This window comes from Peribacillus faecalis, assembly GCF_014712675.1.
GTDB lineage: Bacteria > Bacillota > Bacilli > Bacillales > DSM-1321 > Bacillus_AD > Bacillus_AD faecalis.
Genome location: NZ_JACXSI010000007.1, coordinates 1 through 56,585 on the forward strand (window position 1 = coordinate 1; position 56,585 = coordinate 56,585).

General features: G+C 39.6%; 68 protein-coding genes and 1 pseudogene (1 of these 69 running past the window's edge). 49 read left to right on the forward strand and 20 right to left on the reverse strand.

All coding sequences use genetic code 11. From position 1 onward, the window contains the following. The first annotated feature begins 49 nt into the window (after window positions 1-49). Window positions 50-1,323: pseudogene (gene ltrA / locus IEO70_RS03695) on the forward strand (group II intron reverse transcriptase/maturase). An 832-nt stretch (window positions 1,324-2,155) separates the two neighbouring features. Here the strand turns inward: ltrA and IEO70_RS03700 are convergent. Together IEO70_RS03700 and IEO70_RS03705 are read right to left on the reverse strand one after the other, a co-directional pair. Then, the gene (locus tag IEO70_RS03700; RefSeq protein ID WP_190997008.1) at window positions 2,156-2,920 is read right to left on the reverse strand and encodes a carboxymuconolactone decarboxylase family protein; all 765 of its coding nucleotides are present in this window, start codon (window positions 2,918-2,920) and stop codon (window positions 2,156-2,158) included. A 111-nt stretch (window positions 2,921-3,031) separates the two neighbouring features. Continuing rightward, complete coding sequence (locus IEO70_RS03705; protein WP_190997009.1) at window positions 3,032-3,631, reverse strand: TetR/AcrR family transcriptional regulator; 600 nt, start codon at window positions 3,629-3,631, stop codon at window positions 3,032-3,034. 227 nt (window positions 3,632-3,858) lie between these two features. Between IEO70_RS03705 and IEO70_RS03710 the strand changes: the two genes are divergently transcribed. After that, window positions 3,859-4,593, forward strand: a complete 735-nt coding sequence (locus IEO70_RS03710) for a glucose 1-dehydrogenase (RefSeq protein WP_190997010.1) — start codon at window positions 3,859-3,861, stop codon at window positions 4,591-4,593. A 180-nt stretch (window positions 4,594-4,773) separates the two neighbouring features. Then, complete coding sequence (locus tag IEO70_RS03715) at window positions 4,774-4,974, forward strand: DUF378 domain-containing protein (RefSeq protein WP_190997011.1); 201 nt, start codon at window positions 4,774-4,776, stop codon at window positions 4,972-4,974. Between the two features lie 58 nt (window positions 4,975-5,032). Here IEO70_RS03715 and IEO70_RS03720 read toward each other — a convergent pair whose 3' ends face one another. After that, window positions 5,033-5,410, reverse strand: coding sequence for a DUF4181 domain-containing protein (locus IEO70_RS03720; protein WP_190997012.1), 378 nt, complete (start codon window positions 5,408-5,410; stop codon window positions 5,033-5,035). Between the two features lie 146 nt (window positions 5,411-5,556). On the opposite strand from IEO70_RS03720, the gene IEO70_RS03725 reads away from it, so the two are divergent. From IEO70_RS03725 to IEO70_RS03735, 3 genes are all read left to right on the forward strand, one after another. Beyond that, window positions 5,557-5,787 (forward strand): DUF1858 domain-containing protein, encoded by a 231-nt coding sequence (locus IEO70_RS03725; protein WP_190997013.1) that lies wholly within the window; start codon window positions 5,557-5,559, stop codon window positions 5,785-5,787. A 5-nt stretch (window positions 5,788-5,792) separates the two neighbouring features. Beyond that, window positions 5,793-7,028, forward strand: a complete 1,236-nt coding sequence (locus IEO70_RS03730) for a DUF438 domain-containing protein (RefSeq protein ID WP_190997014.1) — start codon at window positions 5,793-5,795, stop codon at window positions 7,026-7,028. Window positions 7,029-7,309: 281 nt separating this feature from the next. Continuing rightward, a complete protein-coding gene (locus tag IEO70_RS03735; RefSeq protein WP_190997015.1) occupies window positions 7,310-7,525 on the forward strand; it encodes a hypothetical protein in 216 nt (71 codons plus the stop codon). 100 nt (window positions 7,526-7,625) lie between these two features. Here IEO70_RS03735 and IEO70_RS03740 read toward each other — a convergent pair whose 3' ends face one another. Continuing rightward, window positions 7,626-8,462 (reverse strand): helix-turn-helix domain-containing protein, encoded by an 837-nt coding sequence (locus tag IEO70_RS03740; RefSeq protein ID WP_190997016.1) that lies wholly within the window; start codon window positions 8,460-8,462, stop codon window positions 7,626-7,628. A 99-nt stretch (window positions 8,463-8,561) separates the two neighbouring features. Between IEO70_RS03740 and IEO70_RS03745 the strand changes: the two genes are divergently transcribed. Continuing rightward, on the forward strand, window positions 8,562-9,278 hold the full coding sequence (locus IEO70_RS03745) for an alpha/beta hydrolase (RefSeq protein ID WP_328820860.1): 717 nt from the start codon (window positions 8,562-8,564) through the stop codon (window positions 9,276-9,278). Between the two features lie 81 nt (window positions 9,279-9,359). Next, window positions 9,360-10,559, forward strand: a complete 1,200-nt coding sequence (locus IEO70_RS03750; protein WP_190997018.1) for an iron-containing alcohol dehydrogenase — start codon at window positions 9,360-9,362, stop codon at window positions 10,557-10,559. 53 nt (window positions 10,560-10,612) lie between these two features. Here IEO70_RS03750 and IEO70_RS03755 read toward each other — a convergent pair whose 3' ends face one another. Then, entirely contained in the window at window positions 10,613-10,900 is a 288-nt protein-coding gene (locus IEO70_RS03755) for a hypothetical protein (RefSeq protein ID WP_190997019.1), read from the reverse strand. An 84-nt stretch (window positions 10,901-10,984) separates the two neighbouring features. Beyond that, window positions 10,985-11,482, reverse strand: coding sequence for a GNAT family N-acetyltransferase (locus IEO70_RS03760; RefSeq protein WP_190997020.1), 498 nt, complete (start codon window positions 11,480-11,482; stop codon window positions 10,985-10,987). Window positions 11,483-11,665: 183 nt separating this feature from the next. On the opposite strand from IEO70_RS03760, the gene IEO70_RS03765 reads away from it, so the two are divergent. Then, window positions 11,666-11,971 carry a hypothetical protein gene (locus tag IEO70_RS03765; RefSeq protein WP_190997021.1) on the forward strand — a complete coding sequence of 102 codons (306 nt, stop codon included), beginning with the start codon at window positions 11,666-11,668 and terminating at the stop codon, window positions 11,969-11,971. Between the two features lie 310 nt (window positions 11,972-12,281). Here IEO70_RS03765 and IEO70_RS03770 read toward each other — a convergent pair whose 3' ends face one another. The 3 genes from IEO70_RS03770 to IEO70_RS03780 form a co-directional block, all read right to left on the reverse strand. Continuing rightward, a complete protein-coding gene (locus tag IEO70_RS03770) occupies window positions 12,282-13,205 on the reverse strand; it encodes a flavodoxin family protein (RefSeq protein WP_190997022.1) in 924 nt (307 codons plus the stop codon). A gap of 60 nt (window positions 13,206-13,265) precedes the next feature. Beyond that, a complete protein-coding gene (locus tag IEO70_RS03775; RefSeq protein ID WP_190997023.1) occupies window positions 13,266-13,508 on the reverse strand; it encodes a hypothetical protein in 243 nt (80 codons plus the stop codon). Window positions 13,509-13,801: 293 nt separating this feature from the next. Then, window positions 13,802-14,167, reverse strand: coding sequence for a hypothetical protein (locus IEO70_RS03780; RefSeq protein WP_190997024.1), 366 nt, complete (start codon window positions 14,165-14,167; stop codon window positions 13,802-13,804). 416 nt (window positions 14,168-14,583) lie between these two features. On the opposite strand from IEO70_RS03780, the gene IEO70_RS20310 reads away from it, so the two are divergent. From IEO70_RS20310 to IEO70_RS03815, 7 genes are all read left to right on the forward strand, one after another. Further along, complete coding sequence (locus tag IEO70_RS20310; RefSeq protein WP_190997025.1) at window positions 14,584-16,482, forward strand: DUF2325 domain-containing protein; 1,899 nt, start codon at window positions 14,584-14,586, stop codon at window positions 16,480-16,482. Between the two features lie 21 nt (window positions 16,483-16,503). Beyond that, entirely contained in the window at window positions 16,504-16,782 is a 279-nt protein-coding gene (locus IEO70_RS03790; RefSeq protein WP_190997026.1) for a hypothetical protein, read from the forward strand. A gap of 124 nt (window positions 16,783-16,906) precedes the next feature. Beyond that, a complete protein-coding gene (gene arfA, locus IEO70_RS03795) occupies window positions 16,907-17,056 on the forward strand; it encodes an alternative ribosome rescue factor ArfA (RefSeq protein WP_190997027.1) in 150 nt (49 codons plus the stop codon). Between the two features lie 10 nt (window positions 17,057-17,066). Continuing rightward, window positions 17,067-17,624, forward strand: coding sequence for a 2-phosphoglycerate kinase (locus IEO70_RS03800; protein ID WP_190997113.1), 558 nt, complete (start codon window positions 17,067-17,069; stop codon window positions 17,622-17,624). Continuing rightward, complete coding sequence (locus tag IEO70_RS03805; RefSeq protein WP_190997028.1) at window positions 17,621-18,181, forward strand: DUF4256 domain-containing protein; 561 nt, start codon at window positions 17,621-17,623, stop codon at window positions 18,179-18,181. Before IEO70_RS03800 ends, IEO70_RS03805 begins: the two co-directional genes overlap by 4 nt. 147 nt (window positions 18,182-18,328) lie before the next feature. Beyond that, window positions 18,329-19,048, forward strand: a complete 720-nt coding sequence (locus IEO70_RS03810; protein ID WP_190997029.1) for a metallophosphoesterase family protein — start codon at window positions 18,329-18,331, stop codon at window positions 19,046-19,048. A gap of 525 nt (window positions 19,049-19,573) precedes the next feature. Further along, window positions 19,574-20,839 carry an MFS transporter gene (locus IEO70_RS03815; RefSeq protein WP_190997030.1) on the forward strand — a complete coding sequence of 422 codons (1,266 nt, stop codon included), beginning with the start codon at window positions 19,574-19,576 and terminating at the stop codon, window positions 20,837-20,839. Window positions 20,840-20,904: 65 nt separating this feature from the next. Here the strand turns inward: IEO70_RS03815 and IEO70_RS03820 are convergent, their stop codons facing one another. From IEO70_RS03820 to IEO70_RS03830, 3 genes are all read right to left on the reverse strand, one after another. Next, a complete protein-coding gene (locus tag IEO70_RS03820) occupies window positions 20,905-21,744 on the reverse strand; it encodes a metallophosphoesterase (RefSeq protein WP_190997031.1) in 840 nt (279 codons plus the stop codon). Between the two features lie 105 nt (window positions 21,745-21,849). Next, the gene (locus IEO70_RS03825) at window positions 21,850-22,134 is read right to left on the reverse strand and encodes a hypothetical protein (RefSeq protein ID WP_190997032.1); all 285 of its coding nucleotides are present in this window, start codon (window positions 22,132-22,134) and stop codon (window positions 21,850-21,852) included. Window positions 22,135-22,498: 364 nt separating this feature from the next. After that, window positions 22,499-23,194, reverse strand: a complete 696-nt coding sequence (locus IEO70_RS03830; RefSeq protein WP_190997033.1) for a YfjL-like protein — start codon at window positions 23,192-23,194, stop codon at window positions 22,499-22,501. 120 nt (window positions 23,195-23,314) lie between these two features. Between IEO70_RS03830 and IEO70_RS03835 the strand changes: the two genes are divergently transcribed. Both IEO70_RS03835 and IEO70_RS03840 read left to right on the forward strand, forming a co-directional pair. Then, the gene (locus IEO70_RS03835) at window positions 23,315-23,575 is read left to right on the forward strand and encodes a hypothetical protein (RefSeq protein WP_190997034.1); all 261 of its coding nucleotides are present in this window, start codon (window positions 23,315-23,317) and stop codon (window positions 23,573-23,575) included. An 80-nt stretch (window positions 23,576-23,655) separates the two neighbouring features. Next, the gene (locus IEO70_RS03840; protein ID WP_190997035.1) at window positions 23,656-24,699 is read left to right on the forward strand and encodes a M20/M25/M40 family metallo-hydrolase; all 1,044 of its coding nucleotides are present in this window, start codon (window positions 23,656-23,658) and stop codon (window positions 24,697-24,699) included. 49 nt (window positions 24,700-24,748) lie between these two features. On the opposite strand, the gene IEO70_RS03845 is transcribed toward IEO70_RS03840, so the two are convergent. Further along, on the reverse strand, window positions 24,749-25,135 hold the full coding sequence (locus IEO70_RS03845) for a hypothetical protein (RefSeq protein ID WP_190997036.1): 387 nt from the start codon (window positions 25,133-25,135) through the stop codon (window positions 24,749-24,751). A gap of 404 nt (window positions 25,136-25,539) precedes the next feature. Between IEO70_RS03845 and IEO70_RS03850 the strand changes: the two genes are divergently transcribed. Next, window positions 25,540-25,995, forward strand: coding sequence for a hypothetical protein (locus IEO70_RS03850; RefSeq protein ID WP_190997037.1), 456 nt, complete (start codon window positions 25,540-25,542; stop codon window positions 25,993-25,995). A gap of 13 nt (window positions 25,996-26,008) precedes the next feature. Next, window positions 26,009-26,347, forward strand: a complete 339-nt coding sequence (locus tag IEO70_RS03855) for a hypothetical protein (protein ID WP_190997038.1) — start codon at window positions 26,009-26,011, stop codon at window positions 26,345-26,347. 81 nt (window positions 26,348-26,428) lie between these two features. On the opposite strand, the gene IEO70_RS03860 is transcribed toward IEO70_RS03855, so the two are convergent. Beyond that, window positions 26,429-26,881: a flavodoxin domain-containing protein gene (locus IEO70_RS03860; RefSeq protein WP_190997039.1), complete on the reverse strand. Its 453-nt coding sequence runs from the start codon at window positions 26,879-26,881 to the stop codon at window positions 26,429-26,431. A 136-nt stretch (window positions 26,882-27,017) separates the two neighbouring features. Here IEO70_RS03860 and IEO70_RS03865 point away from each other — a divergent pair, with 136 nt between their 5' ends. The 8 genes from IEO70_RS03865 to IEO70_RS03900 all read left to right on the forward strand — a co-directional run bounded on the left by IEO70_RS03865 (window position 27,018) and on the right by IEO70_RS03900 (window position 36,741). Next, window positions 27,018-27,452, forward strand: a complete 435-nt coding sequence (locus IEO70_RS03865) for a hypothetical protein (protein ID WP_190997040.1) — start codon at window positions 27,018-27,020, stop codon at window positions 27,450-27,452. A 22-nt stretch (window positions 27,453-27,474) separates the two neighbouring features. Next, window positions 27,475-28,260, forward strand: a complete 786-nt coding sequence (locus tag IEO70_RS03870) for a nucleotidyltransferase domain-containing protein (protein ID WP_190997041.1) — start codon at window positions 27,475-27,477, stop codon at window positions 28,258-28,260. A gap of 115 nt (window positions 28,261-28,375) precedes the next feature. Next, window positions 28,376-28,813 carry a DUF4064 domain-containing protein gene (locus tag IEO70_RS03875; protein ID WP_190997042.1) on the forward strand — a complete coding sequence of 146 codons (438 nt, stop codon included), beginning with the start codon at window positions 28,376-28,378 and terminating at the stop codon, window positions 28,811-28,813. Window positions 28,814-29,011: 198 nt separating this feature from the next. Further along, complete coding sequence (locus IEO70_RS03880) at window positions 29,012-29,863, forward strand: DegV family protein (RefSeq protein ID WP_190997043.1); 852 nt, start codon at window positions 29,012-29,014, stop codon at window positions 29,861-29,863. 264 nt (window positions 29,864-30,127) lie between these two features. After that, a complete protein-coding gene (locus IEO70_RS03885) occupies window positions 30,128-32,437 on the forward strand; it encodes a HelD family protein (RefSeq protein ID WP_190997044.1) in 2,310 nt (769 codons plus the stop codon). Window positions 32,438-32,812: 375 nt separating this feature from the next. Continuing rightward, window positions 32,813-33,217: a DNA/RNA helicase domain-containing protein gene (locus tag IEO70_RS03890; RefSeq protein ID WP_190997045.1), complete on the forward strand. Its 405-nt coding sequence runs from the start codon at window positions 32,813-32,815 to the stop codon at window positions 33,215-33,217. 113 nt (window positions 33,218-33,330) lie between these two features. After that, a complete protein-coding gene (locus IEO70_RS03895; protein ID WP_190997046.1) occupies window positions 33,331-33,735 on the forward strand; it encodes a (deoxy)nucleoside triphosphate pyrophosphohydrolase in 405 nt (134 codons plus the stop codon). A gap of 105 nt (window positions 33,736-33,840) precedes the next feature. Next, the gene (locus tag IEO70_RS03900; protein ID WP_190997047.1) at window positions 33,841-36,741 is read left to right on the forward strand and encodes a DUF3427 domain-containing protein; all 2,901 of its coding nucleotides are present in this window, start codon (window positions 33,841-33,843) and stop codon (window positions 36,739-36,741) included. Window positions 36,742-36,808: 67 nt separating this feature from the next. On the opposite strand, the gene IEO70_RS03905 is transcribed toward IEO70_RS03900, so the two are convergent. After that, the gene (locus IEO70_RS03905; RefSeq protein WP_190997048.1) at window positions 36,809-37,888 is read right to left on the reverse strand and encodes a type I restriction endonuclease; all 1,080 of its coding nucleotides are present in this window, start codon (window positions 37,886-37,888) and stop codon (window positions 36,809-36,811) included. Between the two features lie 211 nt (window positions 37,889-38,099). On the opposite strand from IEO70_RS03905, the gene IEO70_RS03910 reads away from it, so the two are divergent. The 3 genes from IEO70_RS03910 (at window position 38,100) to licT (ending at window position 40,022) form a co-directional block, all read left to right on the forward strand. After that, window positions 38,100-38,477, forward strand: a complete 378-nt coding sequence (locus tag IEO70_RS03910; RefSeq protein WP_190997049.1) for a hypothetical protein — start codon at window positions 38,100-38,102, stop codon at window positions 38,475-38,477. A 20-nt stretch (window positions 38,478-38,497) separates the two neighbouring features. Then, the gene (locus IEO70_RS03915) at window positions 38,498-38,689 is read left to right on the forward strand and encodes a hypothetical protein (RefSeq protein WP_190997050.1); all 192 of its coding nucleotides are present in this window, start codon (window positions 38,498-38,500) and stop codon (window positions 38,687-38,689) included. Window positions 38,690-39,176: 487 nt separating this feature from the next. Continuing rightward, window positions 39,177-40,022: a BglG family transcription antiterminator LicT gene (licT, locus tag IEO70_RS03920; RefSeq protein ID WP_190997051.1), complete on the forward strand. Its 846-nt coding sequence runs from the start codon at window positions 39,177-39,179 to the stop codon at window positions 40,020-40,022. Between the two features lie 1,069 nt (window positions 40,023-41,091). Here the strand turns inward: licT and IEO70_RS03925 are convergent. After that, entirely contained in the window at window positions 41,092-41,898 is an 807-nt protein-coding gene (locus IEO70_RS03925) for a GNAT family N-acetyltransferase (RefSeq protein ID WP_190997052.1), read from the reverse strand. 178 nt (window positions 41,899-42,076) lie between these two features. On the opposite strand from IEO70_RS03925, the gene IEO70_RS03930 reads away from it, so the two are divergent. The 3 genes from IEO70_RS03930 (at window position 42,077) to IEO70_RS03940 (ending at window position 43,596) form a co-directional block, all read left to right on the forward strand. After that, the gene (locus IEO70_RS03930) at window positions 42,077-42,784 is read left to right on the forward strand and encodes a response regulator transcription factor (RefSeq protein ID WP_190997053.1); all 708 of its coding nucleotides are present in this window, start codon (window positions 42,077-42,079) and stop codon (window positions 42,782-42,784) included. 238 nt (window positions 42,785-43,022) lie between these two features. Further along, the gene (locus IEO70_RS03935) at window positions 43,023-43,388 is read left to right on the forward strand and encodes a hypothetical protein (protein ID WP_190997054.1); all 366 of its coding nucleotides are present in this window, start codon (window positions 43,023-43,025) and stop codon (window positions 43,386-43,388) included. Between the two features lie 34 nt (window positions 43,389-43,422). Beyond that, a complete protein-coding gene (locus tag IEO70_RS03940) occupies window positions 43,423-43,596 on the forward strand; it encodes a hypothetical protein (protein ID WP_190997055.1) in 174 nt (57 codons plus the stop codon). Window positions 43,597-43,675: 79 nt separating this feature from the next. On the opposite strand, the gene map is transcribed toward IEO70_RS03940, so the two are convergent. Beyond that, window positions 43,676-44,416 carry a type I methionyl aminopeptidase gene (gene map / locus IEO70_RS03945; protein ID WP_190997056.1) on the reverse strand — a complete coding sequence of 247 codons (741 nt, stop codon included), beginning with the start codon at window positions 44,414-44,416 and terminating at the stop codon, window positions 43,676-43,678. 398 nt (window positions 44,417-44,814) lie between these two features. Here map and IEO70_RS03950 point away from each other — a divergent pair, with 398 nt between their 5' ends. The 13 genes from IEO70_RS03950 (at window position 44,815) to IEO70_RS04010 (ending at window position 53,493) form a co-directional block, all read left to right on the forward strand. Beyond that, the gene (locus tag IEO70_RS03950) at window positions 44,815-45,675 is read left to right on the forward strand and encodes a conserved phage C-terminal domain-containing protein (RefSeq protein ID WP_190997057.1); all 861 of its coding nucleotides are present in this window, start codon (window positions 44,815-44,817) and stop codon (window positions 45,673-45,675) included. Continuing rightward, window positions 45,659-46,003 (forward strand): replicative helicase loader/inhibitor, encoded by a 345-nt coding sequence (locus IEO70_RS03955; protein WP_190997058.1) that lies wholly within the window; start codon window positions 45,659-45,661, stop codon window positions 46,001-46,003. The genes IEO70_RS03950 and IEO70_RS03955 overlap by 17 nt, the downstream gene beginning before the upstream one ends. Further along, complete coding sequence (dnaB, locus tag IEO70_RS03960) at window positions 46,000-47,316, forward strand: replicative DNA helicase (RefSeq protein ID WP_190997059.1); 1,317 nt, start codon at window positions 46,000-46,002, stop codon at window positions 47,314-47,316. The genes IEO70_RS03955 and dnaB overlap by 4 nt, the downstream gene beginning before the upstream one ends. Window positions 47,317-47,381: 65 nt before the next feature. Continuing rightward, window positions 47,382-47,531, forward strand: a complete 150-nt coding sequence (locus IEO70_RS03965; RefSeq protein ID WP_190997060.1) for a VOC family protein — start codon at window positions 47,382-47,384, stop codon at window positions 47,529-47,531. A 213-nt stretch (window positions 47,532-47,744) separates the two neighbouring features. Beyond that, window positions 47,745-48,059: a hypothetical protein gene (locus tag IEO70_RS03970; protein ID WP_190997061.1), complete on the forward strand. Its 315-nt coding sequence runs from the start codon at window positions 47,745-47,747 to the stop codon at window positions 48,057-48,059. A gap of 15 nt (window positions 48,060-48,074) precedes the next feature. Then, window positions 48,075-48,266 carry a hypothetical protein gene (locus IEO70_RS03975; RefSeq protein ID WP_190997062.1) on the forward strand — a complete coding sequence of 64 codons (192 nt, stop codon included), beginning with the start codon at window positions 48,075-48,077 and terminating at the stop codon, window positions 48,264-48,266. Between the two features lie 291 nt (window positions 48,267-48,557). Then, complete coding sequence (locus IEO70_RS03980; RefSeq protein ID WP_190997063.1) at window positions 48,558-48,854, forward strand: hypothetical protein; 297 nt, start codon at window positions 48,558-48,560, stop codon at window positions 48,852-48,854. Window positions 48,855-48,960: 106 nt separating this feature from the next. Further along, entirely contained in the window at window positions 48,961-49,824 is an 864-nt protein-coding gene (locus tag IEO70_RS03985; protein WP_190997064.1) for an alpha/beta hydrolase, read from the forward strand. Window positions 49,825-50,004: 180 nt separating this feature from the next. Beyond that, the gene (locus IEO70_RS03990) at window positions 50,005-50,277 is read left to right on the forward strand and encodes a hypothetical protein (RefSeq protein WP_190997065.1); all 273 of its coding nucleotides are present in this window, start codon (window positions 50,005-50,007) and stop codon (window positions 50,275-50,277) included. A 155-nt stretch (window positions 50,278-50,432) separates the two neighbouring features. Next, complete coding sequence (locus IEO70_RS03995; RefSeq protein WP_190997066.1) at window positions 50,433-51,296, forward strand: CPBP family intramembrane glutamic endopeptidase; 864 nt, start codon at window positions 50,433-50,435, stop codon at window positions 51,294-51,296. Window positions 51,297-51,299: 3 nt separating this feature from the next. After that, the gene (locus IEO70_RS04000; protein ID WP_328820861.1) at window positions 51,300-52,685 is read left to right on the forward strand and encodes a M24 family metallopeptidase; all 1,386 of its coding nucleotides are present in this window, start codon (window positions 51,300-51,302) and stop codon (window positions 52,683-52,685) included. Between the two features lie 118 nt (window positions 52,686-52,803). Then, entirely contained in the window at window positions 52,804-52,932 is a 129-nt protein-coding gene (locus IEO70_RS19940; protein WP_268938713.1) for a DUF3953 domain-containing protein, read from the forward strand. A gap of 15 nt (window positions 52,933-52,947) precedes the next feature. Next, a complete protein-coding gene (locus IEO70_RS04010; protein WP_190997068.1) occupies window positions 52,948-53,493 on the forward strand; it encodes a GNAT family N-acetyltransferase in 546 nt (181 codons plus the stop codon). A gap of 336 nt (window positions 53,494-53,829) precedes the next feature. Here the strand turns inward: IEO70_RS04010 and IEO70_RS04015 are convergent, their stop codons facing one another. From IEO70_RS04015 to IEO70_RS04025, 3 genes are all read right to left on the reverse strand, one after another. After that, window positions 53,830-54,117, reverse strand: coding sequence for a hypothetical protein (locus tag IEO70_RS04015; protein ID WP_190997069.1), 288 nt, complete (start codon window positions 54,115-54,117; stop codon window positions 53,830-53,832). A 319-nt stretch (window positions 54,118-54,436) separates the two neighbouring features. Continuing rightward, a complete protein-coding gene (locus IEO70_RS04020) occupies window positions 54,437-54,733 on the reverse strand; it encodes a hypothetical protein (protein ID WP_190997070.1) in 297 nt (98 codons plus the stop codon). Between the two features lie 201 nt (window positions 54,734-54,934). Next, the gene (locus IEO70_RS04025) at window positions 54,935-55,324 is read right to left on the reverse strand and encodes a hypothetical protein (RefSeq protein ID WP_190997071.1); all 390 of its coding nucleotides are present in this window, start codon (window positions 55,322-55,324) and stop codon (window positions 54,935-54,937) included. Between the two features lie 144 nt (window positions 55,325-55,468). On the opposite strand from IEO70_RS04025, the gene IEO70_RS04030 reads away from it, so the two are divergent. Together IEO70_RS04030 and IEO70_RS04035 are read left to right on the forward strand one after the other, a co-directional pair. After that, the gene (locus IEO70_RS04030) at window positions 55,469-56,176 is read left to right on the forward strand and encodes a B3/B4 domain-containing protein (protein WP_190997072.1); all 708 of its coding nucleotides are present in this window, start codon (window positions 55,469-55,471) and stop codon (window positions 56,174-56,176) included. Window positions 56,177-56,192: 16 nt separating this feature from the next. Beyond that, window positions 56,193-56,585, forward strand: partial view of an FMN-binding negative transcriptional regulator gene (locus tag IEO70_RS04035; RefSeq protein ID WP_190997073.1) — the 5' portion only. It continues 213 nt past the right edge of the window; 393 of the gene's 606 nt are visible here — the first part of the coding sequence; it begins with the start codon at window positions 56,193-56,195; its stop codon lies beyond the right edge, outside the window.

A 56,585-nucleotide genomic window follows, 5' to 3' on the forward strand; every position in this document is an offset into this window, starting at 1 on the left:
CCAAAAGGGAACTATCACTTACTACGTGAGAGGAAAAGGAGAAACGAGTATGGAACTTTTAGAACAGATTTTAAGCAATCAAAATATGAACGAAGCCTACTTGCGTGTTTACAGAAATAAAGGTGCAAGTGGAGTTGACGGAGTAACAGTCGACGAACTGAAACAATATTTGAGAGAGAACAAGGATGAACTGCGTCAGCGCATCAGAACGAGAAAATATCAACCGCAAGCTGCTTAAGAGTGGAAATCCCAAAAGAAAATGGCAAGATGCGCAAACTGGGAATACCAACAGTAGTGGATCGAGTCGTTCAACAAGCCATTCACCAAGTTCTCAGTCCGATATTTGAAGAGCAGTTCAGCGAATACAGTTACGGCTTCCGACCCAAAAGAAGTTGCGAGATGACTATCATGAAGAGCCTGGAATTTCTGAATGACGGTCATGATTGGGTAGTGGACATCGACCTTGAACGATTCTTTGATACCGTCCATCACGACAAACTCATGCGAATCATATCCAACACCATAAAAGATGGCGATGTGATTTCCTTAATAAGAAAATACTTAGTCAGTGGGGTTATGGTAAACGGGAAGTATGAAGAAACGCCAGTGGGAACTCCGCAAGGAGGTAATCTCAGTCCACTGTTGAGCAATATTATGCTGAACGAGTTGGATAAGGAACTAGAGAGCAGAGGACTTCTCTTCGTAAGATATGCAGATGATGCTCTTATATTTGTGAAGAGCGAAAAAGCAGCGAACAGAGTGATGAAAACAATCGTAAGATTTATAGAAGACAAACTAGGACTGAAGGTCAATGTAGAGAAGAGCAAGGTCGCTCGCCCTAAAGATTTAAAATTCCTAGGGTTCGGATACTACTACGACATTGAAAATAAGAAATATCAGGTGAAACCACACCTTACTTCAGTACAGAAATTCCAAAGAAAGCTCCGGAAATTGACAAAGAGAAATTGGAGTATTCGGTTAGACTTCCGAATTGTGAAACTAAAACAAGTCATATTCGGCTGGGTGAATTATTTCAAAATCGCTAATATGAAGAAAGCCATGAAACGCATAGATGAGAAGCTTCGCTCAAGAATCAGGGTAATCATCTGGAAGCAATGGAAGAAACCTAAAAAACAGATCAAATCGCTCATCCAACTAGGTATTCCGGAGGAAGAAGCGAAAGGACTAACATACTGCCGAAAAGGCTATCGATATATAGGATTATCGAAAGTTGTCCATAGAGCCCTTTCAAACAAAAGACTAAAGCAGAGGGGAATCCCCTCTGCTTTAGAACGTTATCTAAAAGTACATACTGCGATATAAATTGAAACGCTGTATACGTGACCCGTACGTACAGTGTTGTGAGAGGGGCGAAAATAAATTATTTATTTTCCCTCTACTCGATTGCTGCTTACGAGACAGGTTAGTGAAAGAAGGACTCACAATAACTCACAAAAAATGGTAAAATAGAGTTAGCAACAAAGAATTTGCGTGAATTTATTAATAAGAATTTCTAACATATAAAGGAATCGCCATATCCACTTTCTTTTAATTCTGGTGAAAAGGAGTGTTGGGTTAGATGTACTTAATTTTTTTCACACTCGTTTATTGTTTTATCACACAATTTTTAAGTATTTCGACTGGACCGGCTTTTGGAATGATTTTAATTTTCTTGTTCTTTATTAAAGGTTACTATAGTCACGAAATAACTAACATATCTAATTTAGAGAGCACTAAAAAGTTGTATAGAAAGAACGGGCTGAAAGACTCTTTAATAGAATTACTATCTTTACTATTAATATTTATTAATGCTTGTTTAATCGCTTATGAGCCTTTTACTCCTTTCGAGTACGCTTTTTTAATTTTTCTATTTGCAGTGGTCTATCGTTTCGGTTTTTGGGGTATCACACGAACAATTAAAGAAAGAGATAAAAATATGTTTCAAAGGTAGCGCAGGTTTAAGTACAATCCTTATACAATTAACAGGGGAGTTTGTAAAATAATACGATAGAGAAAAGGCTTAGTTGAACCTAAGCCTTTTTTCTGTGATTTGTGTTGTGAAATTATTGTTGCTTCCTATGCGAATAGGTCTGTGATTTAAGGTTTTGCACTCCACAAGTAAGCCTGTTATATGATTTCACGAGGGTGTTGTTTTTTATTCCGTTGCTTCCGGAATGACTTCGTTCAGGCAACGAATCGCATTTAATGTGCGAGGATAGCCTATGTAAGGCAATAGCTGTGTGACGGCGCTGAGCAGCGTTTCTTTATCGTTGCCGACGTTGATGTTGCCCTGAATGTGCCCTTTAAGCTGCGGCTCGCATCCGCCGAGCGAGAGAATAATCGAGAACGTCAGTAATTCGCGTGTCTTGATGTCAAGGCCTTTTCGAGTGTAATAATCGCCGAAGCAATTGGCCGATAAGTACTCCTGAATATGGAGCTGATTTTTCGGTGATTGTGCGTACATTTGATCAATGGCGCTTCCGAAAATTTGTTTTTGTACCTCTAATCCTTTGATGTAACGTGTGTCCGGTGTGGTCGTAGCTTGACCCGGAAGCGGCAGCTCGACACCTTTGTCCTGCAGAATTTCATTGGTAGCGTGAAGAAAATCATACACTTTGGCAATGCCGACATATGGTACGCACTGATAAACGATTTCCTTGACTTCAATCGGAGTCAGGTCGGCATTTAGGGCTCGGTTCAGCATAATTTCATATTCATCCAAAGTTTGCATGGCAATTAAGGAGGCCAATATGATCATCATTCTTGTTTTCTTGCTGAGATTGCCATAGGGGACAACTTCTTTATCTGTGAAATTAGTTAAAATCCGCAGCAGCTCAGGGTCGTTAATCTGCAATGATAATTGTTCATCGAGCAATAATTCCTCAAAGTTTTTATGTACTGTTTCATGATGAATGCTCATTGTACAAGACCTCTTTTCTATGCATTTGTAAAAAATCTAGTTTTTTTTACCCTAATACAAAAAAATAAAAACACGCTGATCTTGGTCTTACACTGCATAATGAAAAACCTTCTAATTACTAGAAGGCTTTTCATCAAGTACACTTGCTTCCTTAAACATCTTGCCCTGCAAATAGGCTAATTTTTCCGCCATAATTTCCGGCGATTCTTTGAAGTCGTTATTGATCCAGTATAGGAAAAAGCCGAGGCTGCCGTATGTGGAGAAGTAGTTTAGAGCAGGTATCTCGATTTCCATTTCCTCCTCGAGTTTTAGCTCGTTGAGTGTTACTTGAACTAGGCTTTCGCAAAAAAGGTTTTGTGAGCCCGGGAGCACTTCTCCTTTTAAAATAAGCGCAAAAATGAACTGATTTTGATAGATGAATTCAAAAATCGGCAAATGCAGACGGATTTCATTTGAAGAGAAGTGCTGTAATTTTTGATAGCTTTCACGGAAGTAGTCGATTAATTGCTGCAAGTAATCGTCGACGATGGCATCAAGCAAGTCATTCAAGTCTTTGTAATGGGCATAAAACGTCACACGGTTGCATTCGGCGAGTTGAGAGACTTCGGTAATCGTCAGCTCGTTTAAATCCTTTTCCTTCAGCAATGTCAGCAGGGAATGCTTTAAGTTTTTCCTTGTGCGTACAATGCGACGGTCTTCTTTGGCAGTCATTATGTTGTCACCTCGCTAAGCAAACTTACTCTCACACTAATTATGCCACTGATTTTTCCATTGGACAAAGGATTGGTCGAGCAATGGATGATCATTACAGTAATGACATTGATTTGAATGGCGAATCTGGATTACCCGTTCAATCTTTTTATTGGACAATAGTGTAATTATCTGTTAATTTACAAGTGTAAAGTATTTTAAGGGGAAACATCAAGGGGGAAATCAAAATGGCTCGTTTAGAAGGGAAAGTAGCAATTATTACAGGGGCAGCGCAAGGAATGGGAGCATCACATGCGCGTAAATTTATAGAAGAAGGCGCAAAAGTTGTGCTGACAGATTTAAATGAAGAAAAAGGACAAGCGTTTGCGGCGGAGCTTGGTGAAAGCGCTATCTTCGTGAAACAAAATGTAGCAAGTGCTGAAGATTGGCAGAAAGTTGTCGAAGCAGCGGAAGAGGCATTTGGAAAAGTCGATGTATTAGTGAACAATGCCGGTATTACAATGGCGAAATCAATTTTGCAAGTGTCAGTGGAAGAATATCGCCGCATTGTGGAAATTAACCAAGTGTCGGTATTTTTAGGTATGAAAACGGTGATTCCTGCGATGCAAAAAGCGGGTGGCGGTTCGATCGTCAACATTTCATCAATGAACGGGATCGTTGCTGGCGCAATCGGCTATACCGATACAAAATTCGCGGTTCGCGGTATGACAAAAGCGGCAGCTGTTGAATGTGCAAATTACGGCATTCGCGTAAACTCTGTTCATCCGGGCGTTATTGCGACACCAATGGTTGTTCAGGAAGATACGAAAGCAGCTGTTGAAGCATTCTCGAAACATATTCCATTAAAACGTGTTGCGGAACCGGAAGAAGTTTCAAACTTAGTTCTATATTTAGCATCTGATGAGTCATGCTATTCAACAGGTTCTGAATTCATCATCGACGGCGGTTTAACTGCGATGTAATCAATGAACGGCACCAGTCCAATTTTGGCTGGTGCTGTTTTTATTTTGCATCATAAAATAAAACTCCTCATATAATGTAGTGAGACAGCAAGATTGCCAGCCTTTAAGTGCTAGTGGCGACAGCATTTTTCTTTCTCTTACCTTGGTGTCCATCATCAATGTTTGAAAGGAGAATAACGGATGAATGCTTTGTTGAAAGTTGCACTTCTTTTAGTGATTATCGGTGCGTTAAATTGGGGACTCATTGGTTTCTTCGAGTATGATTTAGTCGCGGACTTGTTCGGTGGTCAAGATTCAACCGGTGCAAGAATTGTTTATTCACTTGTCGGTGTTGCTGGTTTAGCGAGTATTGCACTGTTGTTTAGAGATCTTTCTGATTAAGGGCTGAATAGGAGAGGGGCTTTCTGAGATTGTTCAGAGGCCCCTTTTGTTATTTACGTTACAGTATAAACGCGAATAAGAGAGCGAGACTGGTTGTGAAAATTAGGTCAGTCAATCTGTGATAATAGCCTTTTGCTTCTTTGCTCGTTACATATTCCTCGATTAATCCGATTAGTGCTAATATGGCAAGGTAGCTGAATAAGTGGACGATAAAATAGGCACTAAAAAATGCATAATTAAGTAAAAAGTAAAAAGTCACCCCATAAATAATGAGTAACAGAAGATCGGCAACAATAAATACTTTTTTGCGGTTTTTAGAAAATAACATCTTCTTTGGAAGCGGAATATTTTTGCGGAATATAAGAAAAAGAATGACTCCGATATAAATGAGCAAAAGAATAAATACTCCACTGATCCTAAGTTGTTCGTAATTCAAACACATCCCCCCTATAGAAATATTTTAACATAAACTGACAATATTTCCTAAGAAATAACAAAATTTGCAGAGAGTAAAATGTGATGTATGTCACATTATTGCGCGGCATCCTGTGATAAAGTTGCTTTTACATATGAGGTGAGGTTATGTCAAAAGTAATTGATATACAAGCAACAATTTATGAATTGTATTCAAAACATCCGGAAGTGCTGCCAATCATGGTTGAGCTTGGTTTTGATCAAATTGCCAAGCCAGGCATGTTGCAAACAGCGGGGCGTGTGATGACACTTCCGAAGGGATGCCGCATGAGAGGGATTCCAATTGAAACAGTGAAAGAAGCATTCCGAAATCACGGATTTGAAATAGAAGGAGAATAACATCTATGAGTGAGATCATCAATAATCGCGAACAGAAGCAATTGAATAAGTCAGAACGTCAGGAAATGTTGAAAGCTATAATCAAAGATTTGCATAATGGGCGAAGTGTCGATGAGGTGAAGCAGCAATTTGAAGAGGCTGTCGGCAGCATTACAGTTGAGGAAATTTCTCAGCTAGAGCAGGCGTTGATGGAAGAAGAGGGTATTCCAGTTTCAGAAGTGCAACGACTATGCTCGGTGCATACAGCCATTTTCAAAGGTTCGATTGAAGATATTCACCGACCGCAAACACCGGAAGAACAGCCAGGGCATCCTGTTCATACGTTCAAGCTGGAAAACCGCGAGATCGACAAGTTGGTTAACTTTAAAATCCAGCTGCACTTTGAGCGTTTCCAAAGAGAGGACAGTGAAGAGCATATTTATAAGCTGATTGAAGATTTGAACTTGCTGCTTGATATTGATAAACATTACAGCCGCAAGGAAAATCTGCTGCTTCCATATTTAGAGAAGTACGGCATTTTAGGACCGACACAAGTAATGTGGGGAGTCGACGACCGCATTCGTGACGCAATCAAAGAAGCGAAGCAGCTGCTGGTTGACTATCAAACGGATGATAAGCAATTGGTTGTTGAGAAGATTCAGTATGTGATTCGTGAAGTATCGGAAATGATTTTCAAGGAAGAAAATATTTTATTCCCAATGTCCCTGCAGCATTTGACGGAAGATGAATGGGTGAAAATTGCCCATGAAAGTGATGTCATCGGTTTCTGCTTGATTGATTCAGTGGCGGAGTGGAAGCCTGAACGTAAATCATTGACAGAAGCAGCGATGTCAGAAGGGTTCATCCGCATAGAGACGGGTATTTTATCAATTGAACAGCTAGAGCTAATGATGAATCATCTGCCGGTTGATATTACGTTTATTGATGAAGATGATGTCGTTCGCTATTTCTCACACGGCAAGGAGCGAATCTTTACAAGAACGAAGGCAGTCATCGGACGCACGGTGCAAAACTGCCATCCGCCGAAAAGTGTTCATGTAGTGGAGAAGTTGCTTGAAGACTTCAAGGCCGGAACGAAGGATAGCGAGGACTTCTGGATTCCGTTCAAGGACAAGTATGTATTAATTCGTTATTTCGCTGTCCGTGATGAAAAAGGACTGTACCGCGGCACACTTGAATTCACGCAGAACATTGCGCCGATTCAGGAGATTAGCGGACAGAAGCGAATTTTATCGGAGTAGTATGGGAAAGCCAACCCTGAGTGGGGTTGGTTTTTTGTGATGGCTGCGCTGTCCTAAGTGAATGCAATGGTGGAATTTCAATGGAGGTGCAATGTTGTTCGCGAAGGAGCGATTCAAGGTTCGAGCGCACAAAATTGCACAAAATTACTTATAAACGAGCATACTTGAAGCAACTTCTATAAAAAATCTTGCAAAATGGCTGGCTTTTCGTTCAATTCACTGCTTGTCCATCTTAAAACTGCATGATTTGTGACCGAAAGGCCGGTTATTGGTTGTGGGTAGTGGCGTTTGGGAGCGGTCGTGCGGGATTTGAGAGCGGTCGCAAGAAAATTGAGAGTCGTCGCGTTGAACTTGAGAGCGGTCGCAAGAAAATTGAGAGTCGTCGCGTTGAACTTGAGAGCGGTCGCAAGAAAATTGAGAGTCGTCGCGTTGAACTTGAGAGCGGTCGCGGGAAAATTGAGAGTTGTCGCGTTGAACTTGAGAGCGGTCACACTTAATTTGAGAGTCGTCACGTTAAACGTACAAGCGTTCAAGCAAAAATGGGCAGGAACTGTAATTAGCTAAGAGCCAGCCAATCTGAAAAGATATCGCTGGCTCTTATTTCGCAACAATCTTGTTCGCTGCGTGCTGACGGTAGCTGGACGGGTTCATCCCAATGTGTTTTTTGAAAAGACGGCTAAAGTAGAAATTATCAGGGTAGCCAATGTGCTCTGCGATGTGCGAAATCGGGTCATTCGTTGTCTTAAGCAGCTGGCAAGCTGTCTTCAGCCGAATATCTGTTATGTATTGAACCGGGCTCATGCCTGTTGATTGCGCGAATAAATAGGCGAATCGGCGCCGTTCAATGCCAAATTGATCGGCGAGCTCAGAGATGGAGGTAATCTCGGTATAATGGGCATTGATGTAGTTGACGGCATCAGTAATCCGGTCAGCTCGGTTGTCGTGCATTTGTTTTTTTGCGCTTGAAACAATCTCCTCAATGAGCTGCATAAACACTACTTTTGCCTGAAGCTTGCTCGTGTTGCCAGGCGTTTTGAAATGCTTCTCAAGCTGCAGCACCAACTCAATTATTTTCATATTATCGGTAATCGGAATCGCGAAGTGTTCGTTGGCATGCGGGAATTGCTGCTTCTCGCTTTCCGGGATTGCATAATGGACAACGGCATATTCCCACGGTTCGCGACTTGTCGTTTCAATGACGATATCCATTGCTGAGCCGGCATGGACAATCATACGTGGATGCATTTTATAGGTAGAGCCCTTAAAGGTGAAATTCGCTTTGCCGCGAAACGGAATGACGAGTCCGTACGTATTCGGCGCTGTATAGCGGCCTTCATCCACTTTTCCATATTCAAGTTTTGTTTTGAATAAATCGGTAAAAGCGATGGTAGCATTGGCGTAATAGTCAATGATTTGTTGTACCGTGAATTGCAAGGTAATTCCTACTTTCTGTATATCAAAATAATTGCTATTCTAATTGAAAATAATTATCATTTGTAATTATAGCAATTTTGTTAGGGGATGGATATTAAAATGCATACATTTTCCATTAAGTCGAACTATACGAATTACCAGTACGATATTCATGTTTATGTGCCAGAGGAGACGGCTCCGGAAGCGGGTTTTCCGGTTATTTATGTGCTAGATGGCTCCGGCTATTTTCATTACCTGGCTGATTCGGTCTGTCTGCAAAGTCGCAATGCGCCGAAAACAGGCGTGAAAGCAGCGATTGTTGTCGGCATTTGTCATGATGAAAGCGAGATGCGTACGCGCCGGTTTTATGATTTTACCGCTCCGGCTGCCGAGTATAAATATCCGAAGCGCATGAACGCACGAATTCCAGAGCAAGTAGGCGGCGGAGCTGATTTTCAGCAGTTTATTGAAGAAGAATTAAAGCCGAAGATCGAAGCGGACTACTTGGTGAATCGTGATGAGCAGACGTTATTCGGCCATTCGCTCGGCGGTTATTTTGTACTGTGGAACATGCTGAACGCGGACAGCTATCAAAACTATATCGCCATCAGCCCATCTGTTTGGTGGAACGATCATGAACTGATAAAGATGCCGTTTAAGCGGGAAGGACGCACCATTTTTATCGCGGTCGGAGAAAAGGAAGGCCATATGGTCGGAGATGCCGAGCTGTTTGCTGAGAAAATAGGAGCCGCTGAGCTTTATGTGGCGCCGGAGGAGAATCATGCATCGGTTGTGCCGACGGTGGTGAGCCGGGCTTTGCGGTTTGTGAGCAATTAATAAATATAAATTAATAGGTTTAGAACCTTTCAAGTGAGGAATATAGAAATCATATCTTATTGAATTTGGAGGGTTTTGACGATGATGTATTCTTTACCAAGCAAAAACTTAATAGGACGAGGCTGCTTACAAGAGTTGGGAGGTCAAGTGCAAGACTTCGGTTTCCGCAAAGCGTTAGTTGTAACCGATCGTTTCTTGAATGTAACAGGTGTTGTGAGACAAGTGACTGATCAATTGGATAAAGTGAATGTTTCGTATGTAATATATGACGAAGTGAAACCAAATCCAACTTGTGCACAAGTCGACAAAGGTTTATGGCTTTTAAAAGAGGAAGGCTGTGACTTCATTCTTTCCATCGGCGGCGGTTCTCCGCAAGACTGTGCAAGCGCAATCAGTATCTTAGCAACTAACGGAGGCAATATCCGCGATTATGAAGGCTTACATAAATCTAAAAAAGTTGGTTTCCCAACAATCGCTGTTAATACAACAGCCGGTACTTCTGCTGAAATTACAATTAACTACGTAATTACAGACGAAGACCGTGGCGTAAAAATGGTATGCGTGGATAAAAACAGCATCGCTCTATTATCCGTCAATGACCCTGAACTAATGGTAGACAAACCAGCCGACTTAACAGCAGCAACTGGTATGGATGCACTGACTCACGCGATTGAAACAATCGTAACTCCAGGTGCGAATGTGATCACTGACGCAACAGCACTTCAAGCTGTTAAATTAATTTTCGAAGCTCTTCCAACAGCTGTTCGCGACGGACGTAACATTGATGCTCGCGAGAAAATGGTGAATGCTTGCTTCCTTGCAGGTATGGCATTCTCTAATGCTGGTCTTGGCTTCGTTCACGCGATGGCGCATCAGCTAGGCGGCTTATATGACCTACCTCATGGTGTCTGCAACGCAATGTTATTGCCGATTGTAGAACGCGAAAACGCTAAACGCGTACCGGAAAAATTCCGTCTGATTGCTGATGCATTAGGCTTTGACACAGAAGGCCGCTCTGACGTAGCTTGCAGCAACTACGTCATTGAACGCATCATCGAGCTTTCTGAAGAAGTCGGCATTCCAAAATCATTAAAAGAGTTAGGCGTTGAAAATCCTGATTTAGAGTTGCTTGCAGAAAACGCCCTAAAAGACGCATGTGCGCCAGGCAATCCATACATGCCGACTAAAGAGGAAACAATTGCGATGTTCAAAGAAATCGTTGAACCAAGAGATGTGACTGTGACAATTGTTGAAACAACTGAATGGATTACGCGTGACTAATTGATTCGAGATTGACGAAAAACCGCAAGAGCTATTGCTTTTGCGGTTTTTTGTTATCGGGATTTTCTGATTGTCGACAGCAGGTATATGACTGCAAAGATGATCCCGACACTGCTGACAAGTCTCATCAGCAATATGGCACCGCCCAATCCAATGTTTGCATCTAAGGATGGAGTGATTATCTCACCAATCACTAAATACGTATACAAGCTGACGGTAGCTATATAAATGACTAGTACCCAATTGCGCGTAATCTTACTGCTTTTTCTAGTGGCAGCAAAGACGCAAATAAAGGAGAATGCTAGGAAAATATAATTCCAAACCATTAAAGTATAGCTCATGGATACACATCCGATCATTGAGTAATCAATCTTTATTATTATAAGATGCAGTTAAGGCAGGTGGAATGAGCTGAACGGCATGTTCTATAAAAATAACACCATATGTTGCTCGTCAAAATATGTACCTGCTATTTTCAAAGCGTGTTTTTCGTGTCCGAACGTTTGAAATCCGAGCAATTCGTACAGTTTTAACGCGGCTGTATTGGTAGTGACAACGGATAGGTTCAACTGCTCAACACCATTTATCGCTCTCGCTTTGCGTATCGCTTCTTCAATTAAACTTCTGCCGATGCCAAGTCCGCGTTTTTCTGGAGTGACGTAGACGGCGTAAATATTGGCTTTATGCTGCAGTTTTATCTTCGTTTCTCTCAATAAAGTGGCCGAGCCAATGAGCTTCTCCTGCTCGAAAGCACCGAATGTCCAGACGTTGGCCGATTGCAGGCGGTCTCCAAATCTATCCGTTGAAAAATGAACTTCTTCTTCATAGCTTGCACCGAATGCCTCAGGGTTTGTTTGCAAAGCGGCTAATCGCAGACTCTGGTATTGCACGGCATCACTTGGCTGTAAAATACGAATCTTCATCGTTCTCCTCCTTATCTAGTATTTTCCATTTTATATTAATTTTAAGGGGTTGGAAATATTTTGCGCAATTTTCAATAAATACTTCTGCAACGAAACGGCCCCAGTATTTATTAATAATGCAACTTTTTGTAAGTCATTTCGTATATAAGGATATATTCGATCCTTAAGAGAGGCGTGTTTACTTTGAGTGTTTTATCCATTGTTTTATTGATTCTAACCCTTTTAGTAGTGGGATTAAGATTCTACATGCATCGTCATCGATTTGCTGAGCTATCTAAGGGTGAATGGCTGAAGTACATATTGGGGTTTGTGCTGAGTGTGGCTGTTGCAACTGCGGTTATATTGGGCGGGAAAGTTGTGCTCCAACTTTACTTATCTGGCTGGCTTTATTCTGTTTTGAGTATCGTCCTGATTATTTTTGGGATAGTGATTGGCAGTTTGATTTTCCTGAAGTTTATACCAAATCCTTTAAAGTCTTTTTACGAGTAGAAAGATAGAGAAATCCCGTCGTTGAAGTTCGAGTGCTCTCAAGCTGCAGTGGGACTCTCATGATTGATTGAGCGCTCTCATGTTTAGCGCGACGACTCTTAAAATGTGCGCCACCGCTCTCAAAATTCGAGCGACGACTTTCAAAAGTTCTGCGACCGCTCTCAAGCTCGCCGCGACGACTCTCAAATCGCGTGCAACCGTTCCCGGAGGCAATCGCCCACAACCAATAACCGGCTTTTCATTCACAAATCTTGCAGTTTTAAGGTGAAAAGTAGAAAATTGAACGAAAAGCCAGCCACTTTTGGGTTTTTCAAGGAAGTCTTACTCTCACACGCGCTTTAATTTTCCCATACTTACAGATGATGCTTTCACGAACTTCTGCTTTTGTTTGCAGTTCTTTGTCCATGATATCGCATGCTGCAAAGAAGTTATGTTTTTTTCTGAAGTGAACGACTGTATATTCCACGTGTTTCATTTTCCCTTTGCATTCCTGGCAGAACTCTTTCACTGGAGCTGCGACGGTCCACACATGAATTGGCGTCACGATGATGACTCTTTCATATTTAGAAACATCGATGGTTACCGGATTGATCCGCATCGGCCATCTGTGCATCGCAAATCGCCCGAGCCAGGCAAACCCGAAAAATCCTTTTATTCGCTCCGGTGTTGTAATTTCATATAGCTCTGCGCCCAGGGCATTGGCTTTTTCATAAGCGATTTTTTTCGTATAGCCGCTTCTGGAAAAATAGACGATCAAAATGGATGGATTGGTGCCGATATTTTGATACATGCTTGCGTCAAAGTGAAACTTGCTCTGTTTCTCGAAAGTGATATACGCGATGCCACATAAAAACTGAAGCAAGCCAAAGAAAAAATAAGTGGTTGATGTTAAATTAAATGGGAAAATCACAAACTGAATCGTAATCCACAGCATGAGAACGATCCCAAGACTGCATGCTAAAAGCCCGCTCATTTTTTTATTTCTAATAAGAAGATAAGCGGCAATCAGATTTGGTATACCATTAATTAATAAAAGCGATATGCCAGGGAAAATGTAATCCTGAAACAACAAGCCTGCAAACGGAAGCACTTGAAAATAAGAAAGTGCCTCCTTCATTCCTATTGAACTACCGTCAGGAGCTACGAGCATTCCTGTTGCCCCTACGACAGCCCCAATCCCAATAAACAATGTCCAAAAGATCATGATAATACGGGAAATAAATACTTTTCTCAATTTAAACCACCTCTTCTTATTAATACACGTTAGAAGAAGAATAAAACCTAGAGCGAAAAATCAATCTCCGCCGCCACCGCCACCACCGTCGCCACCGCCAACATCACCAGAATAATCGCTGGGAGAGCAGTCATTTGATTTTTTAGGATTACAATCATTGCTGCTAGCCCAATGTACCGATTTGCTATCGTAAGAAGTGGATTTTGCCGGTAGCTTATCCTTTTTTGTAGCGGCAAATAAAACAATGGCAGCGATGATGAAGATGCCGACAATGATGAAGGGAATAATTGAAATCATAGTCATTTTGCAGTCCTCCTTAAAGTGGATATATTTCCATTTTAATGCAGGGATATAAAGGAGGGTAGAGCTAAATTGTTTATTGTCCAAAGATAAGAAAGTATATATTTTTGAAATTGGAAAGCTGTCTAACCTTATACCTGCCATGCTCGGTCCTAAGCTGCCTCCCCCAAGAAACCAAAGGCGGGTTTCTTGTGTGATTCATCTTAGTCCTCCCGCATGACTCCTTTTTCATTGAAGTGAATTCAAGGGGCGAATGCAAAAATGAAAAAGGACCGGTAACGATTTTTCTAATGGCTTCAATCAGAAATACGGTTATATTCCAAAATCTTTATCCCGAAATCGTGATTGCATGTCCATTTATTAAGTTTGCCGCTGTCGCATGATGGAGAGATCCGAACTTTCACTAAGTCTTCCAAATCATGTTCGGATGGAATCTTGATTTTGACAGCGACATCATAAGAGTGGTCAGCGTTGTACGTGATGCCGGCAATTTTGCCCCAGTGCCAGTCGAATAGCGGTTCGCCCTTATATTCTTCGATGACCCTTTGATCAACAGCTGGCATGATTAGGTCGAGCACTATATCCTCCGTTGTAAAATAAGCTGCTGCAGGTGAAGCAAAAAAGAACATTCCGAATGCAAGAAAAAATAGTTTCAATGGCAAATTGATGCACCTCCTATAATTTTTAATAAAGTAAGAAAGTATATATTTTTGAGCGATGATAGCTGTCTAACCTTATACCTGCCATGCTCGGAGGCCTACAGGATGTAGGTCATAACGGCGAACCATGCGGACGTGGCGTTTTTAGCCGATGTTCATTACTTGCAGCCTCCCCAAAGAAACCAAATGCGGGTTTCTTGGGGGAGGTTCTCACGATGAGAGTCACAGCGACGAAGATATGCGGACGTAGCGTTCTTAGTCGCTGTTCCTTACTTGCGGGCTGCTTCCGCTTTTCGATTCGGCATGGCTTCTTTTTCAACGAGGCGAATCTAAGTAGTTTAATCATGTTGAAAAAGGACCGGTAACGGTTTTTCTATGCTAAAATAAGTATTTATAATAGACGAATTAAGGTGAGGAACGTGCTTATCTCTGATGTGAAGCCTGATATTGGGTCAATGGTATCATTTTTTGATTATCGGCATCATTTTTATACAAAAGTGATTATTTATTTTACACATAATGAAATAAATATGAGAGCAATATTATTATTTGCTGAAAATATTACGCTTGAGCGATTAGAAGTGTATGTGAACGGCAACTGGGTGGAGAAGAAAGGGAATCCGCATTTGTACGGTTTAGTGCTCACGCAGCATCAGTCTGTGCATGAAATCGCCAAGCGAATTCGGGACAATGAACAGCAAGAGAAGGCGCAATTGGAAGAGCGTTTCCGGGCCTTCATATGTGAGCTAGCGGAACAGTTTCCGAAGACGATGCCATCGCTTTATCCGACGCGATGTGTGGTGGCAGATGATTTTTTGAGCATCATGGTTTATGTCGAGAACGGGGAAGATATCGTCACTAGCAAAATTGAGACGAATCTGTATTTTCCGGATGACAGTAATGATGTGCAGACGTTGCTGAACAGCTACCGAGCGGAAATTTTAAAAAGTGTGATGAGGGAAAACGATGCTTTTTACATGATGACGATTCCGTATGAAGGCGACAAGCTTCAATATGTGTCTGTCTATCTCGAAGGCTATTGCTCGCATTGTCATGATTGGAAAAAATCGTACCTTCGTACAATGCTTGAGTTAAATCCGGATACAATTGCTGCAGAAAACGAGAAGCTGCTCGTGCCTTTTGTCGGTAAATTCATGTGCCCGACTTGTGAAGCGGAGGTTGCAGATGAACGGGTGGTTGTAAAAGATACGATGACGGGTCGGACGGTTCGTGAGCAGGAAATCGTGTATTGTCGGTTGCTCGGCAGTAAGGAGAATGAGCGGGAAATACGGAATATACTCCATGTTGCGCTGGGCCACCAGGCGTATTTCGAAGGTTATGAGGACTATTTTTGGAACGCATATTGTTATGCTGCTTTGCAAAATTGGGACGAATTTCTTCATGAGCTGACGAATGTGGAATTGCAACATGGACTTGAGGTTTTTGGTATATACGAAGATGATTCTCTGCTAGAAGAGGTGAGTCAGCAATTTTTATCGGATGAGGAAAAGATGGATTTCTGGCGAAAGGCGAATGAAGAGACAATTGCGCATTATTTAATGATTACTGTTTTTGGCTGGAACATTCCGAAAGAGATCGAGCGCATCGGCTTGAACAGGGCGGAGTTCATCTTCCGCTATCTGCCATGCCCGCCTGAATTGGAAAATTTGCGACGCGAACTTATTTCGCAATTGTTCATTAAGTCCCCAGAAGAACTGACTATGCTGCAAGAAACGATGAACGCACAAAAAAGGCAAATCCATGCGCTCCGTCAGGAAAATGGCCGGCTGACGAATAAGCTCGGTGAAGCGTATAAGCAAGTGAGTAAGGCAGAAGAGAAGTCACATTGCGATTCCCAAATTGTCCGCAATAAGGCTGACATCCAGAAAATCCATCACCTTAAAGGGTTGATTGAAGAACTGAAAAATGAAATCGAACGGCTGACAATCGAAAACCCACAAGAAGAATTAATAGAAGAAGTAGAACTAACAGAGGAGCCGATTGAAGAGGGAATTTGCTCGGATGACGTGCTAGAGGGCAAAACGATTCTTATTCTCGGCGGCTATCGAACGCATCTGGACAATCAGCATCGCACCTATCAAGTAATCACCCATGATACGCGACGGTTGGACCCTGATTTCTACGAGCGTTTGAAGAAGGCTGACATCATTGTCGTGCTCACCCGCTACATTTCGCACCGGGCGATGTGGGAAGCGAAGGAATATGCAATTCTCGAACAGAAACCAATTTACTATACTTCCTTCACAAATATTCCAAGAATAGCGCATATGATAGCTGTAAAAGAGCAGCAGATGTAGCAGTTTTGGAGGCGGACGTTGATGGAGAAATATTTGCATAATATAGACCAACTGTTATTGGATGGTTATATGGATGTGAACAAAGATCATATAAAGGAAGAACTAGATAAGGCTGAAGTCAATTATGTCATCCAGCACGTGCCGGTTGTGCTCGTGGAAACGGCTGAAGGCGAATACACCATCGCTAAAACGGTCAATCCGAAAAACTTGCTCCGACTAGCAAGCAAAAGTACAGAGGATTTGGTTGATCAGTATGAAGCGGAAGGCGTTCCGGAAATTATTGAGTTTTCGAGAGAATAAAGAAAGTCCGATTTTGTTTCTTAAAGTAGCAGAATCGGGCTTTCTTTAGTTGTAAGAACATCGCCCCAAATGGTATATTGAATAAGGATAGATTTGGAATTTTGTGGAGAAAGAAGGTTTTGAAATGAAAAAGAAACAAGCTAAAACAATCGGCGAAATGACAAACAGCCGTCGTATGTGGGGCATCGATGCTTCAACGCGTATCGTGAAAAATAAGAAAGGCAAAGGCTCCTATAGTCGAAAAGGGAAACAATCCTGGCGGCAAGGGGCCTAATTTTTTGCAAATGGTGATTCTAATATGCGCAATTAGTAGCGTGGGCAAAACATTGATGGCCCAGCAGTTGCTTGAGAAGTACCACATTCCTTATCTGTCTGCCGACCACTTGAAGATGGGATTATATAGAGGCGATGCACATTGTGGCTTTACCCCTTCAGATGATACGGAAGTTATTGCTGAAAAACTATGGCCAATCATAAAAGGTATAATCATGACCAATATTGAAAATAATCAAAGCATTATTATTGAAGGCTGCTACATGCTGCCACAATATATGAATGACTTTGAGAAATCGTACTCTGAAAAAATTATTCCTATTTTCATGGGCTTTTCAACAAAATATATTAAAGAAAACTTTACATCTCATATCGTCAAGCATAGAAATGTCATCGAAGCCCGAATGTATCCGGAAGAACGGAACATGTCCGATTTTATAAAAGAACAAGAAGCTTTTAAAAGAAAATGCGAAAAATATGGTGTGGCCTATTTTGAAATAGATGAAGATTACCATCAGGACATCCTGAAGGTTTATGAATATATAGAAATGAAGGAGAAATACATATGACAAAAAAAGAACTGTCAGCTACTGAGAGCGAGCAACTGCTCACAACGTTGAAAAAACGTTTTGATAAACATATGAATCGCCATGAGGGGCTAGAGTGGGAGAAGGTGCAGACGAAGCTCGAAGCCAATCCTGACAAGCTGTGGTCACTGCACATGATGGAGGGAACAGGTGGCGAGCCGGATGTGGTTGAATACGAAGCAGAGACGGACGAGTTCATTTTTTACGACTGCTCAGCGGAGAGTCCAAAAGGGCGCAGAAGTGTTTGCTATGACCGTGAAGCATTGGAAGCGAGAAAGAAACATAAGCCGGAAAACAGCGCAATGGATATGGCGAATGAAATCGGGATTGAACTGTTGACTGAGGAACAATATCGTCAGCTGCAGCAGCTCGGCGCCTTCGATTTGAAAACATCAAGCTGGGTGCAAACACCAGAGAACATCAGAAGCTTAGGTGGCGCCCTGTTTTGCGACCGCCGTTACGACACGGTTTTTACATATCATAATGGCGCTGATTCGTATTATGGTGCAAGGGGATTTCGTGGTGCGTTGCGAGTTTAAATTAAATGAGGTTACCTGTTCAAGCCGTTAAGAAAGGAATTTCTTAACGGTTTTTGTTTCTTTCATTTGTATTTTGTCTTGGGAATATAGGTATTGGTAGAATAAGAGATAGCAAAGAAGAAACCAACAGAAAAGAGGATGAAGAGGTTGAGAAAAGCATTTGTAATTAGTGATATACATGGTTGCTATGAGCCGTTTATGAAGCTGTTGGAAAATTGGAATCCAGAGATGGAGCTGATCATTTTAGGGGATGTCATCAATCGTGGCAAAGATTCCTTAAAGGTTGTGCAGCAGTTGATTAAGCTAAAGGGGCTATATCGAGAGAAAGTGAAGATTATAAAAGGCAATCATGAGGATATGTTTCTCGACTTTTTGGATAGCCCGGTCGGCAACGGCCGAAAATTTGACATGGTTGGTGGCGGTGAGACGATTATCAGTTTTGCCGGAGATGATGCGATTATGAAGCGTAATATAGAAGACATTGCGAGAGTTGTCCGACAGAGAGCTGAACGAGAAATAGATTTTATTAGGAATTTGCCTTTGTATTACGCATTTGGAGAAGTGCTTTTTGTTCATGCGGGAATTGATGCTGCAACGAAAGATTGGCGGCAAGCACCAGACAAGGACTTTATGTGGTATGACATGATGCCTGTCGATGAAAACAAGACCGGATTAACTATTGTCTTTGGTCATACGCCGACGCGGATTTTGCATCAGGATAGAATCAACAATGATGTTTGGGTGAGTGAAGACGGCAGCTATATCGGTATCGACGGAGGCTATATTTTTGGCGGTCAGATGAATGCAATCATCATTGATGAACGAGGGGAAGTTTTAGCGAGCTACTTTGAAACGAGTAATACTTGAGAAACGAGAATTGCTCAATCCTTTTGTGAACCGTTTTAAGGAAATCGCTGAAGAGTTGTAAAAAGAGGAGGTAGGGCTGTTGATTGAGGAAAGCCCCTTATAAATGTATGTAATGAAATTATTTCTGTAATTCTCTTTCAATCATTCTCTGTTGTTTTTCGCTATAATCTATATTTGACATTTTATTAGTGTTTATACGACCGATTGCTTTACGAATATGAGCATTTTCATCAATCAAGTGCTTGTATTTTTCATCATTAAGATATTGTTGAAACCACTTCTCTTGCTTTAAAAACTCAATATTTCTCTCAATCTCATCTTCTGTGATGTCCTTAAATGAGAAGAAAATGATTGTCGAAATTGAATGGATTAAACTTTTATTTACACATCCTCTGAACTGTTGAATTGAATTTTCGGATTAGATACTCATTATTATACAGCTAGTTTTATTTTAGGTCAGGATTAACCTGAATTATATGTTATGATTTGGTAAATGATTTTTAGGGAGTTGCAGGAGGGGATAGGGTGGAACATTCAAAAGGATGGCAACAACGGTTATATAAACGGACGTTGCTCGTTGTGCTGCTTTCGCAAACTTTGGGGGGAGCAGGGTTGGCGGCTGGGATTACAGTGGGAGCACTGCTTGCGAAAGAGATGCTTGGAATTGAGAGTGTGTCCGGATTGCCGTCTGCTCTTTTTACGTTAGGTTCGGCTTTGTTTGCTTATTTAGTCGGTCGGATTACGCAAAAATATGGCCGGAGAATGGGGCTTTCCTTCGGTTTCCTCGCTGGGAGCATCGGCGCATTGGGCGTTGTTGCGGCAGCTAATATCGATAGTATTGTGTTATTGTTCGTTTCGTTGTTTATATACGGTGCTGGTACATCTACTAATTTACAGGCTCGATATGCCGGTACGGATTTAGCGGAAGAACATCAACGTGCGAAAGCGGTCAGCATTGCGCTTGTGGCAACAACGTTTGGTGCGGTCGCAGGTCCCAATTTGGTCGCGCCGATGGGGAAAGTCGCTCAATTTCTTCATATGCCTGCTCTCTCAGGGCCGTTTCTTTTATCGGCGGTCGCCTATAGCGCAGCCGGGCTAGTGTTTTGGTTTTTACTGAAGCCGGACCCGTTGTTGGTTGCTCGAAAGCTTGCCGAACAATCGGAGCAAACTGTGCAAGTGGTGAGTCGAAATATTGAAAAACAGGTACAGCGTATGGGGGTTGTCGTAGGTGCTACCGTTTTGATTTTGTCCCATGTTGTCATGGTTGCGATTATGACGATGACGCCAATACATATGCAGCATTATGGCAACGCAATGTCCGCCATCGGTTTGACGATCGGTTTGCATGTGGCAGCTATGTATTTGCCTTCACTGATTACAGGGTCGCTTGTAGATAAAGTTGGACGCATCAAAATGGTGATTGCATCAGCTTTCACATTGACAGCCGCAGGTTTATTGGCGGCTTTTGCACCAGGTGAATCGACGTTGCTTCTCACCGTGGCACTTATCTTACTCGGGCTTGGCTGGAATTTCGGGCTCATTAGCGGAACGGCCATTATCATCGATTCGACGACCATCGAAAATCGTGCGAAAATACAAGGTTCGGTCGATGTTGGAGTGGCACTTGGCGGTTCAGCGGGAAGCTTGTTATCCGGTGTTATTGTGGCATATACAAGCTACGCGGCATTAGGGTTTGTTGGTGTGTACATATCGTTGTTGCTGATTCCGCTTGTCATTTGGTCTTCTGTGAAAAAGCGTCGTTCGATTCAGGTGGATAATCAAACCTGTTAACAGCAAAAAGTTCAAAGGTTAATTCAAAATGGCATAGCCATCTGCTGATGATTATGCCATTTCCCTCAGTTTGATAATGTAACAACAATCAGCTCTGGCCTGTTGAAGATTCGCACAGGAACAACACTATTTCCTAAGCCTCTGCTAATCACTATGGATGTATCATTGCTAGTGTGAATACCTTCTGTTAATTCCGGAAAGAATCCTTGTTCGGGCGCAATTAAACCTCCGACAAACGGGATTCGGACTTGACCTCCGTGTGCATGTCCTGAAAAAACTAAATCTGCATTGCTGTTTGAATAAATCTCGAACAGTTCCGGTCGATGAGAGAGCAATATTTTAAAGGTGCCGTTCTTTTCGACCAGTGTATTCAATAAGTCACCGTTTAGCCAATTATTGCCGTTGTTGAATGCGATATCGGATAACCCAATAATTTCGGTGGACTGGTCATCCTTAATTACTTCCGTTTTTTTGTTATCTAACACGATGACGCCAGCTTCTTCTAACCTCGATTTAAGCTGATTATATATACCGGAATGCTCCTCATGATTTCCGGAAACGTAATAGATTGGTGCAACATCGATTGCGCCATTGATCAGATCCAGTGAGACATCAATATTTGTCCTGTTTGAATCAATTAAATCGCCCGTAATGACGATAACATCAGGATTGATTTTTTTTATTTTTGCTAATATGCTAGATTGTTTATCCCCAAACTCCTTATTGTGAAGATCTGATATATGTAAAATCTTATACCCGTTGAATGCTTCCGGAACTTTATCATTTTTATAATTGATCTCGCTTATTGTGATCGCATTGTTTTGATAGGTGAAAAAAGCGAATAGTGCAACAATAGTAAGTGCAATAACGATTAACAGATTTTTTCGTTTCGGTTTTAACTGCATATTTACTCTCCTTGTAGTGCTTTTTATACCAAATTAAGTGGAAACAATAGAACGTTTTATTGTTTCGATTGATTCTACAACGTTCTTGAATATGACAAAATCGTATTAGCCTTCCTTCACTTGAAGTTGAATAAGCGGTACTTTCCTGACAGATTCGAACGAAACGAAAAAACATTTTTTCTTATGACGGAATCTGCCTTCACAGATGAACGGAGGGATTATTGTGCCAGCCCACCTTAGGAACAAAAAGTGCGGTTTGAAGTATGTTAATTTTACATCGACAATGTTTGAATAAGGGAAGTCAATACGTTTTTTGACGGCGCAAAACCGCGTAAAGCCTGTTAGTTCTAGTGATATCCCATCCTCCGCATAGTGCAATTGTCTCCCCATTGTGAATACCTCCTAACTAGTACTATACCTACATAATACACGAAAGGTGAAGAAAGAAAACATCATGCAGCACGGTGAGATGAGTTTGTTTGTACAAGAATGCATTCGATATTATTGTAAATTGTTAGCACTGAAGAATCTATCGGATCAAAAGGGGATTTTTCAGTAAGGTGGTTGCTCAGGTCGGAAGAATTATTTGTGAAAGTGGAAGAACTCTGTTGAAAAGCGGAAGAATCATGCGAGGAAGTGAGGTGAACGAAGAGCCGGTTACTTGGTTAGCGCTCCAGGAACGATAGGAAGCTAGTAAAATGGGATTTGAAAAGGCTCCTATTGCTGAACGGAGAAACAATAGGAGCCTGATTGCCTACAATTCTATCAAATATTTACGAATATCTGATACATTACTGATATCAGGAAGATCTTTTCCAGCAATATTGTAAAAACCATCCTTATCATCTAATGACGCTTTTTCATCCGGGTCGTCAAAGGCAACCATAATACCAACTGTGTTCGATTTCTCCTTCAAAAATTGCACGAGAGCGAAAATTCGCTGTTCAACCTCTTCTTTATCAATGGCCGTATAGTATGCTTTTTTTCTCATAACAATTTGGAGTGCATCACGATTTGTAATATCCTTATAGGATGGAATGTGTCCGTCCATTACCTCGTCATCTCCAATACCCCAAACAGTACTTGCCTGTACCTGATCGTAATCAGCGAAGATCTCTTTTGCTGTAGGAATTAACTCTTGTTCAATCTCATATAACCATACTTCTTCAGGATAGTAGTCAGCGATAATATCCGTTTGGTACTTTTCTGCTGTGAACTGTATGTCTTTATTTTGCTCAGGCTGATACACGCCTCCGTATGTCCCCATTTTCCAATTATAAGATGACTCAACCAATATGAATTTCTCATCATATTTCTCTTCTAAATGATGCAAAAGTTCTCGTGAAACAGCAGATTTTTTAGTTGGGTTGCCATAAAAGCTTATAAATAGGAATAAGCAAATGGTGATGAGTACAGCTAACAATGAACCCCTGATGAGTTTCTTTTTCATTTTAGTACCTCTTTTTCGTATAATTATACTAAAGTTCGGTGTGCTGCAGGAGCATGCCGAATATTTTTTTGAAAAGTGTATACATTCTTCATTGTTCAATCGTTGTATAAGATTAGAGGATTGCTGGTAACAGATGATTCAGAGGTACTTGAAGTAATGGAGGCTGTTAAACGGACTATATCTGTTGCATTCGGAACATCGACTGATACAGTGGACAGTGTTTGTGGCGCTTCCGTTTGGATTAGCTTTAGCGGAAGTGTTCCGCTGGTAGCTCCAATTGCAAAGTCAGTTAGTAATCCTGTTTCTCCGGTCGTTACTGTAGCTATAATGAAATCGGTAATGAAAGCAATTCTAACTCGAAATTTGATAGTTTTTCGCTAGTTTTGTCGAAATCATTGCGTATGTTATTAAGAACAATGTATTGTTGATTATTATGTCATTCTAGTGAAAAGGGGTACTTTATGAAAAAGAAACTATCATTATTAATTCTTGCTCTAATGGTTGGCGTATTATTTTTTAGTAGTGTTGCCGGAGCAGCACCAAAGTCTTATCCCCCATCATTAGTGCATAAGCCGGGGAAAATGTCGTATGAGCATATGAATTACTTGGCTTATGATATCGGTCCACGAGTTGCCGGTACGCAAAGTGAAATAGCAGCCGGGCAATACATCAAAGGACAATTTGAACGAATTGGACTGAAAACATCTGTACAACAATTCAATTATGTAAGAAGAGGCGTAACTTACACATCTTCTAACATCATCGCTTATAAACCCGGGAAATCCAGCAAACAAATCATTGTAGGGGCTCACTACGATTCTGTCGCAGCGGGGCGCGGCGTGGATGATAATGCCTCTGGAGTCGGTATCGTTTTAGAGGTGGCAGAGGTTCTTAAGAAGATTAAAACGCCTCACTCGATTGTCTTTGTCGCTTTCGGAGCGGAAGAAGTGGGATTGCAAGGATCCAATTATTATGCTAGCCAAATGTCGGATGCGGATATTGACAATACTGTCGCGATGATCAATCTTGACAGCTTAGCGGTTGGCGATAAGATGTATGTGTACGGCAGTCCTGGCGAAGATGGATTTGTTCGAGATTTAGCCTTGAAAATTGCTGCTCAGAAAAAACTGAATGTTGGAACAAACCCAGGCGTAAATCCAGATTACCCAGCTGGAACAACGGGCGATTGGAGTGATCACGCGCCATTCAATCGTTTAGGCATTCCGTATGGTTATCTGGAAGCAACGAACTGGGAACTTGGCGATTTGGATGGTTATACGCAAACGGAGAAACATGGAGGCGTGTGGCATACACAAAACGATACGCTCGAATTCATTGAAAAAGAATTTCCTGGCAGAATCCAAGAACATCTTTCTACATTCAGTATTGTTTTAACAGATGTATTGAAATCCCTTGATATAGAAAAACAAAAGCCTAAGCCGAAAAAAGAGAAGAAAGTAAAAGATAAAACGAAGCCACATGAGAAAGTCCGGGGCGAAAAGTAAACGATAAGATAGAAGAGTAGTCTCTCGTAGGCTGCTCTTTTTTATTGATTTAAAGCTCGGATGTCGGCGGTAATTCTAGAATCTCTTTGATGGAAACACTTGGCTTCTGTTGGATATCGCGCGCTGCCTCCGCAACAAAAGCGAAATGACTTCTGATGGTATTCCAATAGTCGCCGTAATCGATTCGGAAATCTTCAAAGTGGGAGGCCGAATAGATGATCAAGCAATCGAAAGACTCCTTTGCTTTCTCTAAGTCGTAGTGCAGGGCGAAAGGGATGGTGTAATAGTTGTTCAGCTGATAGGGATTCAGTTTAATGAGTTTAATTTGGTGTTCTTTCGCAAAATATAGCAGTTCTCCGGCATCGTGAAGGAGCTTGGCTTCTCCGTTCGCTTTCCCTAGGTAAACCTGTCTGTTTAATAGAATAAGACCTTTCAATTCTTTACCTCCTCCTTTTAAAAGACAGTATCTCCAATTAGGGAGCAGGTATTCCTTAATGTTAACGGTAAATCAACGAAAAGAGTAGCGATTTGGAGCCTAATTCTGGGAGACTGGATATTTCGATATAATCTGCGGACCACCTGTATCGATAGCTCCGTTTGTTAAACTATTATGTGCTTTAATAGTTTTTTTTGTATAGTTTTTCCTGTTGATCAATATTCTCCTCTTGTTTGAATAACTCTCACTCTAATAAGAATCAACATATATTTCTTAAATCTTTATTTACTACTAAATGTAAGTGTTTTATTATTTTAATATAATGATTAGGTAGACAATATTATCTATTTACTTAATTTGAATTAAATGAACTTTGCTGAATAAAAGGTGGATAAGGAGTAAGCATGATTAATTTAGCTGCAACGCATGAAGATAACATTATAAGATTTCAGAGAAAACAATATATTATCAGTTTTTCACCATTACAGAATAAGTCTTCAATTGGTCATGAAGATATTCAGCGTAATGAACATATATCACTTGAAGCCGTGCGGGAAATGTTCCCTTCGATTACGACAGAGGCGATTGTGCGTATACTTCTAGTAACAATTCAAATGAAGCTGAAAGAAGGGCAAAGACGCTTTTTATTAACTTATACGGATGAAACAAAGCGCGAATCGCTGGACTTAATGAATGGTTTGGTGAGTGTACTGCAAATCAAAGCTTCAGCGGAAGAACAGCAGCAAATCTTCGAATCATTACATATGTATGCGGGAGAATGGACGAAAGAAATCTGCCGGGCGGAAAGCCATTTTCATAACATCGAGAATACGTTAAGCGATTTACGAAAACTTTCATAGGAAGGAGAAGAAGATGTTAATTACCGAGCATGCGATACACAGATATAAGCAACGAATCGGAAAGAAAACAGCCGCACGAAAACGTATTGTTGCCAGCATTAATCATGATCTTAAAAAGGACGTTTGGTTTCGGAAAAACCCGAAAAAAGAGCATGTTAATGGCACTTATATTCTTGTAACCTCAAAATACCAGGCTGTATGCATAAAAGGACACGTAGTCACTATCGAGGAACTCACACCTTCGCTGAAAGAACAGGTAGAAAGATTGAAGCGACAAAAGCAGGAAAGCAGGAAGAAGGGAAACGCTGTACAACGTGTGCATGGTGAGGATGTCAGGAAGTTTGTGATTTGATTGCAGTTGTTGTTGTCGCCTCTTTGTTCAAAGCTATGATTTCAAAAGAAGACGAGTGCCAAAAAGCACTCGTTTTGTTCTTTAATGGTGCTCAACCTCCTCAAAAAAAGTAACAGCATCCTCTAAATCTGCTTGATTCGGATGACCTTTCGCAATGCCGCCGATAAGCTTGAACGGACCATAAGTATCAAAGCCTCGGCAAGACCAGCAGCCGATGACAGGCAACCCGACCTGCTCAAGCAGCTCCTTCACTTCCTCTTCAGCCGACTCCTTCTTGCCGCCATGAGTAGAAAGTACAAATGCCCTCTGACCATGCGCCGGCTTATACTGGCGAATAAAATAAGTCACTGCCGGATGAAACTCGCCCTTATAAGTACCGGAAGCAAAACCGAGAATATCATAGCCGGAAAGGTCAGTGTGCTCACCTCCGGGCAATTCGATTAAATCGACATCTTCCTGTGCCGCAATGGCATCGAGTACTTTTTTCGTATTGCCGTGATGATGGGAGTGGTACAGAATTGCTGTTTTGTTCATATAAATCCTCCTTTTAATTCGCAATAGTACTCCTTACCCGGGTTCTTTTTGGTGTAATCCTCAATCTCTGTTTGCATGGTGATAAATACTTTAATGGATAATTATGTTAAAATATAAGTGACTGGGAGGAGATTATATGATTTACACGATTAAAACGCAGAGGGGCATTTTAACGTTTTTATTCGCCCTGAATTCAGCTAGCCTGTTATTCGAATCAGAAGGCGCCTCACAATATATATTTTACCTTCAATGCGCTATCCAGATTGTTATTTTAATAGGACTCATTATTAAATATGAATTGAAGATCGATGACGGCTATTTATCATATCGAATGTCCTTATTCGGTATGGAATTTTATAAAAAAAGAATCACGCCTCAGCAAATAAAGCAAATGAAGTTTGTGCGGGTAGGCTGGTTGAGCAAAGGAGCAATCGTTCAAATGGAGAAAGGGTTCAACATTCGCGTTACACACTTCAGCCCGGAAACAGTCGTCGCTGAATTATTGGATTTTGCCCATAAGCACGAAGTACCCATATTCAAAACGAGAGATTTTGTCATTTTGGAAAAATAAACGCAAGAGGAGTGCATCGAAAGTGAAAGCAACTATTTTAAAGACATTAAAACAAATTGAATTAGATTATGATGTGAAAGTTTTGTACGCCTGTGAATCGGGCAGCCGTGCATGGGGTTTTCCTTCTAAGGATAGTGATTATGATGTGCGTTTCATATATGTGCACAAGCCTGAGTATTACTTGAGTATTGATCCTGTCGGTATCGGCAAGAAAAAAGACGTGATTGAACTGCCGATTAATGACCTTCTTGATGTAACAGGTTGGGAACTGACGAAAGCGTTAAAGCTGTTCAGAAAATCGAATCCGCCATTATTGGAATGGATGAACTCCGGCATTGTTTATTACCGGGCTTTCACAACGATTGAGAGAATGAAACAACTGAGTCAATCGCTATTCACTCCCAATTCTTGTCTCTATCATTATTTAAATATGGCGAACAATAACTTTAGAGAATATTTAAAGTCCGATACAGTCCGGATTAAAAAGTATTTCTATGTCTTGCGGCCGGTGTTGGCGGCTCGCTGGATAGAAGCTTATAATGAGTTTCCGCCGATGGTATTCCAAACGCTTGTAGAAAAACTGATTCCTGATGGTGAGTTAAAAACAGAAATAAACATTTTACTGGAGCGGAAAATAAGAGGCGATGAGCTTGATATGGAACTTCGTATTGATGTCATCCATTCTTTTATAGAGACAGAGTTGCCTCGGTTGGCGGAATACGCAAAGACAGTAACCAAAGATCGAGAAGATCCGACTCCTCAGTTGGATCAATTATTTCGCAGTACTTTAAAAGAGGTATGGAAATGATGGTTGGTTTATATAGGGTGTTATTGGGAGAAATGTAAATATTTGAACAGAACGGAAGGTTGCTTTATAATAAAAATGTACATAGACATGATGATTAAACATTGGGGAGGCTTTTATGAAAAGGACAGCAGAAATTGTATTGACGGTTATTGGCATTGTTGGTTACTTGCTTGTTGCAGCGATTGGCGGATTGTTGGCATCTCTAAAGTCGAATGCTGAACTTGAGGAAATTATAGCGACTGAAGTAGAATTGGTAGATCCGACTATTGATCCGGCTGGAGTACTTGATGTTATTGGAGCAGGAGGAATCACATTACTGGTTATTTCTCTTATATGTGCCGTATTCGGGATTTTCGCGGCAATTATGTTTAAAAAGAATGCTTATTCAAAAACAATGGGTATTATTATGATTATATTGGCTGTCGTTTGTGCACTGGTTACCTTTGGTTTAGGTATTATTGCAGGTCTCTTCTATGTAATTGCCGGAATCGTGGCCTTAGTGAAAAGGGCACCTAAAAATACATACGATAACAATACCGATACTATGGCATAAACTAATTTAAAAGCTGCATATAACCTCTGTATACAAAGAGTTTATGTGCAGTTTTTTTATATTTTTTAATTTAGTAGATTGATTAAATATTGCACCTGTAATACATTTAGTATAATGAGTAGATGATACTATGTGATATTTGTATATCAAACTGGTTATGCAATCTTGTTCAATGCAGAATTTTGAAGGAGAATCAGAATGAATCAGAAACAGTCGAGAATAGCTTGGATTACAGACACAACATGTACGTTAAGCGAGGATTTTGCAGCAAAAAATCAATTAAATATTATTCCGTTACAAGTAGTCATTGATGGGAAGTCATACAGAGAATCAATTGACATTACGGACAAACAATTTTATGAAAGAATGGCGAATGAATCAGTCACTTTTCAATCATCCCAGCCGTCAATCGGTGAGTTTGTCGAATTATATGAGAAACTGAAGGAAGAGTATGATTGCGGAATCGCTTTTCATTGCTCCAGTAAACTGTCCGGGACTTTGGCTACGTCTGTAATGGCAGCGGAACAAGTCGGTTTTAAGCTGTACGCAATTGATACGTTGACCGGATCTTACCCACATTTTTATTTATTGAATAAAGCGATGGAGTTATTCAATCAGGGAAAAGATGTCGAAGAAATAGTTAATCAAATCGAGATAATGAAAACGAATACAAAATTGTTCCTGATACCGTACAATCTTGATCAGCTTCATAAGAGCGGACGAGTTTCAGGAAGCGCACGTTTCATCGCCAATTTGCTTAATATAAAACCTATTCTTTCCGTATATGATGGTGCATCCATTAAAGAAAAGGTTAGAACAGAAAAAAGAGCCATTAATTATATGTTGGACTTGCTGCGGGAAGATATGAAAACATCAAAAATTAGCAAAGTAGTCGTTATTCATGCAGACAATGAAGAGAAGGCTCTTAAACTTGAAAATGATATAAAGAAAGAATTTAAATCAATTCCGACAGAACGAATGATTCTAGTTCCGGTTGCGGGTGTCCATACGGGCGTTGGGACAATCGGAATCTCATGGGTATGTGAATAAAAGGCGTTACGCTAAAACAAGGCAGTCAACTCTTTGATGAAGGGGGCTGCCTTTTTGTGTTGCTTCTGAAGTACTTCATCTCTGGGCAGAAGAGCTGCTTAATAAAGAGTTGGAAGAAAAATGTATAAGCATAATAAAGAAGGGGTGTTGAGTCGGTTGAGGTATAAGTGAGATTTGCTTGGTTATTTCTTCTTTAAAAGGCATTTACAAATCATAAATGGGTAAAGGATTTGTAAGAACGTTAATTAGGAGGAGGCAATCTAGGTGAGTTCAAATGAGATTTTAAACGAACAAATTCATTTGGATAAAACTATTCAGAATATTGAAAACCAGACATACTTGGTTTCTGAATTAGTGGAAAGCAAAAGAGAAAAGATGAAAAGTGGGCATGGGGAAGCTGGTGATCAAGTTGTATACAAAAAAGGGAAGGAGGAACAAAGATTACTGCAGGAGGCTATCAAGAATCCTTATTTCGGAAAGTTGGAGATGGTTTCTAAAGAATATGGAGATGAGACGTTCTATATTGGAAAACAAGGGATACGCGACGAAGATGAGAATCGTATCGTCATAGATTGGCGAATGCCCATCGCAAAGGTTTACTATAACTTTACTCCCGGAAATCCAAAGCAGGGTTATTTAGTAGTTGATAAAAGACATAACCAAAGATACAAGTATGTAGTGAAAGTAAATAAAAAGAGAGAGTTTGTCATTAAAAATCAAAGGATCACTAAGATTATACAACAAGTGCCTAATGTTTTGAGCAAAGAGAATAAAACGATTACCGAAACCGAGGATGCGTTGCCTATCGCAGATGAATTCTTGGCAGAAATGATAGAAAATAGCCAAACTACAGGCTATCTAAAAGAAATTATTGCGACGATCCAAAGTAAACAGGATCTTGTCATCAGAGAAACAATTGACAAAAACATCATTGTGCAAGGTGCTGCCGGATCAGGAAAGTCATCGATTGCTTTACACCGCCTTTCATACCTTCTTTTTAATAATGAAAATCTTAGTCCGGAAAGTCTATTGATATTAGGCCCATCTAATATGTTTTTAAGCTCTGTAAAAGGGCTGTTGCCAGAACTGAACTTAGAAGGGATCCAGCAGACAACTGTTCAAAACTTAATGTTGGATATGGTTAGACCTTATTTAGAAGGAGATATTCTGCTGGACAATAGTCTAGTTTTTAAGGAAGTACTTTATGAACATAAAAATGAACAAGAATACAGAAGAATCCAGTTTAAAGGTTCTGAACAGTTTTTGAAAGTGCTGAATCTGTTCTTGGAAGATTTCGAGAAGCATTACGAGCGAAGAATTCATAACTTAACGATATTAGATGAGCGGTTAAATACAACGGCTTTGCAGGAAATTTACCGAGGATATCTGTACTTACCTTTAGTGAAGCGGATTGAAAAATTCATTTGGCATGTTGAAAATCTGCTTGAGAGAAAACTGGAAGAGACGCTTGAAGAACATAGGAAGCAATATGACTTCGTTATTAACACCTACTTGAAGGATGGCGGTCTTTCTCAAGATGAGCATCTTTCTGTCGCGGTAAAAATGAGACGAGTTTTGGACTACAAAATTAAAAATACCCAATCTAAGTTTAAAGAACAAATATCACTCTGGAAGGAATCAATAAAAGTTCCGGACTTAATGCAACTTTACAAGCAAATAACATCTTATGAGCTGCTGAGCTCCTTTAAAAATGAAATTGACCTGGAATATTTGGAGGCATTTAAAGACAATACAGAAGAACAATTGACGAGTTTTGATTTGGCTCCGATTTTTTATATGTATTTAAACTTGTATGAACCGCAAGTGAAATACGCGCATATAGTGATCGACGAGGCGCAAGATTTAAGTTACATCCATTTTGCGGCGCTAAAGAAAATAACAAGAACAATGACAATTTTGGGCGATAATAACCAATCCATCTTAATGAATTATGGTCAATATGATTGGGAGTATTTATTAACCAGCCTTTTTAACAGGAAGGATGACGCCATCTTGGATTTAAATACGAGTTACCGATCCACTAAGGAAATTGTTGATACAGCAAATGCGGTTTTAAAGAAACAAAAGGGAGTTACTTTTGAGTCAATCAATCCATTAAACCGTAATGGTGAACCTGTATCGTTCAAGAAAGTGGACAACGGTGACGACTTGTTAGATAGCATTGTGGCGACGCTAAGGGAATGGAGCGGCAAGTATAAGAGAGTGGCTGTGATTCATAAAGATGAACAAAGAGCTAAGAAGCTAGCTGAAGACTTGAAAGGTGAGTTAAAAGAGGTTCCTGATGTGAAGTATATTAATCCAGATCAAGAAGTAGGGAACAATACAATTTCTGTTTTAGCTTCTTATCACAGCAAGGGCATGGAGTTTGATGGCGTGATTTTAGTAAATGTCGATGATAAAAACTTTCCGCTAGATAATCTTCATGCACGTCTATTATACGTTTTATTAACGCGTGCTCAGCAAGAAGTGAAGGCTTTCTATTGTAAGAACCCTTCACCGTTGATTAGGGAATGTCTGAAGCCGCCGAAAGATGAACACGCTTACATTTTGTGAGGAAATTACAGAGAAAAAGGATGACAATTAAACTATCAAACTTAATTGTCATCCTCCATTTAGTTAGAACTCTTTCTTATTCATAGGCCCAAACCTGTTTCATTATTATTGAATACCAATTATCTCTAAGATCTCTATATGCGCCAATTGTCCAGTCAATAAGATCGATGGCATCAAAGTTGTCAGAAGAATGCAGGTAATTGAAATCAGCATAAATACCATTATTATCAAGGGTAAATCTCAACAATATGTTCCTGTTATTCAATTCATTTAACAGCTTCAGCATCTCAAGCTCCATATCTTCTGTAGGATCTTCTAAATCCGCAAGATTATTGTTATGAAAAATATGAAGAAATGTAGGATAAAAGATATGGGATGCTTGCATCTTCAAAGAGCCAAATATTACAGAACTTTGGTATTGATAATTCTTTTTATGCTACTAGTAAAGTTAATTTTGGAGATTGGTACAATAAACCCCAGGGAGAAGAAGGTTCTTGTTGTAATCTTGAGACAGTTGTTACCGAATTTGGCTGCCAAGGTTTAGAATTAGATTTGCCGATTGTAGCCTGGGGAGAGGACATGATATGGGAAGGGACTTCTTGGAAAAAATATGAGAAATACCAGAAGGATATTCATGATCCAGATAAATTAAGAAAAAATAGTTACCGTGTGTTAATGACTAGGGGTCGTGACGGTTTAATAATATTTGTTCCTAATATTAAACAACTTGATGGTGTTTATACAGTTTTACAAGAAGCAGGCATGGATAAAATTAGATAAGGGTAGTGAATCGGCTTAACAACTTTATATCCTCCACATAAACCAAATACTATATTTGTAAAAATCAGTTATAATAGTAAAATATAGATAAGTGAAAGATGTAGGAGGGCCTAATGAAGAAAAACATTCATGTTGTTGGAGCAGTCATTGTTGATAATAATAAAATCTTATGTGCTCAAAGAGGCAGAGAGAAATCCTTACCACTATTATGGGAATTTCCAGGTGGAAAGATTGAAGAAGATGAGACAGCTCAAGCAGCTTTAAAACGTGAGATTGAAGAAGAGATGCATTGTAAAATTGAAGTTGGTGAACAAGTCGAGTATACGGTTTATGAATATGATTTTGGCATTGTTCATTTGACGACTTTTTATTGTACGTTAATTGAAGGAACACCTGTGTTAACAGAGCATGTAGACATTCAATGGTTAGAGCCGAAAGATTTAAAATCATTGGAGTGGGCTCCTGCTGATGTTCCAGCTATTGAAAAGATTACGCATGATTTTCAAGTGAAAAATTGATTTCACTAGCTATTCACGACTGTGAGTAGCTTTTTTTAATTGCTCTCTAATTAGCTAAGTATTAAACTTAATAGTAATAAATAACTATAGACGGATGGCGATCACATGGGGAATTTTATAGAAAAATTAGAAGCATCTTTATATAAAGGTTTTATCGATCAATCATTTCATAAATCAGGTAATTTTAAGCCCGAGTTATTGCTAAATGATGTGAAAAATAATGAGAACGTTTTAAATACATTATTAGAAGAGCTTGATCATTGCCAATCATTTATTTTTTCGGTTGCCTTTATTACCGAAAGTGGGTTAGCAACATTTAAATCTCACCTGCTTGATCTGAAGAATAAAGGAATAAAAGGCCGTATTTTAACTTCAGTATACTTAAACTTTAATCAACCAAAAGTTTTTAAAGAATTGTTAAAGCTTGAAAATGTTGAGGTTAGACTTTCTGATTTAGAAGGATTTCATGCAAAAGGATATATCTTTAATCAACAGACACATTATTCATTAATTGTTGGTAGTTCTAATTTAACAGCGAATGCGTTAAAGGTAAACTACGAGTGGAATGTAAAATTAACTTCACATGAAAATGGTGAAATTGTTCATCATTTTAGAAATCAATTCGAAGAAGTATGGGAGCAATCTCTACCACTGAGTAAAGAGTGGATTGAACGATATACTGAGCAATATCAGCCATTAGTTGATCAGCGAGCGGCTGAGCGAGTGATTGAATTCCCATCTGCATATGAAACGAATTCACTAGAAGAAGTTTTGAAAATTAAGCCGAATAAAATGCAGGAAGTGGCTTTGGAGGAGATTCAAGCTGTCCGTGATGCAGGTAAAGACAAAGGTCTTATTATTTCAGCAACGGGTACAGGAAAAACCTATTTGTCGGCCTTTGATGTTAGACGATTTGCTCCAAAGCGAATGTTATTCATTGTTCACCGTGAACAAATATTAACAAAAGCAAAATCCGACTATCAAAAGATATTAGGTGGTATGGATCACGAGTTTGGTATTTTATCGGGGTCTAGTAAGCAAACAGATGCTAAATATTTATTTGCGACAATCCAAACAATTTCAAAAGATGATGTACTGCGGCAATTTGATCCGAAGTATTTTGACTATATATTAATTGACGAAGTCCATAAAGCGGGTGCCGTGTCTTATAGAAAGGTTATTGATTATTTTAAACCTGAATTCTTAATGGGAATGACCGCAACTCCTGAAAGAACAGATGATTTCAATATCTACGAGTTGTTTGATTATAATATTGCTTATGAAATTCGCTTGCAAGAAGCGTTAGAAGAGGATATGTTGTGTCCGTTTCATTATTTTGGTGTCACTGATTTGGAATATAACGGGCAAATGATTGATGATGCAACATTGTTATCACATTTGGTAAATGAAGAGCGTGTCAATCATATAATTGACAAAATCGAATACTATGGACACTCTGGTGATAGTGTAAAAGGATTACTTTTTTGTAGTCGTAAGGATGAAGCTAAACAATTGTCCTTAGCACTAAATAGTAAAGGGTATCGAACTGTTGCATTAACGGGGGAAGATGATCAAAAAGAAAGAGAGCTTCGAGTGCAGCAGTTAGAAAATGGTTTGTTAGATTATATTTTAACAGTTGATATTTTTAATGAAGGCATTGATATTCCGAGTGTGAATCAAGTAGTCATGTTACGTCAAACACAGTCTAGCATTATCTTTATTCAGCAGCTTGGTCGAGGGCTTAGAAAGCATGCTACAAAAGATTATGTTACGATCATCGATTTTATTGGTAACTACAAGAATAACTATTTGATTCCAATTGCATTATCAGGTGATAAATCATTAAATAAAGATAATATTCGCCGCAAAATGAAAGATACTAGTTATATTAAAGGTATTTCAACGATTAATTTTGAGGAAATTGCAAAGAAACAAATATTCAAAGCAATATCAAATACGAAATTAACGACTTTAAAAATGTTAAGAGAAACTTATAATGAAGTGAAGAATAGAATTGGACGAATTCCTTACTTATATGATTTTGTAGTAAATAACTCAATTGATCCAGTAGTAATCGCTACGGAATATAACAATTACTATCAGTTTTTGGTGAAGATAAAAGAAGAGGTACCAACTATATCAAGTTATGAAAATAGTGTACTAACTATGATTTCTAGAGAATTATTAAATGGTAAACGTAAACATGAGATAATTTTATTAGATTTATTGTTGAGTGAAGGCACCACTTCGTATGATCGTTATATTAATAGTCTAAAGGAAGAAAATTGTTTGACTGATGATGCGACTTTACATTCCGTTCAACAAGTACTTAATTTATCTTTCTTTACTCAAAATGATTTTAAAAAATATGGTGAGCAGCCAATTATTTTATTGGGCGAAGATCACTATTTTCGTTTTAATGAAAGTATTAGTGAGAGTTTGGCCTCAAATTCATACTTTAAAACATTATTAATGGATAGTGTAGTTAGTGCGAGAGAAAAGAGTAAAGTTTATGATAGTCAGCATAATTTGACTTTGTATGAAAAGTACACAAGGAAAGATGTATGTAGACTATTAAATTGGGAAAATGACGAAAGTTCGACTGTGTATGGTTATAAAACGAAACATCAAACATGCCCAATATTTATTACGTATCATAAAAATGAGGAAGTAGAAGCTAGTGTTAATTACGGTGATGAGTTTCTAAATCCAGAGGTATTAAAGTGGTTTACAAGAAGTAATCGAAAATTGACTTCAGCAGAAGTAGCAACAATTATTGAAGCTGAAAAAAATCAAATTGATATCCATATCTTTGTAAAAAAAGATGATGATGAAGGAACAGACTTTTACTATTTAGGAAAAGCTCGACCGGATCAAAAAACTGCAGAACAAACTGTAATGTTAGATAAGGCACAAAAAGAAATTCCAGTAGTAACAATGAATATGGTACTTGAGCAGCCGATTGAGTATAAGTTGTATAATTATTTAGTTGAGGGTGCGGAGTAATAAAAAAACTGCCTAATTTTGGGCAGTTTTTTTAGTTGTTCATAATGTTATTAGTATGAATTTTTCTCTACACAAACTTATTAACAACCTGAACCAATTCGTCCTTATAATTCAAGACATCGGCAACTGTTTCGATTGGTACCATAGTTTTTGTTTCATCATTGAATTGGATAGATTTTTTTGAACCATCGAGCCATAGTCTGCATACCCATTTACGAATGTTGTCATCGATTAGGATATTGAAGTAGCTCAAATTATCACGATAGAAGATTCGATCAGGGCTGATGACATCTTTAATCATTAATTTGACAGTGACATAGCCTTCAATTTCTTCTTCTGTAGTGATGACTTGAGGTTTTTCTTCAGCAGGTTCCTCTTGTTCAGGTAATTCTTTTTCATCAGGAACAGCCGGTTTTCCTTCCGGTGCTGCAGATGTTGTTTTCATCGCAGCTTGGAGTTTGTCGCTGACTTTTTCGTTAATGAATAGGTTTAATGATTTTTGAACAGTATCTTTAAATTTCGTAATAACTGCCTGTGTTTTCTTTCCTTCATAGATATTAGATAGAATGAATGTGATAAAGGCATCGCTTGGTTCTTCGAATTCTTTATACAATAGATTTCTGATTTCATTTGTATATTTTAGTTCGGATGCAGTATCCATAATGCTAGTTACATCAAAATTAGTTTTTTGGAACTTGGCCAGTTCAGTAATTTGATTGTCTTTTAAATTGGTGAATTGGAATGTGAAAAATGGCTTAGAATCCATGATATTTTGTTCATCAAGATCGGTGTAGAATCTGTATTCGACACCGTTAGTCAGAATCGCAAATTTTGCTTTTGAAACGCCGAAATAGCGGAAAAGTTGGGAATCATGGTTGTCCAATTTTTCATTGACAGCTTTTGCTTCAATCAAGATAATAGGCGCATTATTTTCCAAAATTGCATAGTCTACTTTTTCCCCTTTTTTAATGCCGACATCAGCCGTGTATTCTGGCATGAATTCCTGAGGATTGAATACATCATATCCTAAGTATTGAAAGAAAGGGACAATGAGAGACATCTTAGTTGCTTCTTCTGTTGAGATGCCATCTTTCAACGTTTCAACACGTTTGGCCAAAGAACGCATGTTGCTTTGAAATGTTTCCATAAAGATAACCCCCTTTAGATGGTAGTATCTATCTTTATTTTACAAGAAAAGTATGTATTGTATAATTATTTGCTCAGTTATGAGCAAGTGGAGGCTATATTATAGGCATATTATTTGAAATAGTTTTTGTATCATTTTATTATGTAAATATGATGTATATACATTGTTATTACATCGTGTTAAATAGCAAAGACAAAGGGGAAAGATCATCATGAGATATTACAAGTATATTCTAACGGGTGAAGTATTTAGTGAGAAAGAGTATAGAGAAATAATCGGTGAAGGTTTCGATGAGGATCCTTTACAAAAAAGTCTCTTGTTTGGTAGTAAAGAAGGATATATAGACGCTCTGTTGGCGATGCGTGGATATGGTTTTATTTTGTTACAAGATGGTGAAGTAACTGGTAATTATTGCGTTGGTTTTTACAGAGATGAAGAGGAGTTTTTTGATGTGTTTTTTCATACCGATGATGAAGAGATTGCATACGATGTGTGTGAAGAATTTAATGAAATATTTGAAGAGGAATTCAAAGAAGAAGCAGAGCAAAGTGGAGCTCCATTTACAGTACTTACACTGAGAAAATGGTAGTAATCGGAGGGTTATGTAACATGAAAATTAGCAAAAATTTCAGACTAGAAGAAGATACTATTAAAAAAATTGATGAATTAGTCGAATATCATCAAAAAGAAATGGCTAAGAACTTTCCGTCTATTAAAGTTAATAGAACGACCGTAATTGAGACGTTAGTTGGTGCAGCATATAATGCGATGATGCACCAAAAGAAGAAAATGAATGATTAATCTTAATTATTGGATGAAGGAGCAGTAATAGGGATAAACTTACAGTAATTAATTCTTGTCCGTTTTTGCAATCAATATCTGTTGAAAGCTGAGATGGACAAGCTTTTGTAAATTAAATGGAGAATTCCGCTAAAAAGCATTAAAACTTTAGTCTTGCTGTAGAAAAGCACGGGTACCAATTATTCCTGTGTGTTTCTCTATTAAACAAAGATTATATTGAAATCGCTTTCGTATATCAGTATAATTTAATATATTAAAATAATAATATGAATTGTGACTGTCCGGCAGGTAAAACCTAGATTGGAGTATGATTATTTATGCTGCCAGTTTAGGTTTTTTATATTAGAGGACAGTTTATAAATTGCCAGCAATCGAAGCAGTACGACGAAGTGACCATTTTTAAGTCTACAGTATAAATGCAACTGGACCTTTTCCTAAGCCTTATTAAAGGTAAGTTGTCTTTATTAATTTCAAGAAGGTGTATATTTTGAGAATTAAGAAAATTTTTAACGATAATATTATTTTAACAGAAGAAAAAGAAGGAGAGATGATTGTAATCGGACAAGGGCTTGCTTTTCAAAAGAAAGCCGGTGATTTGGTTGATGAGAGCCAAATCGATAAGACATTTGTTTTGAAAACGCGTGGCGTATCAGAACAGCTTGAGACTCTCATAAACGAAACTCCTCCTCAACATTTAGATATAGCCGATGAAATCATTCAGTATGCCAAGACAAAGTTGCCCTCACCAATTAATGACAACATTTACTTATCTTTAACGGATCACATAAGCTATGCCATCTCCCGCTTCGAGCAAGGCTTGACAATTAAAAATACCTTGCTGTGGGAAGTGAAGAAATTGTATCCGACTGAATACGAGATTGCACTGCACGCTCTGAGAATCATTGAAATCGCGACCGAACTTTCATTGCCGGAAGATGAAGCCGGATTTATTACGCTTCACTTGGTGAACGCGCAACAAGAAAAGTTTGAAATAGAAGAAACTGTAACGCTTACGAAGATTGTTACGGATATATTGGAGATTGTAAAATACCACTACGGTCTTGAAATAGATCCTAACTCAATCAATTACAATCGTTTCGTTACCCACTTGCGTTATCTTGCTTATTGTATACTGCGGAACGAATGGACACCCGAAGAAGATGGTATTTTATATGAGCAAGTGAAAAGGAAGTATCCTGATGCTTATCTTTGCGCCCGAAAAGTAAGCACCTATATCGAAACAACATACAAGAGAGAACTCAATAAAGATGAAATGCTTTATTTCATGTTGCACATACAACGTGTTACAAACAGGGGAGAACATAAGGCTTGATAATTTTAGAGATCAAGAAGCTCCCTCTTAATAAGAGTGATGAACCTCAAACGGAAAAGGGGTCCCATTTTAGGAGCCCCTCAAGAGAGAAAGAAGTAAGAATTAAGGGAGAGTGATAGTTATCACCTATCCTCTAAAAGACTTCTCGATACCGGCTTTATGCCGAATAACCGGTAGGTCAACATTCCCAATATATAAGCAACAACGTCCCAAACATCTCCGGTACTCGATTGTATAAAGAGTGGAGTTAATACCTCCCAACAGATTCCGCAAATTAAGCCGGCAACGAGGAAGTGCCAGATCTTTGTTAGCTGAAACGAAGTCCAGTTACTTAAAGACAGAATAAAGTTCAGGTATGCCGCGAAAGAGATGCCTCCCAAGTAGTCATTGAAATGACACCGAAGCAGGTATCCGAGTGCGGGAATCTGTACATCAGCTTTTATCAGTTCATTCACTTGAAAAAGAATCAGCGGTACGATGAAAAACAGCAGATCCTTTTTCTGTTTTTTATTTATCCGCATATTGAGAAGATAACCAATGCGAGTATTACTGCTAAAACAGTTGCCCAGAAACCCATAAGACAGTCACTCCTTTGAGAAATAAAATCACCATTTAGTACTTAATACCCATTTAATACCGAAAATAAGCCGTTTGGTTTTAATAAGAATACTATTTACTTTGCAGTGACAATATAAATTTCTCCGGTCAGGAGTTATTAGCTGGTAAAATACTTTAATTGTCTTTCTGGATTAATTATTGAAGCGCACGAGAATTTATTTCTTGTGTTTTTTTGTTGTGGGGTGGGTGGAGAGGTTCGGACGAATTATTTGCGAAAGTGGCAGAATAAATTAGAAAAGTGGAAGAATCACTGCGGAGTCGGACGAATTATTCAGAGAATTGGGGGGATTAATTGCAAATGGGGAAGAATTCCGGTGAAAAGCGGCTTAATTATGTCAAGAAGCAAGTTAAAGTAGGCATCAAAATACTGGGATTAGCGAAAAGACTGCAGAATAAATTGGTCGGATTTTATACATGTTTAGTGGGGCGGAAAACCCCACCAAATCGAGACTTAAATTTGTTCACTGCCATACCGGATCATCGTCCACATGCCGATGTCGCGGAAGCCCAATCGTTTGTAGATTTTGCCGGCAGCCGGGTTGTTGTAGAAGAGGCAGAGTGTTTTGCCTTCTTTCAATAGTTCGCTGCACAGCTTTTCCATTGTTAGCGTGGCGTAGCCTTTCCGCTCGAAGCCGGGTTTCGTGCAGACAGCGACAATCATCGCCGATTGCTTGTTTTCAGCAGTTGATGAGGCGGAAGAGACCATAATGCCGTCTTCGTTGCGAATGATGTATGTTCTGCCGGTTTTGTCCTTTTCGGCCTGTTCTCTCGATTCGACACTGAAGTTGCCGAGTGCGAAGTCAGGAATCGAGCGCAGCAGCTCAATGTTTTCTTCGTATTCGGACGGTTGCAGGTAGCTTACCCGGCTAATTCGTTCTTCATCGACTTCATAGCTTAAGGCTGTGCATTTGGCATAAAACGTTTCTCTTAAGCTGGTAACTTCACGGTTGATGAGCGAGTGCAGCGGCTTGACGATGTGCTCCAATCCGCTTAATTCAACTGCATGCGGGTGCGACAGGATGACGTCGGCAAAGCCTTGCACGTCATACGAACCGCTGCTGTACGGGATGAAACTTGTTTTATAGCGCAATAAAACGGCGATTAAGCGATCGTTTTCGAATTGCCCCCAAAGTTCCTGTATATCCGATTCATAGCCATATGCTTCGATGTCTCCGATAATAAATAGATTTTCAGCCGGTTTCTCGCCTACAAGTGCCATAACGGCTTCGTGGTCGTTCTCTGTTAACTTGCGAATCACTTGTGTTGCCCCCTCATCTGTGAAAGTTTTCTATTATTATAGCGAAAAAGAGTAAGAATACAAGTTCAATTCTGAAAATGGGGCTTCCATTTGGTTCGAAGAATGGAATAGATAATAAAAATCAATCTTTTGGAAAATAATAAGTGTATTAATAACTGTTTAAGTGAGGCGACCTTTGTTGACAACTAAAATAAAAATATTAGTAGTAGATGATGAAGAACGTATTCGTCGATTATTAAAAATGTATCTTGAAAAAGAAGAGTATATTATTGATGAAGCAGAGGATGGAAACAAAGCATTAGATAAGGCTCTTGCAGAAGATTATGATTTAATCTTGCTGGACATTATGATGCCCGGCAAAGACGGAATAGAGGTATGCAAAGAATTAAGACAGGAGAAATCCACGCCTGTTATAATGTTGAGCGCTAAAGGGGAAGAAGTGGATCGGGTATTAGGCTTAGAAGCTGGTGCAGATGATTACGTAGTAAAACCTTTCAGTGCTAGAGAAGTGGTGCTTCGTGTAAAGGCCATGCTTAGACGGGCATCAAAAGATCATTCTGTTCAAGCAGAGACATCAATAAGAGATATTATTGTTTTCCCGCATTTAATGATTGATAATGATGCGCGTCGAGTTACAGCAGATGGAAAAGAAGTTCCTTTAACGCCTAAAGAATATGAATTATTATACTTCTTAGCTAAAACTCCGGATAAAGTTTTTGAACGGGAACAGCTTTTAAAAGAGGTATGGCAATATGAATTTTTCGGTGATTTACGAACTGTTGATACACATGTCAAACGTTTGCGCGAAAAATTACATCAAGTATCAGAAGATGCAGCCGGGATGATTGTCACTGTTTGGGGTGTAGGGTATAAATTTGAAATATAATATATGCTCGAGTAATAACCCCTTTCTCAAAACAGAGATAGGGGATGTTTTTATTTGTCTAAATTTAATAACTTGCGAATCACTTTTGTTGCCCCCTCATCTGTGAAAGTTTTCTATAATTATAGCGAAAAAAAGTAAGAATACAAGTTCGATTCTGAAAACGGTGGTTTCATTTGCTCCGAAGAATGGAATAGATAATTAATTGCTGATATGAATACACGGAATTGGAGGCGACACTATGCAAGCTTTTCTAGGTTTTGTCATTGTAGTGTTGATTGGAATCAGCGTATTTATGTTTTATAAAAAAAGCAGGGGGCAGAAAATAAAGCGAAAAGCGGCCACTTACGAACAATTTCTGAAGAAAGAAGGGTTTAATGTCAGCAAAAAGCAACAAGTCGGTTTTAGAACGCTATATGTAGATGACGTACATAAACAATGGATGATCGTGAAAGGATTCGCCTTAGTCGATGAGCCGAAAATTTATACATATTCGGATTTAATTGAATTCGAAGTTTTAGAAGATGGTGAAAGTATTGCACATGGAAGAGCCGGTAACGCGGTCGTCGGCGGAGTGATGTTTGGCGGGCCCAGGCGCCATTATTAAAGACACGTGCACGCAGCTGCGAGTACGGATTAGAGTGAACGACTCAGAAAATCCTGAAATCGTCATTCCGCTCATTTATAAGGAAGTGCTGAAAGAGTCGTTCTTTTATAAAACACACATTGAAATCGCTAAAAAGTTAATAGCAAATTTAACGTATATAAAAAATGAAGCTGTTTTTGAAAAGATAGATGTTGAAACGAGTGTATAAAGATGTTAAGCAGTTCAATTAGGCTAATTGAACTGCTTTTTTGTAAAACTGAAGTCTTCATAATCACAAAGTCAGAAACTTAAAGCGTGACAATGATCGGACCGTTTTTAGTAAGGATAATTGTATGCTCTAATTGAGCTACATAGCTTTTTTTTGTAGCATAGGTCCAACCGTCGTCTTTTTGGAATACTTCTTCTTCAAGGGTTGAAATAAATGGTTCGAATGCGATAACCATCCCATCCTTCAATATTTCATTATCCCATGGATCAAAATAGTTTAAAATATGGTCAGGTTCTTCGTGTATTTTGCGTCCAACACCATGTCCTGTAAGGTTTTTAATAACAGTGAATCCGTTCTGTCTTGCCGTTTCGAATACAGCTTTTCCGATTCTGCTTTTTTTGGAACCGGGTTTTGCTTTCTTAAGGCCCTCTTCAAAAGCTTTCTTAGCAACGTCGCATAGTTTCGTTAATTCTTCTGATCCTTCTCCTACTACAAATGAGATTCCTGTATCTGCGAAATAACCATTTTTTGAAGCTGATACATCTATATTGACTAAATCCCCTTCTTGAATAACCCGATTACCCGGAATGCCATGAGCTACTTCATCATTAACGCTAATGCAAGTATAGCCGGGGAAATCATATTCCCCTTTTGGAGCTGAAACTGCTCCTGCTTTTTCAAGAAGTTCTCCGGCTATATCATCCAATTCTTTAGTCGTTACGCCGGGAATTGATCTTTGCACCAATTCATCTCTAATAGAGGCAACAATTTTGCCTATTTCTTTCAGGCCGTTAAAATCTTCTTCTGTTTTTGCAATCATTTTCATCTTACCTCGTTTTCTTTTAGCATCAATAACTGTATAGGTATATATTGTACCTTTTCTTTCCCGAAAAATAAAAACCAATATCAGTTATCCTTCAACCAAAGCCAAATAATACTTTTCAATTTCATCCGTTTCTTTTGTCCATTGTTCAAATATTTTCTTTGCTTCTTTGTTGGCTTCTGATTTTTTCATTCAATAACACCTTCTTAATTCTTTCAAATTATGTTATGCCCTTGGATTCCTTCAGGCTTTTATGTGATCCTGCTGTAATGCGGAATTTAATAATATCAGAAGCAGACCGATTCCGGCTTGAAAGAAATTCACTCCATTTGTTCCTTTTTGGCTGTTGTTTTGTATAACAATGTTGAGAAATGAATGGAAGGGAGTTTTCGATAATGGAGCATCAATTGGTGGAGAAGGGCAGTGTGCGTCTGTTTCATCATGAGCTGGCGATGAAGATTGGATTGAATGAGGCAATCGTGCTGCAGCAGTTTGATTATTGGCTGCAGGTGAGCAAGCATGAGAAACAGGGGCGCAAGTGGGTGTTCAATACTTATGAAGGCTGGCATGAGCAGTTTCCTTACTGGTCGTTCAGTACGTTGAAGCGGACGATCAGACGACTGGAAGAGATGGGGCTGCTGCTGACAGGTCGTTTTAACAAAATGAAAACTGATCGGACAAAGTGGTACAGCATTGATTATGAGCGTTGCGAGGAATTGCTTGGCGAAGAGGACGAGCAACAGCCGCAAGTAGATGAAACATTGCCGGTTGATAGCGCTGAGGGAGCAAAAACAGCTGGTGAATTATCGTTTGTTTCATTATGGACTGCAGAAGAGGATGAGGAAGTCGATACAATCAGCTCAGAAAGGAACATTGACTTTGTTCACGATGACCTCACTATACCAAAGATTACTCAAAAGAGTATCTTAAAGAATGAAAAAAATATACAAAAAAGTGCGATTGTGACCGAAGTGATTGCTTATTTGAATGACAAGACGAACAGTTGCTTCCGGCCGACAAATAGGAAGAATCGCGATGTCATTATTGCGAGATTGAACGAGGGCTATTCGCTTGAAGATTTTAAGAAGGTCATTGATGTGAAGACGGAGCATTGGCTGGCAGATTCGTATTGGTCCCGTTATTTGCGGCCGGCGACGTTGTTCGGCACCAAGTTTGAAAGCTATTTAAATCAGCGGATAAGTCCCGGAACCGGAAGGCTGAGAGAGGAGGACTTTGATTTTGATGATGAAGCGTGAAGTGTTCCGAATTGCTGAGTTGATTACAAGCTTTTATAGCCAGGCGGAGTTCGATCAGCACAAAATAAATGCTTGGCATGAAGTGCTGAAGTCGCATGAATATGAGGTCGTGAAGGAAAGGTTGCTTGATTACGTGAAGCATCACAATCATCCGCCGACTATTAAGCAGCTGATTCAAGATGACAAGACTGATTCCGCTGTAGTGCCGGATTATGAGGAGACGAAGGCGATGCTGCAATTGAAGAGAGGTGCCGGCTTGAGTGCGACTGCTAAAGAAGAGCTTGCGAAAATAAGGGCCCTTCTCGGGATTGAAGGTGAGCGCTTATGACGGATTATGCAAACGTGCTATTTAATGTCGAAGCTGAGCAAGCGGTTGTCGGTGCTCTATTTATCGAGGCGGGTTTGTTGGAAGACTGCTTTTTGAAGCCGAATTATTTTTACACGAAAAGTTTAAGGATACTGTTTCAGGCGATACGCGAACTGGACGGGGAAGGTAAAGCGATCGATCCGCTGACCGTTATGGAGAAGCTCGGTTCATCTGAGCTGGAACGAATCGGAGGTTTGACGTACATATTGGAGCTCGCTGACAGTGTGCCGACAATCGCGAATTTTAGCTACTATCAGGGTATTGTGTATGACTATTATCAAAAGCGGCGCGTCGTTGAAATCGCGCTCAATATGATTGAAGAAGTGAAGCAAGAGGGCTGTGAACTGGCGGTGGAGAAGGCTATTAATCGTTTCACGATGCTTGAGCAGGAAGATTGTAATGAAGCGGCTGCCGGTGATATCGTCGAGCCGCTGATTGAAATTTATAATGAGTGCGAAACAGAGCACGATGGGTTAAAAGGCATATCGACAGGATTTGCGGAGCTGGATGCGTTGACGGGCGGCTTTCGGGGCGGTGATCTCGTAGTTGTCGGAGCGCGTCCGAGTGTCGGTAAGACGGCGTTGGCACTCCATTTTGCGGCAAAGGCTGCCGAGGATCATGTCTGTCTCTATGTTTCTCTCGAAATGGAGAAAAAGCAGCTTTTGAAGCGGATGATTACAACAATCGGTCGTATTTCCTCCAAACGTCTGGAACATCCGGTGAAATATTTTTCAGAGTCGGATTGGCAAAGACTGTCCTATTCACTTGGGAAATTATGCGGTTCGTCACTACGGATCATCGATGAACCGGGATTGGATTTAGTGGCAATCAGGCGGCATGCCCGCAAGTTGCGCAGAGAGTTCGGTCCGGAAAAGAAACTGCTGATTATCGTGGATTATTTGCAGCTGCTTGGCGGTGATTTTAAGAAGCAGGCAAGGCATGAAGAGGTTGCGGAAATTAGTCGTGGCTTGAAAATAATGGCGCGAAAGCTAAACGCGACGGTGCTGGCAATCTCCCAACTGAGCCGAGCTGTGGAAATCCGGCACAACAAACGGCCAATGTTAAGCGACTTGCGTGAAAGTGGGCAAATTGAGCAGGATGCTGACTTGATTGCCCTCCTTTATCGCGAAGATTATTACAACCGCGACACGAACGAAGAAAATGTGTTAGAGGTGATCCTTGCCAAGCACCGCAACGGACCGATTGGGACGATTAAGCTGAATTATGAAAGGAAATATGGGTACTTTGAGCCGATTGCTTCGAGGAAAAAGTGATTGAAAGGGATAAATGCATTTGAAGCGAATTAGATTAATAGAATCTTTAAGGGGATGTTATTCTTATGGAAATTAAAAAGCTTACATTACAAACAGCTGAATTAGATAAAATGAAAGAGTTCTATACACAATGTTTAGGCTTTTCTCTGAATGGTGAAAGTAAAGAGCGTTTTCAAATCAAGGCGGGAACAAGCATCTTAGAATTTACTGATTAAGAGGTTACAGGAACTCCGTTTTATCACTTTGCATTAAATATTCCGTCCAATCAATTTCAAGAGGCAAAGGAATGGTTAAAAGGAAAGACAACACTTTTATTAGAAGATGGAGAAGACGAGGCGGATTTTTCGTTTTGGCCTGCGCATTCTTGCTATTTTGAAGATCCGGCAGGAAATATTGTAGAACTCGTCGCCCGGTATAAGGAGAATCCAATGAGTGAATCCTTATTTTCCGTAAATAGCATTTTGAACATAAGTGAAATTGGCTTAGTTGTAAAAGATGCTCAAATAGTCGGCGAACAATTACAAGCAATAGGGATCTTCGAAAGTGATGGTGATCCCATAACAAATTCAGCGTTGAATTTCATGCAAAATGAAAAAAATGGCATTTTTATTCTCTTAACAAACGCAGGTAGAAGATGGCTGTTTTCAGAAAAGAAATCGGAAATTTATCCGATGAAACTAATACTAGATAAGCAGATTGTTTTAGGAGTAGATGAAAAGTGTGAGTTTTTTATAATTCATTAAAAGGAGCGGAAGGATATGAGAAGCAAAATCCTTTACGGACTTTTCATTGCTGCGCTTTTTGTGATATTTGTTATTTTCGACTATTTCAGGGGACACCCTTATCAATGGGGAGGAAATATCATTCAAACAATCGTCGTTGGCGGCGGCGTCACTTTGTTAAATCGATTATTGGCAGATAAATGGATGTGGGAACCGGAAGAGGATTGAGTCGAAACCAAGAAGCCAGTAGTGGACTATATGAAAACGCCTCTTTTAAAAAATGGGCGAGGAACTATATCACCGTTTGAAGCAGGAAGTGTTAATTCCTGCCTTGCTTTTTACAGAGATATACTCTGTTTTTCTAATAAATTGAAAAGAATTGCCCCTATTTTCTCTTGGCTAGTAAGTAGTATTTATGGAATAATCGTATTTATCAATCAATTAAACAGAAATGTACTTCAATTAACGAAGAAAGCACGGACTGATTGCTGTAGTCCTAGCAGAAAGGGAGAGTAGAAGATGAACATACATTTAATGATTTTTGTTGCTTCAATGAATGAGGGGCAAGTATTTACAGTAAAAAAAACATTTCAATCTGATTTCCGGCCTGTAGAAGGAGATATCATTGATGACCCGGGTTTCTCTTCTAAGTTTCACAATGGCTATGAAGTGGTCAAAGTGACGATTAATTATGCGACGGAAGAATGTTGGGTATCATTAGCACCACTCGTCATAGAATTAGAGGAAATCTCAATCGAGGAGTATGTTGAAAGGCTTCAAGCTCACGGTTGGGAATTGTTCGAAAAAGAAGATTGATGTAAAAAAGCTAGACTATAGCTTGCCTGAATCAAGTTCAGAATCTCAGTTATCAAGCATATCCCTTAATAGGAGGAACTAATCGGAATCTTATTGGGGGGTAAACATGATTTATGTAGTAGTGATTGTTTTAGCAGTGATTGTTCTATTTTTGAGGCATTATATCATTCGCTATATTTTTACACCAACAAAGAGATTCGGCCAAAAGGTGCCGGCTATACCGTATGAAGATATTGAGATTAAGAGTCGTTCAGGTACGATAAGAGGCTGGCTGATTAAAAATGAGGGGAGCAAAGGGTGCTTTTTATTAGTGCATGGCTGGGGTTCGAATAAGTCAGCGATGGTGCAGTATTCAGAGACACTATATGAAAAAGGCTATACCATTATTTTGATCGATGTGTTTGGTCATGGTGCCAGCGATTCAATCCAAAAGCAAATTAGCATTGAAACATTCGTAAATAGTATACAGATAACAATAGATTTTGCCGAGGCGCATGCTGAAATTGGAGGCAATGGAATCTATGTTTTAGGACATTCGATGGGCGGCTTGGCTGCGAGTATTGTTAATGCTACTGATGCAAGACTAAGAGGGCTAATAACCGATTCAATTCCTACATCCTTGGCGAATATCAGTCAATCGATGGCCGGTAAAGTGAAGGTGCCTTATGTACCATTTGGCTGGCTGTTTGTAAGTTGGATGTTCTTGCGTGCCGGTGTATTTTTAAAAACAAGAAGAGAATGGCAATTAGAAAAAATATTCATGAATCAGCAGTCACCGGCGATTGCGTTTTTCTCAGTCCCGGATGAAAAAGTCCCGATTGTAAATGCCGATGTTCTTGAGCACAGGAGCAATTTCAAGCGAATTATTAAGGTATCTACAAAAGGTCATAACAACTGTGTGCAAGATGAACGTTTTTGGATAAATGTCTTCCGATTTATAGAGATAGTCGAGAGAAAAGCCTTAAAATAATTATAGGCTTTTTCTTTTTTTGAAGGAAAATGGAAAAACATGTCGAAATAACAGGTAAACGAGGCGGTTGTTTTTGCTTCAGCTGTGCTTCTCATTGTTATATTAGTCTTGAATGCGTTTACTTTGTTTGATAAGAACGGTTCTGCGATAGAGAGTTATGAAAGGAAAGGAGGCGATTATATGAGTTATGCTTTAATAAGAAGGCTGATGCTCTTAAGTGCTTTGTTAGGTGTAGCGGGTCTGTTTTTGCTTTTTGGCAGTGTCAATTTCGGAACGCTTCTTGCGGAGAATTGGCTATCCAATCAGATTGATGGTGTCGACACGTATATGTATGAAATTAGGGTGAAGGGCAATATCAACAACTTCTTAGCTGTCGGAAGCATCCTTTTCACGATTGGCCTCGCTTCGATTAGTTTTTTATATTATAAGTGTCTTAGTATGAAAGGCAGTTAATCTTTTTGGGGTGAATCGTCCGAAGTTGCAGGGCGATTTTTTTTTGATTTGATTGATATCGTTCTTAGCGGGCGTTGAATATCATACGGTTTAGACGGCATGCATTAGTGGAACTAGAGAGATATGTACATCTTGATAGGGAGAGGAGTGCTGCTATGAATAAATCAAAGATTTCTGTGCAAAAAGCAATGTTTGCAATTTGTGCGGGCATACTTATTTTAATTGTCTCTCAGATTGTCAGTTCGCTTCCGAGTCTGCTGCCTTTGCCTGAATTCATCGTATCGATTGTGTTTGGCGTGCTGTATGTGACAATTGCCTATTTTTTATTGAAACTGACTTGTGCTAAGCTCGTTCATCTTTCTTTAGGGGAATGCCGAATCGGGAAGCCTTGCATCCGCGGCAAGTGGCTGGTGGTGGCGGTGCTGTTACCTGTTGCTGTTTCTTCTGTTTTATTGTGCATGCCGGGTGATTTTGTTAGAAATGATGTGAGCGGCTATGAGATGTTCAATATTGTTGTTACGGCTCTGTTTGTTGTTGGTTTCGGTGCGGGCGTTGTGGAAGAGATGGTTTTTAGGGGATTCATCATGACGGTGTTGGAGAAAACATGGGGAATAAAGGTTGCGATTATTGTTCCGTCGATTCTGTTCGGACTGTTGCATGCGAGCGGGGGCATGAATGTATTTGATATAATTATCTTGCTTGCAGCCGGTACGAGTGTTGGAATTATGTTTTCGCTGCTTGTGTATAAGACCGGTTCTGTTTGGTGTAGTGCGCTCGTTCATGGCACTTGGAATGTCATCATGATTGGGGAGATTTTGAATATCGGCAGCTCGTATGATGTGAATGCGATTTTCTCGTATGACCTGAAGGCACAATCTGTGTTGCTGACCGGAGGCATGTTTGGCGTCGAGGCGTCACTTGCTGCGATTGCGGGATATGTGGTTGTCATTGCGTTGACATGGCGGGGGATAAAGAAAGCTGGAACAACTTCTATTAAGAAAGAGTTAAAAGGAGAATAATCAGTGGGAAAAGTACAACTTAGAAAAGTTCAATTGCCAAAAACATTTAGTGATGTGAGTCCGGTATACCTGGAAGACACGACGATGGAACAAAGACTGAAGAAAGTTCTTGAGCTGATGAAGGAAGAGCACCTTGATTCTTTAATCATTTATGCCGACAAAGAACATGGAAGTAATTTTGAATACTTAACAGGATTTATTCCGCGATTTGAAGAAGGGCTGCTTGTATTGAAAAGATCAGGACAAGCATTTTTCATTCTCGGCAATGAAAACTTGAAGATGTCAAAACATGCACGTATTCATGGTGAACTATATCACTATCCGCTATTTTCATTGCCTAATCAACCAATGGACAATGAAGAAAGTCTTGTTTCAATCCTGAACAAAATAGATTTTTCGAATGATGAAAAGGTCGGGCTTGTCGGCTGGAAGATGTTTACCTCGAATCAACATGACAATGCGGCTATATTTGATCTCCCATATTTTATTGTTGAGGCGATCCAAAACATGCGGACGAAAGAAGCGAAAGTTGTGAATGCGACTCACATATTTATTGGCGGCGATAAAGGAGCCCGGACGGTTAACAATGCGAACGAGATTGCTCATTATGAGTACGGAGCCAACTTGTCTTCTACTAGTATGCTTAAAGCGATGAATGCCGTGGCGCCTGGAGTGAAAGAAAGCGAGCTGGGCAGTTTGCTGAATGCTGACGGTCAGACCAATAATGTCGTGACAATCGCAGCAACAGGAACAAGATTTGAAAAGGCCAATCTCTACCCGACAAATAAGCAAGTATCATTAGGAGATACACTTTCTTTAACTACAGGCTATAAAGGAGGGCTATCGAGCCGAGCCGGATTTGTTGTCGAACATGCGGAGCAGCTTCCTGTTAATCAACATGATTACTTGGAAAAAGTAGCGATTCCTTATTTTAAAACCGTCGTTTATTGGCTTGAAAATATTCGTCTTGGCATGGTGGGTGGAGAATTTTACAGCATGATTGAAAATGTTTATCCAAAGGACGAGTATCATTGGCATTTGAATCCCGGCCATCTTGTGGCGGATGAAGAATGGATGTCCTCTCCAATTTATCCGAATTCAAAAGAAATGCTAAAAAGCGGCATGCTGCTTCAACTGGATATTATTCCGTCTGTAGCCGGTTATGCGGGCGTAAGTGCCGAAGAATGTATTGCGCTTGCTGATGACGAGCTTAGAAACCAGATCAAAAATCAATACCCGGATTTATGGGCACGAATTGAGGAGCGCAGAAATTACATACAGAATGAATTAGGCATTAACCTGCCGGAACATGTGCTGCCGTTGTCCAATTTGGTAGCGTATATGCGTCCTTTCTTTTTAAACAAAGCAGAAGCATTAACAAATCGTTAAAAATGGACAAGGGGATGGGAACTTGCTTAAAATATTGCATTTTGCTTTATCAATCATAGTTATAGTTATAGCTGTTTATAGTTTAATGACGGATGACTTTACATATCAGTTAATTATGATGTTTTCTTTGAGTGGGTTAATGCTGGTGATGGGATTGAGGGAACTTCAGCGAAACAAGAAGGCAACTGGGTGGTTCTTAATGGTGACATTTTCGTTTCTTTTGTTTGTTTCATTTGCGAGTATTTAGAAGGAGGCGTTCGACATGAAAATAAACGAAATGGAATTTCATGTTCGAAATGTACATTACATAATCAGATCAGCAGAAGAAACTGACGCGACAATTTTATCGGAAGTGCGCTTGCAAATCGATGGCGAGACGGAAAATATGGATCGGGATACAGGGGAAGCGTATATCGACGAGGCTGGATTTAAGCAATTGATTAAGGAAGATAGCACTAGTCCCTGCAATCTATTTTTAGTTTGCGAAATGAACAGCAGGATTGTCGGCTTCTCGAGATGTGAAGGCACGCAGCTCAAACGAATGGCGCATAAAGTCGAGTTCGGTGTTGGCGTCTTGAAGGAGTTCTGGGGATATGGCATCGGCACTAATCTGTTAGAGGAATCGATTCGATGGGCCGATGCGAATGGTATCAAGAAAATGACGTTGGCCGTTCTTGAAACGAATGAAAAAGCAATCAAGCTTTATGAAAGATACGGCTTTGAAGTAGAAGGCGTTTTAAGAAAGGATAAGCTGCTGTCAGACGGGGATTTTTATAATACTGTTATGATGGGAAGGTTACATGATTAAAGAATTCTTGCGAGGGCGCAATTAGTGTAACGATGTCGCAGCGGGTACAAGTGTTGCTTATAATTATGAGAAGTCGAGGTTTTAAATGAGTGTTTGTGAAGGAGACAACGGATTTGCTGTCTCCTTTGCTTATGAAGTCACTTTATAATTAGAAGCTTTCTTTTTTTGAGAGTATGTATTGTATTAAAATGGCGGTTACTGTCATATTTAATACGATGCTTGTTCCGAGCGAAGCTGTCCATAATACGGTTGACATTGATACAGTTACGGATAATAGCAGGAACGTAATGAAAATATTACATTGCCTAGAAGCATTTTGTTCTTTTCAGCACCTGCTTATTGCCATAAAATACTCATAAATATGAGCAGGCATGTGTTTAACACTAACACTATCTTCCCATATGCATTTTTAATAGATAGGGCAGAAAAAATCACTGAAAGGGCAAAAGTGAAAAGTGCAATTTTTGATGGGAGATATGCGAGATCCCAAATACTCACCATAGGAAATAACAAAATGAAAATGCTGGTAAATAAAAATAACAGTGAGAAAATAAGTGCCAAAACAACAAAAATATAAGCATTAAGTCTATGTAACTGTTGTTTTTCGTATCCACTATCAATCATGTCGATTCCCCCAATCATCTTTTGTTATAATTATTTTAATTCTCTGTCAATTGATGGATTTCCTTCTCGTGTTTTAGCTCTGTTTATTGTATAGGGAAGGAAAACCGAACAGCATTTAAGGTGATTTTTGGAATAGTTAGCAGTTAAACGTCTTGCGAGCTTTGAAATCGACAAGACAGCGCCAGTGGTGACAGGTGTGAAAGATGGCGTCGTGTATAAAAAAGCGGTGAAGGTCTACTTCAACGAAGGAAGAGCGACGCTGAATGAAAAAGCGATAAGAAGCGGAAAGATAAGGCTCTGTTCGTAACTATTGTTGTTTTTACTTATTTCTATTATTACGTTGTGATGATCCTTTCACATTACATATTATTGTTTGGATGATAATCAGAATAAGGGCGATGATACCATACAAAAGGTTTCCCGCCACCTGACTAATTCCATCAACGGCTATATGGAAAAACCATAAATAAGAATAAACGAAAAAAATGACCGTGTTTAGTAGCATAAAGAAGATAAAATTTTTTGACCTTCTACTTTTAATTCGATAAAGAATAAAGAAAACGCCAATGAATACCCAAATACCGAGTGAACTAAAGAAAAATAAGATATCAGACACCGCGAAACCTCCCTATTATATAAAATTCTCACTGTCTATTCATACATATTTATCATATATTGATTTGAATTTTTCAAAATGGTTGTGGTTACTATTAGTTTTATTAAACCACTAGCAACAAAGTTTACGAACATAGCTAAAGATAAAAAGTCGATACCATAATTGGTATCGGCTTTTTTGTCCTTGTAACGAATCCGATACTTAATAACGTTTTGATACGATAACAAACGAAGAGAATATGGTGATGATTGACAGTGTGGATAATAGACTGATTGTCTGATAGCCATTTAAATCAATGATTTTAAGTTGAAAAAGGGAAGTGAAAATGGCCATATAAAGTAAAATAAAGAAACAGCTGACAAATAATCCTCTTTCGCGAATTCGTTTGGAACGGGCATCTTTTTTTGCTAATTTAGGATATAAATTGGCGAGACAGAAACACATGACAGCTGCACCGATGAAGACGAGTTCGTGTCCGATGAAGAATGAATCCGTAGAGATACTGGACCAGATGAGCAATAAACTAAATAACAGAAAGATAATACCGCTTGTTATGAAAAAGATTTTTCCTGCCTTCATACTCATTTGCATGATAAACTCCTCCGTGAAAATTCGTCATTTCTTTTATTATACAACACATTCCAAATTATTCTTGTTTCAATAAACTTTGTTGTAAATGCAACAAAATCCGTTATAATAAAAATAAAGATGCATTTAACAAAGGAGTGTTCATCTATGGCGAAATTCGTGATTGATCCTGATTTCTGGGCAGTTTTTCCGGAGGCGCAAATTAATGTTTTAACGGTGAAAAATATTGATAATCATGTTCCTGGAGATACTAGTTATTTTTCTGAACTGTTGAACAATGCTTCGAAAGAATCGGCTGTCCATTTGACTGCAGAAGTTTTTAGCCAAAATCAGGTGATTGATGAGTGGCGAAAAGCGTTTGCGAAGTTTAAGACGAAGAAGGGGGCTCGCTCATCGATTGAGGCGCTGTTGAAGCGGGCATATCAAGGTCGCGAGTTTACGCCGATCAATCCGTTGGTCGATATTTATAATAGTATCTCGCTGAAATATGCCGTTCCTTGCGGCGGGGAAGATTTACATAAGATTGTCGGTGATTTGCATCTCGGGAAAGCGAAGGGCGGAGAGTCGTTCTTGCCATTGGGGGCTGATGAGGATGCGCCGGCTTTACCGGGGGAAATTATGTATTTTGATGATGAAGGGTCGATTTGTCGTTGCTTGAATTGGCGGGAAGCGCAAAGAACGATGCTGACGGAGGAGACGACGGATGCGGTTCTTGTCATCGAAGCGATCAACAGCCAACAAACAGCAAATGCCAATGAGGCGATTAATGAGTTGAAACAATTAATGGATGCATACTTTAATACAGAGAGTGCTGTGAAGTATTTGACGAAAGATGAGGCTGTTTTCGAGCTTTGATTAGGGGTGAGGGCATTTGTATATACCGAAGCATTTTGAAATAAACGACCGAGATATGATTTATGAGATGATTGAAAAGTACAGCTTTGCGATGCTATTTTCTCAGCATAATGGCGAGCCGTATGCGACGCACTTGCCGCTGCTTTTGAACAAAGAGGAGCAGGCTTTGTACGGTCATTTTGCGCTTCCGAATGGGCAATGGAAAGATGCAGGAGAACAGCAAGTGCTGGCGATTTTCCACGGGCCGCACTGCTACATTTCGCCGTCTTGGTACGAAACTAAAAAGGCTGTGCCGACCTGGAATTATGTCGCAGTGCATGTTTACGGGAAACTGGAGCTGCTTGAAGACAGCCAAGTGATATACAATTCCTTGAATGACTCTGTGAGAAAATATGAACGATCGGACAGC

Bases quoted from the DNA above. Each gene is read 5' to 3' on its own strand.
- IEO70_RS03700 (WP_190997008.1), bottom strand. From the start codon at position 2,920: ATGAGCATTCATCATGAAACAGTACATAAAAACTTTGAGGAATTATTG.
- IEO70_RS03705 (WP_190997009.1), bottom strand. From the start codon at position 3,631: ATGACTGCCAAAGAAGACCGTCGCATTGTACGCACAAGGAAAAACTTA.
- IEO70_RS03710 (WP_190997010.1), top strand. From the start codon at position 3,859: ATGGCTCGTTTAGAAGGGAAAGTAGCAATTATTACAGGGGCAGCGCAA.
- IEO70_RS03715 (WP_190997011.1), top strand. From the start codon at position 4,774: ATGAATGCTTTGTTGAAAGTTGCACTTCTTTTAGTGATTATCGGTGCG.
- IEO70_RS03725 (WP_190997013.1), top strand. From the start codon at position 5,557: ATGTCAAAAGTAATTGATATACAAGCAACAATTTATGAATTGTATTCA.
- IEO70_RS03730 (WP_190997014.1), top strand. From the start codon at position 5,793: ATGAGTGAGATCATCAATAATCGCGAACAGAAGCAATTGAATAAGTCA.
- IEO70_RS03745 (WP_328820860.1), top strand. From the start codon at position 8,562: ATGCATACATTTTCCATTAAGTCGAACTATACGAATTACCAGTACGAT.
- IEO70_RS03750 (WP_190997018.1), top strand. From the start codon at position 9,360: ATGATGTATTCTTTACCAAGCAAAAACTTAATAGGACGAGGCTGCTTA.
- IEO70_RS03755 (WP_190997019.1), bottom strand. From the start codon at position 10,900: ATGAGCTATACTTTAATGGTTTGGAATTATATTTTCCTAGCATTCTCC.
- IEO70_RS03760 (WP_190997020.1), bottom strand. From the start codon at position 11,482: ATGAAGATTCGTATTTTACAGCCAAGTGATGCCGTGCAATACCAGAGT.
- IEO70_RS03775 (WP_190997023.1), bottom strand. From the start codon at position 13,508: ATGACTATGATTTCAATTATTCCCTTCATCATTGTCGGCATCTTCATC.
- IEO70_RS03790 (WP_190997026.1), top strand. From the start codon at position 16,504: ATGGAGAAATATTTGCATAATATAGACCAACTGTTATTGGATGGTTAT.
- arfA (WP_190997027.1), top strand. From the start codon at position 16,907: ATGAAAAAGAAACAAGCTAAAACAATCGGCGAAATGACAAACAGCCGT.
- IEO70_RS03800 (WP_190997113.1), top strand. From the start codon at position 17,067: ATGGTGATTCTAATATGCGCAATTAGTAGCGTGGGCAAAACATTGATG.
- IEO70_RS03805 (WP_190997028.1), top strand. From the start codon at position 17,621: ATGACAAAAAAAGAACTGTCAGCTACTGAGAGCGAGCAACTGCTCACA.
- IEO70_RS03820 (WP_190997031.1), bottom strand. From the start codon at position 21,744: ATGCAGTTAAAACCGAAACGAAAAAATCTGTTAATCGTTATTGCACTT.
- IEO70_RS03825 (WP_190997032.1), bottom strand. From the start codon at position 22,134: ATGGGGAGACAATTGCACTATGCGGAGGATGGGATATCACTAGAACTA.
- IEO70_RS03830 (WP_190997033.1), bottom strand. From the start codon at position 23,194: ATGAAAAAGAAACTCATCAGGGGTTCATTGTTAGCTGTACTCATCACC.
- IEO70_RS03840 (WP_190997035.1), top strand. From the start codon at position 23,656: ATGAAAAAGAAACTATCATTATTAATTCTTGCTCTAATGGTTGGCGTA.
- IEO70_RS03850 (WP_190997037.1), top strand. From the start codon at position 25,540: ATGATTAATTTAGCTGCAACGCATGAAGATAACATTATAAGATTTCAG.
- IEO70_RS03855 (WP_190997038.1), top strand. From the start codon at position 26,009: ATGTTAATTACCGAGCATGCGATACACAGATATAAGCAACGAATCGGA.
- IEO70_RS03860 (WP_190997039.1), bottom strand. From the start codon at position 26,881: ATGAACAAAACAGCAATTCTGTACCACTCCCATCATCACGGCAATACG.
- IEO70_RS03865 (WP_190997040.1), top strand. From the start codon at position 27,018: ATGATTTACACGATTAAAACGCAGAGGGGCATTTTAACGTTTTTATTC.
- IEO70_RS03875 (WP_190997042.1), top strand. From the start codon at position 28,376: ATGAAAAGGACAGCAGAAATTGTATTGACGGTTATTGGCATTGTTGGT.
- IEO70_RS03880 (WP_190997043.1), top strand. From the start codon at position 29,012: ATGAATCAGAAACAGTCGAGAATAGCTTGGATTACAGACACAACATGT.
- IEO70_RS03890 (WP_190997045.1), top strand. From the start codon at position 32,813: ATGCTTGCATCTTCAAAGAGCCAAATATTACAGAACTTTGGTATTGAT.
- IEO70_RS03895 (WP_190997046.1), top strand. From the start codon at position 33,331: ATGAAGAAAAACATTCATGTTGTTGGAGCAGTCATTGTTGATAATAAT.
- IEO70_RS03900 (WP_190997047.1), top strand. From the start codon at position 33,841: ATGGGGAATTTTATAGAAAAATTAGAAGCATCTTTATATAAAGGTTTT.
- IEO70_RS03905 (WP_190997048.1), bottom strand. From the start codon at position 37,888: ATGGAAACATTTCAAAGCAACATGCGTTCTTTGGCCAAACGTGTTGAA.
- IEO70_RS03910 (WP_190997049.1), top strand. From the start codon at position 38,100: ATGAGATATTACAAGTATATTCTAACGGGTGAAGTATTTAGTGAGAAA.
- IEO70_RS03915 (WP_190997050.1), top strand. From the start codon at position 38,498: ATGAAAATTAGCAAAAATTTCAGACTAGAAGAAGATACTATTAAAAAA.
- IEO70_RS03935 (WP_190997054.1), top strand. From the start codon at position 43,023: ATGCAAGCTTTTCTAGGTTTTGTCATTGTAGTGTTGATTGGAATCAGC.
- map (WP_190997056.1), bottom strand. From the start codon at position 44,416: ATGATTGCAAAAACAGAAGAAGATTTTAACGGCCTGAAAGAAATAGGC.
- IEO70_RS03950 (WP_190997057.1), top strand. From the start codon at position 44,815: ATGGAGCATCAATTGGTGGAGAAGGGCAGTGTGCGTCTGTTTCATCAT.
- dnaB (WP_190997059.1), top strand. From the start codon at position 46,000: ATGACGGATTATGCAAACGTGCTATTTAATGTCGAAGCTGAGCAAGCG.
- IEO70_RS03965 (WP_190997060.1), top strand. From the start codon at position 47,382: ATGGAAATTAAAAAGCTTACATTACAAACAGCTGAATTAGATAAAATG.
- IEO70_RS03970 (WP_190997061.1), top strand. From the start codon at position 47,745: ATGAGTGAATCCTTATTTTCCGTAAATAGCATTTTGAACATAAGTGAA.
- IEO70_RS03975 (WP_190997062.1), top strand. From the start codon at position 48,075: ATGAGAAGCAAAATCCTTTACGGACTTTTCATTGCTGCGCTTTTTGTG.
- IEO70_RS03980 (WP_190997063.1), top strand. From the start codon at position 48,558: ATGAACATACATTTAATGATTTTTGTTGCTTCAATGAATGAGGGGCAA.
- IEO70_RS03985 (WP_190997064.1), top strand. From the start codon at position 48,961: ATGATTTATGTAGTAGTGATTGTTTTAGCAGTGATTGTTCTATTTTTG.
- IEO70_RS03990 (WP_190997065.1), top strand. From the start codon at position 50,005: ATGAGTTATGCTTTAATAAGAAGGCTGATGCTCTTAAGTGCTTTGTTA.
- IEO70_RS03995 (WP_190997066.1), top strand. From the start codon at position 50,433: ATGAATAAATCAAAGATTTCTGTGCAAAAAGCAATGTTTGCAATTTGT.
- IEO70_RS19940 (WP_268938713.1), top strand. From the start codon at position 52,804: ATGTTTTCTTTGAGTGGGTTAATGCTGGTGATGGGATTGAGGGAACTT.
- IEO70_RS04010 (WP_190997068.1), top strand. From the start codon at position 52,948: ATGAAAATAAACGAAATGGAATTTCATGTTCGAAATGTACATTACATA.
- IEO70_RS04015 (WP_190997069.1), bottom strand. From the start codon at position 54,117: ATGATTGATAGTGGATACGAAAAACAACAGTTACATAGACTTAATGCT.
- IEO70_RS04025 (WP_190997071.1), bottom strand. From the start codon at position 55,324: ATGCAAATGAGTATGAAGGCAGGAAAAATCTTTTTCATAACAAGCGGT.
- IEO70_RS04030 (WP_190997072.1), top strand. From the start codon at position 55,469: ATGGCGAAATTCGTGATTGATCCTGATTTCTGGGCAGTTTTTCCGGAG.